Genomic DNA, 54,518 nt, shown 5'->3' with positions numbered 1-54,518 from the left:
CGTCGTACTCGGCGTCCGGCACCGTGCCCTGGCCGGTGTGCGCGAGGACGACGACCACGTCCGCCTGCTCCTGCACGATCGGGACCCACTGCTTCGCGGCGGCGACCATGTCCTGGAACTCGAGGACGCCGTCGACGTACTGCTTGTCCCAGACGCGGACGCCGGGCGTGACGAGGCCGAGGACGCCGACGGTGACCGTCTTCCCGTCGATCTCGCGCTCGATCAGCGTGTAGGGGTCGTGGTACGGCTTGCCCGTGGCGACGTCGACGACGTTCGCGCCCAGCAGCGGGGCGTTCAGATCGCCCTCGTACGCGCTGAGCATGTCGAGCCCGTAGTTGTACTCGTGGTTGCCGACGACCTGCGCGTCGTAGCCGATGGTGTTGAACGCGGTGGCCATCGGGTGCGTCGTCTCGCCGGAGAGGACGCCTGCGGCGCCGTCGCCGAGGCCGTAGTAGTAGGTGAGCGGCGTGCCCTGGATCGCGTCGCCGTTGTCCATGACGAGCACGGACTCCTCGCCCTTCTCGGCGCGGAGGCGGTCGACCTCGGTCGCGACGCGGGTGAGGCCGAGCGCACCGTCGGCCGGGTACGGCGCGTTCGCGAAGTAGTCCCAGTCGTAGACGTGCCCGTGCGTGTCGGTCGTCGACACCAGGGTGAGCTCGACGCCGTCGTCGAGAGGGGCGGCCGAGGCGATCGGAGCGGCGGTGGCGGCTCCGAGTGCAACGACGGCGAGGAGGCTTGCGGCGCGGAGTCTGCGCATCGTGGTCCTGTTCGCGTGATGAGTGGAGTGTGAACGTCCTCGAATCTATGCGCCGCGTGTGAACTGCGCATGACGGGATCGAGAGCATTGCTCGGCGATGCGTCCGCGGTGCCGGCCCGGAGCCGGGGGAGTCCGCGGGGCCGACCCCGAGCGCTGGAGCCGTCCTCCGGCCCCTCCGCTAGAATCGAGCGGCTGGTCGCGCGGAGGCGGCACGACTGCCGCGCCGCACCCGCCCACCCCCGCCCCTCCCGTCGAGAAGGACACGCCATGCCAGCAATCGTCATCACCGGCGCCCAGTGGGGCGACGAGGGCAAGGGACGCGCCACCGACCTCCTCGGCAGCCGCGTCGACTACGTCGTGAAGTTCAACGGGGGCAACAACGCCGGGCACACCGTCGTCGTGGGCGACGAGAAGTACGCCCTGCACCTGCTCCCCTCCGGCATCCTCACCCCGGGCGTCGTCCCGGTCATCGCGAACGGCGTCGTCGTCGACATCGAGGTGCTGTTCCACGAGCTCGAGGCGCTGAGCGCGCGCGGGGTCGACGTGTCGAAGCTGCTCGTCAGCGCCAACGCGCACGTCATCACCAGCTACCACCGCACCCTCGACAAGGTGACGGAGCGCTTCCTCGGCAAGCGCCAGATCGGCACCACCGGCCGCGGCATCGGCCCGGCGTACGCCGACAAGATCAACCGCGTCGGCATCCGCATCCAGGACCTCTTCGACGAGAACATCCTCCGCCAGAAGGTCGAGGGCGCCCTCGACCAGAAGAACCACCTGCTGGTGAAGGTCTACAACCGCCGCGCGATCCTGGTCGAGCAGGTGCTGGAGGATCTGCTGCAGTACACCGAGCGCCTGCGCCCGATGGTCGCCGACACGTCGCTCGTCCTCTCGCAGGCGCTCGACGCCGGCAAAACGGTGCTGTTCGAGGCCGGCCAGGCCACGATGCTCGACGTCGACCACGGCACCTACCCGTTCGTCACCTCCTCCAACGCGACCTCGGGAGGAGCGGCCACCGGCTCCGGAGTCGCGCCGAACCGCATCGACCGCGTCATCGCGGTCATCAAGGCGTACACGACCCGTGTCGGCGCCGGCCCGTTCCCGACCGAGCTCTTCGACGAGTGGGGCGAGTACCTCCGCCGGCAGGGCTTCGAGTTCGGCACCACGACCGGCCGCCCGCGCCGCTGCGGCTGGTACGACGCCCCGATCGCCCGCTACTCGGCGCGGATCAACGGGGTCACCGACTTCGTCCTCACCAAGCTCGACGTGCTCTCGGGCCTCGAGACCATCCCCGTCTGCGTCGCCTACGACGTCGACGGCGTGCGCCACGACGAGGTCCCGGTCTCGCAGAGCGACTTCCACCACGCGAAGCCGATCTACGAGGAGTTCCCCGGCTGGCAGGAGGACATCTCCGGCTGCCGCGAGTTCTCGGACCTGCCGCAGACCGCGCAGGACTACGTGCGCGCGCTCGAGGCGATGAGCGGCGCCCGGTTCTCGGCGATCGGCGTCGGCCCGGAGCGCGAGCAGGTCGTCGTGCTGCACGACCTGCTCGACTAGAAGCGGCGAGGAGCCGGGCCGGGCAGCCCTCTCGGAGGCGGCCCACGTGTTCACAACGGAGCAAGAACATCGGGGACCTCGCGGAGTGACGCGGATCCCGGGCCCTCTCGACGAATCCTTCCTCCGGTGTGGACACGACCGCCGCCGAGCGCGCCGGATAATCGGCGCATGCAGATCTACGCCGACCTCCCGGCCGTCCGCGCGCGGCAGATCCTGGCCGACGCCCTCGCTCTCGGCGTGGCCGTCGTGGCGATCGCCGCGGGGATCGCGGTCGGCTCGCTGATCGCCGGCCTGGCCGAGATCGGCCGGCGGCTCGAGAGCGCCGGCAGCGGCTTCGGCTCGACCATGAGCGACGCCGGGACCACCCTCGGCGGCATCCCCCTGCTCGGCGACGCCGTGCGCGCGCCGTTCGACGAGGCGAGCGGGGCCGGCTCCGTGCTCGCCGCCGCCGGACGCGACCATCAGCAGCTCGCGAGCGCCCTTGCCGTGGTCGCCGGGCTCGCCGTCGGGGGCCTCCCGCTCCTGCTCCTGGCCGTGCTCTGGCTCCGGCCCCGGCTCCGCTTCGCCCGCCGGACCGCCGAGCTGCGCGCCCTCGGCTCGACCGGCGGCGGAACCGAGCTGCTGGCCCTGCGCGCGCTCACCCAGGCGTCCCCCCGCGACATCCTCGCCGCGCACCCGGAGGCCGCCGCGGGCTGGAGGACCGGCGACCCCGCCGTCACCGCCGCGCTGGCGGCCCTCGCCCTCCGCCGGGCGGGACTCCGGCCCCGCTGACCCCGCAGGACCATCGCGGGTCCGCCGGAGGGATGACGCCGCGAGCCACTGCGGACGACGCCGGCGACACGGGTGCCTCCGTAGCGTCGAGGACATGCAGAACCAGACCTCCTCCGTCGTGGCGCGCGTCGAGGGCGTGCGCAAGCTCTACGGCAGCACGCCGCCCGTCGTCGCCCTCGACGACGTCACGCTCTCGATCGAGCGGGGCGAGTTCACCGCGGTGATGGGCCCCAGCGGATCCGGCAAGTCGACGCTCATGCACGTCCTCGCCGGCCTCGACACCGCCTCCTCCGGCCGCGTGTTCCTCGGGGACGCCGAGATCACCTCGATGAGCGACGCCGAGCTGACCGTGCTCCGCCGCCGCAGCGTCGGCTTCGTCTTCCAGGCCTTCAACCTCGTCCCCACGCTCGACGTGCGCGGAAACATCCGCCTCCCGTTCGAGCTCGACGGCCGCTCCGTGACCGGCGACGAGGAGCAGTGGATCGCCCGGCTGATCGAGTCCCTCGGGCTCCGCGAGCGCCTCACGCACCGGCCCCACGAGCTCTCGGGCGGGCAGCAGCAGCGCGTGGCGATCGCCCGCGCCCTCGCCACCCGGCCGCAGCTGATCTTCGCCGACGAGCCCACCGGCAACCTGGACTCGCGCACCGGCCGCGAGGTCCTCAGCCTGCTCCGGGCCTCCACCCGCGAGTACGGCCAGTCGATCGCGATGGTCACCCACGACCCGATCGCGGCGGCCTACGCCGACCGCATCGTCTTCCTCCGCGACGGAGCCGTCGTCGACGACCGCCGCGGGATGAGCGCCGAGGAGATCTCGCGCGCGATGCTCACGATGGAGGGCGCGGCGTGAGCGGCGTGCGCACGGGCTCGAGCCAGGGCGGGGGCGCCATCGTCACCGTCGCCGCGCTCGCCGCGGCGTTCGGCGCCGTGCTGGTGCAGGTCATCGCCGACATGGTCGCGGCCTTCGCGGCAGCGGGGATCGACGGCATCGGCCAGGTCGCACTCATGCTCGGGATGGTCGGCGCCGTCTTCTTCGGCATCGCGGTGTTCGTGGGCGGGATCGTCACGGCCAACGCCGTCTCGACCGTCATCGCCGGGCGCACCCGCGAGATCGCCCTGCTGCGCCTGCTCGGCGCCTCCGGCCGGTCGCTGCGCAGGGGGATCGTCCGCACGGGCCTCCTGCAGGGGCTCCTCGGAGCGGCGATCGGCCTGGTCGCCGGCGTCGCTCTCGTGGCGCTCGCCGCGGAGCTCGCCATCCGGAGCGGCACCCTGCCCCGCTTCGACTACCCGCTCGTCTCGCCCGGCCTCGTGCTGCCGCTGATCGCCGTGGTCGCCTCGACGGTCATCGCCTCGTGGTCCGGATCGCGCCGCGTGCTCGCGGTCGCGCCGTCGCAGGCCGCCGGATCCTCCGCCGAGCCCCGCTACGAGGAGCTGCGCGGCCGCACCGCCCGCAACGTCACGGCGATCGTCTTCGTCGTGATCGGCGCGCTGCTGCTCGCCGCCGGCGTGGTCCTCGGGCTCGCCAACCCCGGCGGCGTCCTGCTCGGGCTCGTCGGAGGCATGGCGTCCTTCACCGGCGTGATCCTCGGGGCGCCCGTCCTGCTCCCTCCGCTCACGGCCCTCGTGGGCCGCGCCTTCGGCCGGGGCCCCGTCGCCCGACTGGCGTCCGCCAACGCCGTCCGCAATCCGGCGCGCAGCGCCCGCGCCGTCATCGGACTGGTCATCGGAGTGTCGCTGGTCACGATGTTCGCGGTCGCCGCCGCCACCTTCGGCACGATCATGGAGCGCTCGGGCGAGACGAATCCCGAGGTGATCGCGGCGTTCGAGCAGTTCATCCAGGTGAGCACCGCGGTGATGAGCGTCCTGCTCGGCTTCTCGGTCGTCCTGGCCGCCGTCGGCATGGTCAACACGCTGTCGCTCAGCGTGCTGCAGCGCCGGCGCGAGCTGGGCCTGCTCCGCGCGCTCGGCTTCACCGGCTCGCAGGTGCGGTCGATGGTGGTGCTCGAGGCGGCGCAGATGATCATCGCTGCCGCGGTGCTCGGCATCGTGCTCGGGATCGTCTACGGCTGGTGCGGCGCGATCTCGGTGTTCGGCTCGCTGCCGGGCATCGGACTGATCCCGCCGACCGTCCCGGTGCCGATCCTGGTGGCGGTGCTCGTGGTGGGCGTCGTGATCACGGTCGTCTCGGCCGTGCTGCCCGCCCGCCGCGCCACGAAGGTGTCGCCGGTCGCCGCTCTCGCCGTGGCCTGAGGACCGGCACCACGTAGAACCCGCGGCCCGAGGATCGGCGCCCCCACCACGGAGGACCCGGTGCCCCGAAGGGCCGGCGCCGCGCAGAACTCGCAGCCGGAGGGCCGGCGCCCTCACACCACCGAGAACCCCGCGGCGAGGGGCTCCCGCCCGCTCAGCGCGAGCAGGAGCTCCTCGCCGCGTCCGGCTCGAGCGGCCAGCCCGCCGGTCAGCGCGCAGCACGCCTCGACGGCCTCGGCGGGCAGCACGTGCGGGATCCCGGTGGCCCGCGAGAGGTCGAGCGTGTGCACGACCAGCTCGAGCAGCCGGGTCCGGAGGTACTCGTCCAGCTCGATCGCGTGGCCGCCCACGGCGACGAGGCGGCCGGGACGCTGGGCGGCGACCAGCTCGACCGCGCGGCCCGCCGCCTCCGCCAGCGCCTGAGCCGGCCTGTCGCCGAGCAGCAGCCCCGCCTCGACCCCGCGCCGCGCCACCGCCGCGGGGTCGGCGACGTTCCCGGCCAGCGCGGCGTAGTAGTCGAGCGCGTCCTCGATGGTCGGCTCGGGCGGCTCCGGAGCGAGGAGGTACGCCTCGACCGTCAGCACCGCTCGCGACGCGTGGCCCGCGAGGCCGCGGACGTCCCAGACGCCGAGCCCCGGCTGCTCCCACTGGTCCTCCCGCACCTGCGCGAGCAGGCCGATGAGGGCGGCGGCGGCGGACTCGAACAGCGCGGCGGTGCTCATGGAGCCATGCTGGCACGGTGCCCCACACTGATCGCATGAGCAGTCCCCGCCGCCCCGGTCCCGTCACGCTCGTCGGCCGCTCGATCGTCCTCGAGCCGCTCGCCGCCGAGCACGTCGAGCCGCTCGGGCGGGCGATCGGGCGTCCGGAGGTGTTCGCCGGCGGCTACGGAGGAGGACCCGCCGGCCTCCCCGGCACCCCGGAGGAGTTCCGCGCCTTCGTCGACCGCTACTACCCCTGGGGCACGGGCCTGCCGTTCGCTGTGCTGCAGGAGGGGCGCGTCGTCGGCACGACCTCGCTGGCCGACTTCGACGAGACGCGCGAGGCGGCCCACCTCGGCTGGACGGCCTACGCGCCCGAGACGTGGGGCACCGTCGTGAACCCGGAGGCGAAGCGGCTGGTGCTCGGGCTCGCCTTCGACAGCGGCTACGAGCGGGTGAAGCTCCAGGCGGATGCGGTGAACGCGCGCTCGCGGGCCGCGATCCTCCGCCTCGGCGCCGTGTTCGAGGGGGTGCTCCGCCACGACCAGCGCCGGGCCGACGGCTCGTGGCGCGACACGGCCGTCCACTCGATCCTCGCGGCCGAGTGGCCGGCCGTCCGCGACGCGCTCGACCGCCGGATCGACGCGGCGCTAGCGCTCCCCGCCTCGACCGCGCAACCGCTGACCGGTCGGCCGCCCGAGGAGTAGGAATAAGGCATGGAACGCATCCACTACGCCGGCAGCTCCGTGCTGACGGGTACCGCCATCGCGCGGTCGCTGCTGGCCTACGCGGAGGCGCTGGCGCTCACCAAGGGGTCGATCACGGTCGACATCCCGATCCGCCAGGAGTCCGGCCGGCCCGGACGGGCGGCGCTGCTGATCGGACCGGCGAGCCAGCTGTTCTCGGAGTCCGAGGACGACGGAGCCGAGGAGCTGCTCGACGAGGAGCTCGTCGAGCGCTTCACCCGCGAGACGGCCCGCCTGGGCGTCTCGCACCCCGTGGCCGAGGAGGACGGCGACGCCGGGCCCCTCTCCGCCGTCGACACCGAGATCCCGCACTTCCACGGCGAGGACGACTCCTGGTGAGCATCCGGGGCGCCGGTAGGATCGACACTCACGACTCCGCCCGATCCTTCGCGGACGGGCGACTTCCCGAACGGAGAACCGCCTGATGGGGCGACTGATCTACGACTCGACCCTCGAGGCCGACTTCGACGACCGTCTGCTGGCGCACCTGCAGATCGTGATCGGCTCGAAGCTCGCGCGCAACGAGTCCTTCTACTTCTCGTGGAAGGACTCGCAGGCGGTCGGCGACGGACGCACCTCGATCTGGCTGCACCCCGCCATCCCGTTGCGCTTCAAGTACCACGGCGGCCGTGCCCCGAACATCAACCCGGACTGGATCCGACAGCTGCTCGCCGACTCGCACACGGCGCACGGGCTGCGGATCAGCGAGGAGCCCCACGGGACCGCCCGTCAGAGCGAGGAGAGCATGCTGTGAAGCGCGTCGAGATCATCTACGGCGGAGCGCCGTTCAGCCTGAGCGAGACGTCGGCCGCGGAGGTGCGCGAGAGCATCGACCGCGCCCTGGACGGCTCCGCGTCGCGCTGGATCACGGTGAACCAGGGCGAGGGCGAGCCCCGCGAGACCTCGATCCTGATCACGCCGGGAGTGGCGTTCTCGGTCGCCGACGTCGCGCACTGAGGTCGACGCCGCGGTCACGGTGATCGCCGCCGCTCACGCCGCCGGCTCGGTCCGGGGCGCTCGCACCGCCGGCCCGCCTCGGAACGACTGCCGTCCCCAGCGCACCCGCCCCGCTCAGCCCGCCAGCACGCGCGGGAACTCCCCCGGGATCTCGCTCGCGAGGTACCCGGCCGGGCCGATCCGTGCGGAGAGGCGCGTGTCCGCCTCCGTGTGCAGGAACGCGCCCCACGCGGCCGCGCCCATCGGATCGACGCCGCGCCCGCGCAGGCCCGCCGTCGCTCCGGCGAGCACGTCGCCGCTGCCCGCGGTGGCCAGCCCGGGGTGCTCGCCCTCGATCCGCACCGCGTCGCCGTCGGGCGAGGCGATCGTGTTGAACAGGCTCACCACCGCGCCGTAGCGCTCGGCGACAGCGAGGGCGGCCCGCTCGACGTCGTCGACCTCCTCGCCGAGGAGGCGGGACGCCTCCTCCGAGTTCGGGGTCAGCAGGAGCCGGCCCGCGAGCCTCCACGCGAGACGGCGCTGCCCGGGCAGGACCCCGAGCGGGAAGGCGTCGAGGTGCACGGCCGGCACGTCGTCGAGGAGCGGAGCGAGGGCACGGAGGGTCGCGGCGGTCGCGCGCGGGTCGTCCAGGCCGGGTCCGATCAGGGCGACGTCGGCGGAGGAGAGCTCGCCGGCCAGGACGTCGAGCCCGCGGCCCGAGACGGAGCCGGTGCGTGTCTCCGCGAGCGGGACCACTCCGCACTCCGGCAGCGCGACCGCGGTGGCCGACGCGACCGACTCGGCGACGCAGAGCGTGATGCGACCCGCGCCGGTCCGCAGCGCGGCGATCCCCGCGAGGATCGCGGCGCCGGGCGTCTTGCGGGCGCCGCCGACGACGACCACGTCGCCGCGGGAGTGCTTCGAGCCTCCAGGCTCCGGGAGGGGCCAGCGCTGCTCGAGCAGGGCGCGGGAGACGAGGTCACTCATGAGGGTCTCCTTCTCCGGCCGCGCGGTCGTCGTGCCGGGTGACGGGGGCGCCGGAGCGCTCGAGGTGGGACGTGCGGTTGAAGAGCTCGAGGCGCCACGCATCGCCGTCGCGGACGAGACGGGTGACGGAGCCGTTGGCGACGGGCGTCGAGGCGCCGATGTCGAGCAGCTCGTGCTCGGAGAGGCCCTCGAGGACGTAGCGGAGGACGAGGACGACCGCGTCGTGGCAGAAGAGGATCGCCGGCCCGGGAGGCGCGGCGACGGCGAGGTGGTCGACGAAGGCGCGGACGCGGAGCGCGAGGTCCGTCCAGGCCTCTCCTCCCGGCGGCCGGTAGTAGAACTTGCCGAGCCACTCGCGCCGCGCCGCCTCCTCGGGCATCCGGGCCCGCACGCCGGCGGAGGTGAGGCGGTCGGTGACGCCGAGGTCGCGGTCGCGCAGGCGCTCGTCGGGGCGCAGCCGCAGGTCGATGCCGGCCTCGCCGAGGGCGAGACGCGCGGTCGCGGAGGCGCGGCGGTAGGGCGACGTCCAGGCGGAGGCGGGCCGCGCCTCCTCGGCCAGCCAGCGGCCGAGCGCGCGGGCCTGCTCCTCGCCGGCGGGGGACAGCTCGACGTCGGGGTCGCGGCGGTCGACGGCGATCTCGTGCGCCCCCGAGGCCTCGGCGGCGCTCGCCGCGATGTTGGCGAGGCTCTCGCCGTGGCGGACGAGGAGGAGCTCGGTCGGGCCGGTGGAGGAGGCGGGCATGGCTCCACGCTCCGCCTCGCGGGCCGGAGGCGCCAGGGGGTTCCGCCGCGGCGACGCGGGTTGCTACGGAGTCGTCAGGGGTTCCGCCGTCGTCAGGGCGCCTCTCCGTCGGCGCGCTCCTCCGCCGAGACCGCCGTGAAGACCGCGGTGAGCGTCTCGGGGTCGCTCAGGATGCGGAAGTGCCCGCCGGTCTCGATCCGGACGTTGACCGCGCCCTCGAGCATGCTGCCCTCGGGGATGTGCGGATCGAAGAGGCCGAACACGGAGGTGATCCGCGCATTCGCTCCGGAGCGGCTCGACAGCAGCAGGGTCGTGGCGTCGCGCGGCGAGAAGGCGCGCAGGCTCCGGAGGACCAGGTAGGGCGCGTAGCGGGAGCCGCCGAACGGGGTCGCCACGGCGACCATCCGGTCGACCCGGCCGTCCGGGTCGAGCTCGGTCATCACGTACTTGCCGATCAGCCCGCCCTTGCTGTGGGCGACGATCACCACGTCGCGGAGCCCGTGCTCGGCGAGGTAGGCGGCCACGTCCTCCGCGGTCCGGGCGACCGGGCGGCCGTTGCGGCCGAGGCTCGTCAGCACGTGGAGAGGGTGCCCGCGCTCGTGCAGCGGATCGATGATCGGGCGGAGGAAGGACCAGGTCTCCCAGATCCCCGGGAGGACCACGACGGGACGCCGGTCGCCGTCGAGGTAGTCGTCCGGGGCGCGGCGCGAGAGGACGCCGCGTACCTGCCAGGCGACGGCGTAGGCGTAGTCGCGGATCCACCAGACGGCGTCGCGCACCAGGCGCCGGAGCCGGCTCATGCGGCGGGCTCCGACCGGAGGGGCAGCGGGGCGGCGGGCCTCTCGCCGAGCGCAGCGGCGAAGCGGAGGATCTCGCGGGCGAGCGCTCCGGGCTCGGTGCGGGGGACGACGTGGCGCGAGCCGGCGAACTCGACGAGCCGCCCCTCGCGCGCGCGGGCCGTGAGCCGCTCGCACCAGTCCCGGGTGGCGATCGGATCGTCGCGGCCGCGGGCGACGAGGACCGGCACCTCCAGCTCGGCGACGCGCACCTGGACCGGATGCCGCAGCATCTCGGGCAGCTGGCGCAGGTACCAGCGCAGGCCGCCGCGCAGGTAGTCGGCCAGCAGGATCGCGTCGACGCCCACCGGCTCGCCGAGGCAGTCCCGCAGCAGCGCGAGCCCCTGGCGGACCGCTCCGGGCCGCTGCGGATCCACCACCGGCCCGATGAGTACCGCGCCGTCGACCAGGCCGGGCGCGCGCAGCCCCAGCTCGACCGCCACCTGCGACCCCATCGAGTGCCCGACGACGACCGCGCGCGAGACGCCCAGTCCGCGGAGGACCTGCTCGACCTGCCGCGCGTGGTCCTCGAGGCCGATCCTCCGCCGCGGTCGCGCGTTCGCGCCGAAGCCGGCGAGGTCGACGCCGATCACCCGGCCGTACCGCTTCAGGCGGGCGGCGAGCGGCGAGAAGGTGTGGTGCGACATCCCGATCCCGTGGATCAGGACGAACACCGCGCCCGCTCCGGCCGGACCGGTGTCGACCGTCCGCAGCGTGACGCCCTCGACCTCGTGTCGCACGGGGAGGACGCGGCGGGGCGGTGTCGGCAGCATCGTCCCAGGCTAGGGATCGGCGGCCGGCCGCGCGGGGGGATGCGCCCGCTCCCGCCGTGGTCTAGGCCGCATCCACCCTGGGGAGGAGCATTCACCCCGCCGGCCGCCGGCGGTCCCCGCCGAGCGTCCCGTCGTGCCCGCTGTCAAGCGGCTCCTCCGCGGCGGCGCCCCTGCCTAGCCTCGGAGGAGGGGGCCGGCGTGCGCCGCTCCCGGAGGGATGACGCCATGCGGATCGCGATCGTCGGGGCGACCGGCAACCTGGGGACGGCCCTGCTGCGGCGCCTGCACGGCGAGGCCGGGGTGGAGGAGATCGTGGGCATCGCCCGCCGGGCCCCTCGGCTCCGCTCGGAGGAGTACCGCGACGTGCGCTGGGTCGAGATCGACCTCGCGTCGAGCGTCGCCCCGCGGCGGCTCCGCGAGGCCTTCGCCGGCGTCGACGCCGTCGTCCACCTCGCCTGGGCGCTGCAGCCCAGCCACGACGAGCCGTTCCAGCGGCTGGTCGACGTCGGAGGCACCGCGGCCGTGCTCGAGGCGGTCGCCGCCGCGGGAGTCGGCCAGGTCGCCGTCGCCTCGTCCGTGGGCGCCTACAGCGCGGCGCCGAAGTCGATCCGGGTCACCGAGGACTGGCCCACGGGCGGCCTGCACACCTCGACCTACAGCCGCCACAAGGCCGCGAACGAGCGGCAGCTCGACGCCTTCGAGGAGCGGCACCCCGAGATCGTCGTCACACGCCTGCGCCCGGGGCTCGTCTTCCAGCGCGGAGCGGCGACGGAGATCGCCGGGCTCTTCGCCGGTCCCCACTACCCGACGCGGTGGCTGAAGGCGGTCCGGATCCCGGTCCTGCCGCTGCCGCGGAGCATCGTCTTCCAGGGCGTGCACGCCGACGACGTGGCCGACGCCTTCTGGCGCGCGCTCGACCGGCGCGCCGGCGGGGCCTTCAACATCGCGGCCGAGCCGGTCCTCACTCCGGAGCGGCTGGCGCACGCCTTCGGCGCCCGCCTGGTCACGGTGCCGTTCGGGCTGCTCCGCTCCGTCGTCACCGCGACCTGGCACCTGCGCCTGCAGCGCACCGACGCGGGCTGGCTCGACATCGCGGGCAACGTCCCGGTGATGTCGACCGAGCGCGCCCGCGCCGAGCTCGGCTGGGCGCCGACCCGCACGGCCGAGGAGGCGCTCGCCGAGCTCGTGGCCGGCCTGGCCGACCGCTCGACCGTCCCGGGCTCGCCCCCGCTCCGGGGCTGATCCGGCCAGGAGTCGATCAGAGGCGAGCCCTCGCGGTCAGTCGGCGACGCGGATGAGCACCTTTCCCGTCGCGCCCTGCTCGACCGCGTCGTGGGCGGCCGCGGTCTCCTCGAGCGGGAACCAGGTCAGCGGGAGGCCCGCCTCCTCGCCCACCGGGAGCGCGCCGTCGGCGAGCGCCGCGGTGATGTCCTCGGCCGCGGCCTGCAGCGCCTCCTCGCCCACCGTGTAGAGCAGCAGGCCCTGCCACCGGGCGTTCTTCGCGAAGCTCGCGACGATCGGCACGGTGAACTCGTCGCCGTTGTTGTTCGCGTAGTACCCGATGCTGCCGTGGTTGGCGAGCACCTCGACGTCGAGCGCGGCGTTCTGAGCCGGTGCGACCTCGACCACGTGCTGGACGCCCTCGGGGGCGAGCTCGCGGATCCGGTCGGCGAGGGCGTCGTCCGGGTACTGCAGCACGTGCTGCGCACCGGCCGCACGGGCGAGCCGCTCCTTGGAGTCGCTGCTCACCGTCGCGATGACGGTCGCCCCGGCCCAGACCGCGAGCTGGATCGCGGCGTGCCCGACGGCTCCGGCGCCGCCCTGGACCAGGACGGTGCGGCCGGCGAGGGCGCCGGGGGCGAGGCGGGAGGGGCCGTGCTCGTGCACGGTGAGGGCGCGGTGGGCGGTCATCGCGGGGACGCCGAGGCTCGCGGCGACGTCGGTGCCGACGCCCTCGGGCAGGCGCACGACGTGCTCGGCGGCGAGCACCGCCGACTCCTGCGCGGTGCCGGTGGGGCGGCGGTGCGCGGAGAGGTACATCCAGACCCGGTCGCCGACGGCCAGGCCCTCGACGCCCTCGCCGACCGCCTCGACGACACCGGCGCCGTCCTGGTTCGGCACGACCTCGTCGAACGCGAGGTCGCCGTCGGCGCGCGCTTTCCAGTCGGTCGGATTCACGCCCGACGCCAGGACGCGGACGCGGACCTCGCCGGCGCCCGGCGCCCGCTCCTCCCGGTCGACGAGGGAGAGGACGGAGGAGTCACCGGTGCGGGAGTAGACGATCGAACGCATACGGAGGGCAAGGAGCGCGGGCGGCGGTGTATTCCCGGCGGCACGACGAAGGGCGGCGGGCCCGGAGGCCCACCGCCCTGTCAGCGCCGACGGATCAGTGCTGCACGTCCTCCTGGACGGCGTGCTTGGCCTCGCGGGCCGAGTCCTTCACGTCGTCGGTGGCGGAGGTGCCCGCCTCCTTGACGTTCTGCGCGGCGTCGGTCGCAGTCTCCTTGACGGAGGCGAAGGCCTGCTGCGCGGGCTCGCGGAGCTCGCTCGCCGCCTCCTTGGCCGCGTCGGTCACCTTGTCGACGACCGGCTGGGCCTGCTCCTTGACGCGGCTCGCCGCCTCCTTCTCCTTGCTGGAGGCGGGGATGAGCGAGGCGACGAGGAGTCCGGCGCCGAGGGCGATGAGCCCCACGGCGAACGGGTTGCCCTCGGCCTTGGCCTTCGCCGAGCCCGCACCGCTCGAGAGCGAGTCGGAGGCGTCGTGCGCCGAGCCCATCACCCGGTCGCGGACGGAGCCCACGGCCGACTTGACCTTGTCGGTCTGACGCTGCGCGATGGCGGACGGGCTGACCTTCTCGGCCAGCGCGTCGACGTCTCCGCCGAGCTCGAGGCGCGTGCGCTCGATGTCCGCCCGGATCTCCTCGGGTGTCTTGTTCTGTCCTGCGTCGTACGTCATCGTCCTGCCCCGTTCGGCTTGAGGGTGTCGGGAATCTTCTTGAGGGAGTCGACCGTCTCGGGAGCGCCGTCGACCTGCTTCAGGCTCTTGCGGCCCACCGCGTAGAGGATCGCGGCCACGATCGCCCAGATGACGGCCACGACCACTCCGGACCAGCCGTTGCCGATCAGAGTGCCCAGGCCCCACCAGAGGGCGATCGAGAGGAAGAGCACGGCCATCAGCGCGGCGTAGCCCGCCCCGCCGAGGAGGCCCGCTCCCTTGCCCGCCTTGCCGGCGGACTCCTTGAGCTCGGCCTTCGCGAGGGCCATCTCCTGGCGGATCAGCGTGGAGAGGTCGCGCGAGACCTCGCCGAGCAGATCGCCCAGCGACGTCGACCCGGCCCGCTGGTCGGGCGTCTCCGTCGAGCGGTGGACGCCCGTCGGGTCGGTCACAGCCGGCCGCCGTTCGGGAAGCCGCCGTCGAGCGGGTCGGCGACGGGCTCGGTCGGCGCGTAGTCGCGCTCGAGGGAGCTCGAGCCGACGGTGCCGTAGGCGGACGCGACGGGCGCGTCGTACGCGGAGGCGTCGGAGTGCGCGGTGGTCGAGGCGGGGGCGTCGAACTCGGGCCCGTCGGTGCGGGTGCTCGTCGCCTCCTTCTCGTCCTTCGCCTCGGCGGTCAGGGCGCGGATGAGGCGCCCGCCGACGAGTCCCGTCGCCGCGGCGATGAGGATGAAGGCACCCGGGCGGCGGCGAGCGAACGCGCGGACGTCGTCGAGGAGCTCGGACGGGTCGCGGTTCTCGAGCCACGAGGCCACACCCTGCACGCGGGTGGCCGCCTGGGAGACGAGCTTCGCCGCGGCGTTGTCACTGCCGCCCTCGCCGTTGGCCAGCGCGGTCAGGTCGTCACTGAAGGCGCGGGCGCCCTTGGCGGCGTTCTCCTTCTGGGCGTGGGCCTGCTCGGTGAGCTGGGTGCGGCTCTGGTCGTAGAGGTCCTTGACCTGGACTTTGGCCTCCTGGACCACGTTGGCGGCCTCGTCCTTGCCGGTCGAGAGCACTTCGCTCGCGGCCTGCTTGGCGTCGCCGGCGACGGCGCCGGCCTGGTCCTTGGCGGTGCCCGCGGCGGCGCTCGCCTTCTCCTTCGCGGAGTCGGCCGTGCTGCCCGAGGAGGAGCCGGAGGAGGTGTCCGTGGAGGCGACGTGCGCCCCGCTGTCGATGGGGGTCTCGGTCGCGCCGAAGTTCGCGGCGCCGTCTCCGAACGGAGGTGAAGCGGGATCGATGTTCGACATCGTCTGTCCCTTCCAGGATCGAGTGGGGAATGAATGCGTGCCGGCGTCGCCAGTCTGTTCGGGCCCTCGAGTACCGGGAAGGGCATAGCGGCTGACCCCCTGTTGGGGCTACCATCCCGCGCCCACGAGGGCGGGTCCCGAGGGCCCGTGGATCGACTGCTCCGCCACCGCGTCAAGCCCCTTCTGACCCGCGAACAGGGCTCCCTACCGTCGAGAGGACAGACATCGGACGTCCGCACCCGGATCCGCCCGGCTACCCCGGAAAGGCAACCAGTCACGTTCTTCCACCGTCAGGAACTCCAATTCACGTCCACGCCCTCGAAGCCCGACGCGGTCTTCGCCCGCCGCTTCCAGGAGGTGCTCGGCGGCCAGTACGGCGAGATCACCGTGGCGATGCAGTACGGCTTCCAGGCCTGGAACGCCCACGACCCGGGCAAGTACCGGGACCTGCTCTTCGGCATCGGCGCCGAGGAGTTCGGCCACGTCGAGATGATCGCCGTGATGATCGCCCAGCTGCTCGAGAAGGCCCCGGTCGAGCAGTCCGAGGACGCGATGAAGAAGGACCCCGTGCTCGCGGCGGTCATCGGCGGCTCCGACGTGCAGCACGCCATCGTGGCCGGCGCCGGCGCGCGCCCCGTCGACAGCATGGGCAACCCGTGGCAGGGCTCCTACATCACCGCCAGCGGCAACCTGCTGGCCGACTTCACCGCCAACGCGAACGCGGAGATGCAGGGTCGGCTCCAGGTCGCCCGGCTCTACCACATGACCGACGACCACGGCGTGCGCGACCTCCTGTCGTTCCTCCTGGCCCGCGACACCATGCACCAGAACCAGTGGATCGCGGCGGCCGCCGAGCTGCGCGCGGAGGGCCGGGAGGACCTGCCCGTGCCCTCGAACTTCCCGATCTCGAAGGAGGAGCGCTCCGTGTCGTACGAGTACATCAACTTCTCGGACGGAGCAGCGGCCTCCGAGGGCAGCTGGGCCTCGGGCCCGACCCCGGACGGCAAGGGAGAGTTCAGCTACCGCGTCGCGGAGCCCGGCGGCAACGTCCCGATGCCCCCGCCCACCCAGCCGGACGAGCGCCTCTACGGCACCGACCCGAAGCCGAACATCGTCGAGAAGGCAGTGGGGGCCGTCAAGGACGCGGTGACGGGCAAGTGAGCGCCGCACGGGTCCTCGGGGCGCTCGGCGCCTCCGCCCTGACGATCGGCCTGCTGGCCGGCTGCACCGGCGACGCCCAGACGCCGTACCAGTCGGGGAGCGCGGTGCCCACCAGCGCCGACGGCGGATCGTCGCAGACGCCCACGAACGCGCCCTCGCAGTCCGCTCCGTCCGAGTCCGCCACCCCGGCGACCTGATCCCGCGCCCTCGGCCGGCCGGCCCCGGTCGAGGGCGCGAATCATCGCAGTCCAGCGGGCGCCCGGGCAAGCCCCTTCCCGCTCCCAGGAAGCGGGCAGTTCCCGGTCCTACGGTCGTGCCAACGATCAGCGAAGGAGGCACCACCATGGGGCTCGATGACAAGATCAAGAACGCCGCTCAGGACATCGCCGGCAAGGCGAAGGAAGCCCTGGGCGACCACAAGAACGACGACAGCCTGAAGGCCGAAGGCCAGAAGGACCAGGCCGCGGCCTCGGCCAAGAAGGCCGGCGAGGACGTCAAGGACGTCTTCAAGTAGGTCTCGGCAGTACCGCGAAGGCGGCGCTCCCTCGGGGGGCGCCGCCTTCGCTGTTCCCCGGCTAGGGGTGCAGGACGACCTTGATGCAGCCGTCCTCCTTCTTCTGGAAGGTCTCGTAGAGGGCCGGAGCGTCCTCGAGCGGCGCGCGGTGGGTCACGAGGTCCATCACGCCGAGCGGATCGGAGGAGTCCTCCACAAGCGGCAGCAGGTCGTCGATCCAGCGCTTCACGTTGCACTGGCCCATCCGCACCGTCACCTGCTTGTCGAACATCGACTTCAGCGGCATCGGGTCGGCCTCTCCGCCGTAGACCCCGCTCAGCGAGACGGTGCCGCCGCGGCGGACCAGGTCGAGGGACGCGTGGACCGCGGCGAGGCGGTCGACGCCGACCGTGTCCATCGCCTTGCGGGCGATCGGGTCGGGCAGGAGCCCCGCCATCGACTGCGCGAACGAGCCGACCGGCGAGCCGTGCGCCTCCATGCCGACCGCGTCGACGACGGAGTCGGGGCCGCGCCCGTCCGTGAGGTCGCGCAGCTGCGCGGCGATGTCGTCGGACAGGTCGAACGTCTCCACGCCGTACCGCTCGGCCATCGCGCGCCGCTCGGCGACGGGCTCCACGGCGAGGACGCGGTAGCCGCGGTGGGCGCCGATCCGCGCCGCGAACTGGCCGACCGGGCCGAGTCCGAAGACGACCAGGGTCCCGCCGTCGGGCACCTGCGCGTACTCCACGCCCTGCCACGCGGTGGGCACGATGTCGCTGAGGAAGAGGTAGCGCTCGTCCGGCAGGTCCGTGCCGACGACGATCGTGTTGTAGTCGGCCAGCGGCACGCGGAGCAGCTCGGCCTGTCCTCCGGGGACCTGGCCGTACATCTTCGTGTAGCCGAAGAGCGCCGCTCCCGAGCCGTACTCGGTGACCTGCGTCGTCTCGCACTGCGACTGCAGCCCTCGGCGGCACATGAAGCACTCGCCGCAGGCGATGGTGAAGGGCACGACGACGCGGTCGCCGGGCTTCAGGGTGGTGACTCCGGAGCCCACCTCCTCGACGACGCCCATCGGCTCGTGGCCGAGCACGTCCCCGCGGTCGATGTAGGGCCCGAGGAGGCGGTAGAGGTGCAGGTCGGAGCCGCAGATCGCGGTCGAGGTGATCCGGACGATCGCGTCGGTCGGCTGCTGGATGCGGGGGTCGGGGACGGTCTCGACCGAGACCTTCTCGATGCCCTGCCAGGTGAGTGCTCGCATGCTCGTGTCCGTTCTCCGGCTCGCGCCGGTCGGGGTCGGTGTCCCTCCACCGCACACCCGGAGGGCGCCGAGGGGGAGGGGCTTGACGCTCCCCGGAGCGCTTCCGAGGGGGATTCCCGGGAGAACGCACGGACGTGCATCCCGCGTTCACCCGACTCACGGCGGCCGAGTGGTGGGATGGGGGAATGGATGCTCTCTACACCGCCATCGCCCACGCCTCCGGTGGAGGACGCGACGGCCACGTCCGCACCGAGGACGACCGTCTCGACCTCGACACCCGCGCCCCGCAGGAGCTCGGCGGCTCCGGCGAGGGGACCAACCCCGAGCAGCTGTTCGCGGCCGGCTACTCCGCCTGCTTCCTCAGCGCCCTGCACGGAGCCGGTCGCCAGCTGAAGATCGACACGACCGACGCGGCCGTCTCGGCCAGCGTCTCGATCGGGAAGAACGACTCCGACGGCTTCGGCCTCTCGGTCGAGCTCGACGTCTACGTGCCGAAGGCGAGCTCCGAGGACGCGCAGAAGGTGGCCGATGCGGCGCACCAGCTCTGCCCGTACTCCAACGCCACCCGCGGCAACATCCCCGTGCAGATCAACCTGGTCGACTGACCGGGCCCTCTCGACGGCCCCTCCCGGACTCCGGGCAGGGGCCGTCGTCGTGTCCGGGGGCGGTCCGTTAGGGTCGGGGCATGACCGAGGAGCTGTCGCACGAGGAGCCGTCGCACGAGGAGTCCCTGGCGCGGGCCGAGCTCGTGCAGATCCGTCAGAGCATCGACAACATCGACGCGGCGCTGATCCACCTGCTCGCCGAGCGCTTCAAGTTCACGCAGAAGGTCGGCCGGCTGAAGGCCGCGCACGGGCTGCCCGCCGCGGACCTCGAGCGCGAGGCCCGCCAGATCGCGCGGCTGCGGGCGCTCGCCGAGGAGTCGCACCTCGACCCGGCGTTCGCCGAGAAGTTCCTCGGGTTCATCGTCGCCGAGGTCATCCACCACCACCAGCGCATCGCCGACGGCGCCGAGGACTGAGGCTCAGCCCTCGATCCGCAGCAGCCCCGCCGTGCGCTCGCGCAGCACGCCGAGCAGCAGCGGGTAGTCGGGGAAGAGCTGGTCGCGCCGCAGCGTCGGCACCCGCAGCCCGAGGGGGACCTCCGTGATGCGGCCGTTCGTCTCGGTGAGGGTCAGGCGGAGGCTCCGGCTCCCCGTCGGGCTCGAGGCGACGACCGAGCGCAGAGCCTCGAGCGGGAAGATCAGCCCGTCGATCTGGATGGCCGACTCCGACACCACGATCGAGCCCGGCAGCCCGGGCCGCAGCGCCAGCCGCGCGGCGACCAGCCCGAGCGGGAGGGAGAGCGCCACGACGACCGCCCCCAGCGCGATCTGCGCGCGGTCGCCCGACGGGGATCCCGCGAGGGCGACGGCCAGGACGCCGGCGGCGAACGCCTCCGTGGCGACGACGACCAGGGCGACCGCCCGGCGCTGGAGCGGAGCGCGGTGCGGCCGGAAGCGGACGGCCGAGGCGGGCCCGGCCAGAGCGGGCGGCAGGGCGTCGCGGACGCGGGCGGCGGCGCCGAGGTCGGCGAGCAGGGCGGCGAGGTCCTCCGGGCGGAAGTGGCCGCAGCGGACCTCGACTCCGTCTCCGCGGCACCAGGCGACGAAGCCGTCGCCGTCGGCGGACTCGAGGAAGCGGACCGACCGGCGGGGCCACTGCTCGCGGCGGCGGCGGCCGCGCATCAGCACGACCTGCGTCTCGGTCGTCATCACGCGGGTGGGGGAGACGACGAAGAGCGAGACCGCCGAGGCCAGTCCGATGACGACGGTGAGGGCGAGGAGCCCGAGCGCGAGCACCGACTCGTCGAGGACGCCGCGGCGGTCCGCGAGGACGGCGAACGGGATGAGCACGGCCGCGAGGCCGGCGCCGAGGAGCCGCAGGAGGAGGGCGCGGAGGCGTCGCAGGACCGACGGGCCGTACACCCGTCGCGTCCGGATCGCCATCGGTTCCGACTCCATCGCGTCAGGCTAGCCCCGGCCGGGACCGGTCGCCCGGAGAGGCGCGTCGGTGGCGCGATCCTCGCGCCACCCGTCCCCGGTTCGGGGGAGGAGTGGCGCGAGGCGCGGCCTACGCCTCCGCGGTGCGGTGCAGGGCGCGGACCGAGACGACCCGGCGACGGGCGATCGCGGCGACGGTGAGCAGCAGCCCGAACAGCAGCCAGATCACCAGGCCGACGACGGCGCCGGCCGTGCCGTCGGTGCCCTCGACCACTCCGGACAGCGCGTTCTGCGCCGCCGAGAGCGGCAGGAACCCGAGCACGTCGTCGAACAGCCCGGGGACCGTCGAGATGATGCCCGCGCCGAGCGCGATCACCGCCGCGACCATCGCGAGGAAGCGGCCGATCCCTCCGAGCAGGGCGACCAGCCCCTGGTTCACCGCGGCGAACGAGGCGCCGGTGAGCATCGCCAGGAGGGCGAAGCCGACCCAGCGGCCCGGCTCCAGGCCCGCGACGCCGCTCATCACGATCGCGACCGCGAGTCCCTGCACCACGCCGATCACGAGCGCCGGCACGTAGGAGGAGAGGGCGAGCGCCGCGGAGGAGCGGGTCGAGGAGAGTGCACGGTGCGAGAACGCCGCGAGCACCAGGAACGTCGCGAGGGCGCCGAGCCAGAGGGCGATCGTCGCGAAGAACGGGACGCTGGAGGCTCCGAACAGGTCGGTCGCGCTGCTCGCGTTCTCGACCGGGTCCGAGACGACGTCGGCGAGGTTCGTCGACTCCGACTCGGTGTAGGTCGGGAGCTGCGCGACCGCGGCGTCGAGGCCGGTCGCGAGCGTGCGGGTGCCGTCGGCGAGCTGCACGGCGCCGTCCGAGACCCCGCTCGCGCCGTCGGCGAGCTGGTCGGCTCCGTCGGCGGCGGAGGAGGCTCCCGCGGCGAGGTCGGCGGCACCGCCCGCGGCGGTGGTCGCGCCGGTCGCGAGGTCGCGGGCGCCGGCCGCGGCGGTGGTGGCGCCGGTCGCGAGCTGCGCGGACCCGGCCGCCGTGGTGTCGAGGCCGTCGGCGAGCTGGGACGCTCCGTCCGCGGCGTCGTCCGCGCCGTCCGCGAGCTGCGTCAGGCCGCCGGACAGCTGTCCGATGCCCCCCGAGAGAGTGCGCGCGCCGGTGGCGGACTGCCCGACCGCGTCGATCAGCGAGGGCTGCCCGTCGCCGCCGAGGCGGATGCCCGCGTCGATCCCGGCGACGGCTCCCGCGGTCGTCGTGGCGAGGGTGGTCGCGCCGGTGGGTCCGCCCGCCGAGGCGATGACGGCGCGCGCGGCGAGGCACTGCGTCGTCTCGCAGCCCTCGAGCGCGGCGCTGAGCGCCTCGAAGGTCCCCGCAGTGGCGGCGGCGGCGCCGGCGCTGAGGGCGGCGACCTGCTGGGTCCCGTCGCCGGTCCTCACCACTCCCTCCCTCAGCTGGTCGAGCCCGTCGGCCAGGTCGGAGGCGCCGCCCTGCAGCGCGGTCGTCTTGGTCGCCGAGTCGCGGGCGCCCGTCGCGAGCTGTCCCACTCCGCCGGAGAGGCCGCGCGCACCGGTGGCCAGCTGCGCGACTCCGCCGGAGAGGTCGGAGGCTCCGGTGCCCAGCTGCCCCACGCCGTCGGCGAGGGACGAGGCTCCGGTGCCGATCTGCCCGACGCCGTCCGAGAGCGAGGAGGCGCCGGTGGCGAGCTCGTCGATCCCGTCGGCGAGGCTGCTGGTGCCGTCGGCGAGGGTGGAGGCGCCGGTGCCGAGCTGGTCGGCGCCGTCGGCGAGCGTGCCCGCGCCCTCGGCCGCCTGGCCGATCTGCTCGTTGAGGGTGTTGAAGCCGACGTAGACGTTCTCGAGGTAGGCCGTGGTCAGCTGCGTGTTGAGCAGCGACGTGGCGGTGCTGGTCACGGTGGCCGAGATGGCGTCGTCGACGAGCTTGGCCTTCTCGCTGGTGGCGATGTCGATGGTCGCCTTCGTCGCCTCCGCGGCGTCGCCGGAGTACGAGGTGGCGGCGGCGGAGAAGGACGAGGGGATCGTCACGACGGTCGCGTAGCTGCCGTCGGCGAGGCCCTTGGCGGCGTCGTCCTTGTCCGTGAGGACCCAGGTGAAGTTGCCCGTCGAGTCCGAGCCGGAGACGTTGGGCACCGGGGTCGTGCTCGCGGACGGCGTCGCGCTCGCCGAGGGGGTGGAGGAGGGGGCGTCCGAGCTCGCGGAGTCGGTGCCGCCCGTCACCAGGCCGGCCGCGAGCTGGCGCCCGAGCGGCACGGTCTGCCCGTTGATCTCGACCGGGGTGTCCTCGTTGACCACGGCGGCCGTGATCGTGTCGAGGCGCTCGGTCGGGTTCCACAGCGCCCACACCAGGAGGCCGCCGATGACGAGGGGGACCAGGACGATCCCGAGAAGGGTCAGCCAGGACACCTTCTTGACGCCGCGGGGGCGTTCGAGGGAGAGGAGAGCCATCTGTCAGAGGACCTTTGCGATCGCGCGGCGCTCGGCCGCGGGCGAGACCGCGAGCACGCCGCGGTCGGAGGGGAGGAGGTCGTCGAGCGCCTCGGCGTCGACGGAGGAGGCGACCACGGTGAACGCGTCGTCGGCGGCGCGGGCGGCGTCGAGCTCGGCCCGGATCGCGCCGCGCAGCTGCGGGTCGGTGACCGTGTCGAGGTCGTCGAGCACCAGGATCGGCGGAGCCGACTCCAGGGCCGACCGGACGTCGGCGACGGGGTCGGCGGCTCCGGCGAGGCGCACCAGCCCGACCCGGCCGCGCACGGCGGCGGAGCGGATCGGCACGACCAGGCCCGCGACCTTCAGGCGCCCGGAGTCGGGGGCGAGCCGACCGGCGATGCTCAGCAGCAGCGCGGTGCGGCCGGAGCGGTGCGGCCCGTGGACCACGAGGGAGGAGCCGGGAGCGACCCGCAGCGAGACGCCGCTGTAGACGGGACCGTCGGGTCCGTCGAGGCGGAGGTCCTCGGCCGCTATCACGTCCGTGGATCCGGGCTCCGGCCAGTCGGCCAGCGCGAGCTCCTTCGTGAGGCCCTCGCCCTCGACGTCGAAGGACGGGAGGATGCGGTCGAGCCAGCGCGGCATGTGCCAGGCGCGGTCGCCGAGCAGGTGCAGCACGGCGGGCACCAGCGTCATCCGCACGATGAACGCGTCGACGAAGACGCCCACGGCGAGCCCGAGCGCGATCGGCTTGATGTTGGTGTCCCCCTCCGGCACGAAGGCGGCGAAGACCGAGAACATGATGACCGCGGCGGCCGTGACCACCTTGGCCGAGCCGACGAAGCCCGACTCGACGGCGGCGCGCGCCGGCCTCCCGTGCACGTAGTCCTCGCGCATCCGCGAGACCAGGAACACCTCGTAGTCCATCGCGAGGCCGAAGAGCACGCCCATCAGGATGATCGGCATGAAGCTGATGATCGGGCCCGTCTTGTCGACGTGCAGAGCGTCCGAGAACCATCCCCATTCGAACACCGCCGCCACGGCGCCGAAGGACGCACCGACCGACAGCAGGTAGCCCAGCGTCGCCTTGATCGGCACCCAGAGCGAGCGGAACACCATCGTCAGCAGCACCAGCGACAGGCCCACGACGAGCAGGCCGAACGGCAGCAGGGCCTTGGCGAGAGTGTCCGAGATGTCGATCCCGACCGCGGTCTGGCCGGTCACTGCGAGGTCGACGCCGTACTCCTGCTGGAAGTAGTCGTGCTTGTCGCGGATCTCGGCGACCAGCGCCTTGGTGGCCTCGGAGTCGGGGCCGCCCTCGGGAATGACCTGGATGATGCCGGTGTCGGCGGTCTCGTTGGGCGTCGCGAGCGGCACCGAGGCGACTCCGTCGAGCTTCTCGATCTCGCCCTTGAGGTCGTCCATCAGGCCGAGCGGATCGGTCGAGCCGATGATCGTGCCGGTGACGATGAGCGGGCCGTTGTAGCCGGCGCCGAAGTTCTCGGCGAGCAGGTCGTAGGTGGTGCGCGCGGGAGTGCCCTCGGCCTGGTAGCCGGCGTCCGGCAGGGCGAGGCGGAGGCTGAGCGCCGGGATGCTCGCGACGCCGAGCACGCCGATCACCGCGATGATCGTCACGATCGGGAAGCGCGTGACGACCCGGACCCAGCCGCGGAAGAACCCGCGCGGGACCTCGGCGTGCACGTGCCCGCCGGGGGAGGCGGTCGCCGCCTCCTCGTGCGCCTCGGTGTCGACGTGGGTGCCCGCGGCGGCGGCGGCCTTCGCGGCCTTCTTCTTCGCGCGGCGCTCCTTCGGGCGCAGCCGCGCGCCGGCGAAGCCGAGGAGGGCGGGGGTCAGGGTGAGCGCGATGACCACGGCGATCGCGACTCCGCCCGCCGCTGCGACGCCCATCGTGGTGAGGAACGGGATGCCCGCGACCGAGAGGCCGACGAGCGCGATGATCACGGTCAGGCCCGCGAAGACGACGGCGGAGCCCGCGGTCGCGGTCGCCCGCGCGGTCGACTCCTCCGGGTCCATGCCCTGCTTCAGCTGGTCCTGGTGGCGGCTGATGATGAAGAGGGCGTAGTCGATGCCGACCGCCAGGCCCAGCATCAGCGCCAGGAGCGGCGTGGTCGAGGAGATCGAGGCGAAGCGGGTGGCGATGAAGATGGCCGACATCGAGAGGGCGACGCCGAGCAGTGCGGTGACCAGCGGCATGCCGGCGGCCAGGAACGAGCCGAAGGTGAGCACGAGGACGACGAGGGCGACCACGAGGCCGATCGCCTCCGTGATGGTCACGCCGGGGAGGTTCTGGGCGAAGAGGTCGCCGCCGAGCGAGACCACGGAGCCGGCGGGCAGCGCGTCCTGGAGGGTCGTCGCCTCGGCCTTCAGCGCGTCGCGGCTCTCGGGGCTCGTGGTGGTGGCGGAGCCGTCCATCTGCGCGGTGATGACGAGGGCGTTCCCGGCGTCGGAGATCGTGCCGGACACGCTGTCGGAGTAGGGGTCCGTGACGGCTGCGACCTCGTCGACGTCGCCGAGCGCGGCGACCGCGTCGCTGACGGGGCCCTTCACGTCGGCGTCCTGGACGCTGCCCCCGTCGGGCGCGACGACCACGTACCGCGCGGACGTGCCGCTGACCTGGGGGAAGGTGCGCTCGAGCTGGTCGAGGGCGGTCTGCGACTGCGTGCCCGGGATGGAGAACGTGTTGTCGGTGCCCTGGTTGAGCAGCAGCGCTCCTCCTCCGCCCGCCACCACGATCAGCAGCCACAGGACGGCGACGAGGCGGTGGGCGCGGTACACGCGACGACCGAGACGGTAGAGCAGCGACGACACGCGGTCTCCTGACGATGGGTGGGGAGGATGGCGATACGTCTCTGTACCAGGGCGGAGCCGGGCTCCGATACACGAGCGTATCCGATACAGGACCGTATTCGATACGTGAATGTATCGGATAGGGTGAACGGCGTCGAAGGTGTTGACAGGGCGGGCAGGAGGCTGGTGATGACGGCGATCGACTCCACCCCTCCCGAGACATCCCGCCGCGGCCGCACCCGCGAGCGCCTGCTCGACGCGGCCTACGACGTCTTCGCCGAGACCGGCGTGCACAGCGCGTCCGTCGAGCAGATCTGCGAGCGCGCCGGGTTCTCGCGCGGCGCCTTCTACTCCAACTTCTCCACCAAGGAGGAGCTGTTCTTCGCGCTCATGGAGCGGGAGAACGGCGCCCGGGTGACGGCCCTCGTCGAGCAGATGGACCGCACGATCCCGCGCGTCGTCTCGGCCGACGAGCCGCTGACGGCCGAGACGCTGGCCGTGGTGATCCTCGACTTCCTCCAGGGACCTGCCACCGACAACCGCCGCTGGTGCGTGGTCGAGTCGGAGTTCGAGCTGCTCGCGCTGCGCGACCCGCGGATCGCTCCGCAGTACCGCGACTTCCGCGCCGGCTTCGACGCCTCGCTCGTGCAGATCGTGCACGGGGCGCTGCGCCAGGTGCGCCGCGACTTCTCCCTCGAGCCGACGACGGCCGTGCGCCTGCTGGTGGCGGGCTACGACGACGCGGTCAAGCAGTCGATCCTCGAGGACGAGTCGGAGCCCGCGTCGCTCGAGCGCCTGCGGGCGACGCTGACGGCGATCGTCCTCGCGATCTCGTCCGCCGACGCCTGAGCCGGGCCGGCTCTCGCGACGGCCGCCGCCGTACCCGACGGCCGGCTCCGCACAGGCAGGCCGAGCGGCCGCTGGAGAGTGTCTGGTCCGGTCCCCGCTCCTCCGCCCGCGCGACGAGGATGGACCCATGGAACTGCGTCAGCTCGAACACTTCCTCGCCGTCGCGAAGGAGCAGCACTTCACCCGCGCCGCGAGCGCCCTGCAGATCTCGCAGTCGGGCCTCTCGGCGTCGATCCGTGCGCTCGAGAGCGAGCTGGGCAGCCCCCTCTTCACCCGCAGCACGCGCCGGGTCGAGCTGACGCCGGCCGGTCGGGCGATGCTCGCGGAGTCGGAGCGATCGGTCGCCAGCGCGCTCGCCGCCCGCGACGCGGTGCTCGCCGTGCAGGGGGTGCTCCGCGGGAGCCTCGCGGTCGGCACGGAGGAGTGCCTCGGCGGCGTGCACCTGCCGCGCGAGCTCGCGAACTTCCGCGAGCAGCACCCGGGAGTCGCGCTCCGGCTGATCCACGAGGGGTCCGGCACGCTGCTCGACTCCGTCGCCGCCGGCCGCCTCGACCTGGCGCTGGTCGCCGACATCGGAGCCGTGCCGGGCGGCGTGCGGACGATGCCGCTGGCGAGCGAGGGCTTCGCGGTGCTCGTGCGCCCGGGTCACCCGCTCGCGAGCCGCGTCGGCTGCCGCATCCCGGACCTGGCGGGCGAGACGATCGTGGGGCTGCAGGAGCACTGGGCGGCGAGTCACCTCGCGGCGCGGGCGTTCGCGGCGCACGGCCTCGCGTTCGAGGTCGAGCTCGAGGTGAACGACGTGCACACGCTGCTCGACCTGGTCGAGTACGGCATGGGGATCGCGGTCGTGCCGGCGCACTTCGCCGAGAAGCGCCCGGCCGGGCTGCGGGCGGTGGCCCTCGCCGATCCGCTCCTGGTGTGGCGGACGATGGTGGCGGTGCCGGAGCGGCCGAGCGCCGCGGCCCGCGCGTTCGTCTCGGCTCTCCCGCAGCCGCTGAAGGACGCCGTCTGAGCCGGATCGTGCTGGCAACGGAGGAAGGATCGTCGCCGAGATCCCGCGATCCGTGTCGGACCGGTGCCTCGACCGGATCCCTCCTCCGTCGTGAACGGGCTCAGTCGAGCGAGGCCAGCTCCTCGGGCGTGAGCTCCAGGTCGGCCGCCGTGGCGGAGTCGCGGATGCTCTCGGGGCGGGAGGCGCCCGGGATCGGCAGCACGACCGGGGCCTTCGCCAGCTCCCAGGCGAGGCAGACGACCTGCGGCGTCACGCCGCGGACCTCGGCGACCGCCGCGAACGCGGAGTAGCGCGAGCCGAGCTCGCCCGCCGAGGAGATGCCGCCGAGCGGGCTCCACGGCAGGAACGCCAGTCCGAGCTCGGCGCAGAGCTCGAGCTCCGGCTCGCTGGAGCGGAACGACGGCGAGAACTGGTTCTGCACCGAGACCAGGCGCTCGCCGAGGATGCCGTGCGCCTCGCGGATCTGGTCAGGGTCGGCGTTAGAGATGCCCGCGCGGAGGACGACGCCCTCGTCGAGCAGCTCGGCCAGCGCTCCGATCGAGTCGGCGTAGGGGACCGCCGGGTCGGGCCGGTGGTACTGGTAGAGGCCGATCGCGTCGACGCCGAGGCGCTTCGCGGACGCGCGGGCCGCCTCCTTGAGGTACTCGGGGCGGCCGTCCTGGTCCCAGGGGCCGGGCTCGCGCCGCAGGTGGCCGCCCTTGGTGGCGACGAGCACGGCGGAGGTGTCGCCGCCGTAGCTGCGCAGCGCCTCCGCGATCAGCAGCTCGTTGTGACCGAGGTCGTCCTGGGTGGCGAGGTGGTAGGCGTCGGCCGTGTCGATCAGGGTCACGCCGGCGTCGAGGGCGGCGTGGATCGTGGCGATCGAGCGCTCGCGGTCCGGGCGGCCCTCGATCGACATCGGCATGCCGCCGAGTCCGATCGCGCCGACCTGGACGTCGCCGAGAGTGCGCTGCTTCATGAATGCTCCTTCGCAGTGGGGTGGGTGGTCACCAGGCGTAGTCCTCGGGGGCGGTCCGGTGGCCGGGGAAGATCTTGTCGAGGCGCGCGAGGGCCTCCGAGTCGAGGGTGATGTCGACGGCGGCGACGGCGCTCTCGAGCTGCTCGAGCGTTCGCGGCCCGGTGATCGGACCGGTGACGGCGGGCTGGTGGAGGAGCCACGCCAGCGCCAGCTCGCCGGGCGCCTCGCCGCGCTCGCGGGCGAACGCCTCCCACTGCTCGAGCGCGGGACGGTGCTCCTCGATCGCGGCGAGGGTGCGCTCGGAGGAGCGGCGCCCGCCCTCCGCGGTCTTCTCGAGCACGCCGCCCAGCAGTCCGCCCTGCAGCGGCGACCAGGGGATGACGCCGAGCCCGTAGTGCAGCGCGGCGGGCAGGACCTCGCGCTCGACGTCGCGGACGAGCAGGTTGTAGATCGACTGCTCGGAGGCGAGGCCGGTGAAGTGGCGGGCGCGCGCCGCCTCCTGCGCCTGGGCGAGATGCCAGCCGGCGAAGTTGCTGGAGCCGACGTAGAGGACCTTGCCCTGCTGGACGGCGACCTCCATCGCCTGCCAGATCTCGTCCCAGGGAGTCGTCCGGTCGACGTGGTGGAACTGGTAGAGGTCGATGTGGTCCGTCTGCAGGCGGCGGAGGCTCTCGTCGAGCGCGCGGCGCAGGGTGAGCGCCGAGAGACGGCCGCCGTTGGGCCAGGAGTCGCGGCCGCGCTCGGCTCCGGGAGCGGCGAACTCGCCCATGTCGCCGAAGACCTTGGTCGCGAGGACGGTGCGCTCGCGGCGCTCGCCGCCCTGCGCGAACCAGCGGCCCACGATCTCCTCGGTGGCGCCGCGGCCGGCCTCGCCTCCGTACACGTTGGCCGTGTCGAAGAAGTTGACGCCGAGCTCGTGCGCGCGGTCCATGATCGCGAACGAGTCGGACTCCTCGGTCTGCATGCCGAAGTTCATGGTGCCGAGGACGGTGCGGGAGACGGACAGGCCGGTGCGGCCGAGGTGCGTGTACTGCATGGTCCCAGTCGACTCCGGTTCGGGCCGCGTGTCCAACAGGTGCTCGGCATGGGTGCGATCGACGGGGGAGGTCAATCGGGGGCGCGCCGTCCAGGGGCCGCCCGAGCCCCGCCTCGGTCGGGCCTGCGCGTCGGCCGGGTCCAGCGGCCTCGACCGGATCGCCCGCAGCCCGCTGGGCGCGGTGGCGCCCGGCCGCCCGGGTGCCGGGTTAGAGTCGCGGAATGGTCCGGACGACGCAGCGCCTCGTGATCGCCCTCTCCGCCGTGGTCCTGCTCGCCGGCTGCACGGCGGAGGCGACGAGCCCCGCCGCCGCACCCGCCGAGCCGACCGCCTCGACCGCCTCGACCGCACCGCCCGCCGCCGGAGCCGAGTCCACGCCGCGGCCGGTGCCGAGCGTCTCGACCACTCCCGCACCCGTCGAGGACGTCTCGGGCGAGTGCGTCGTCCAGGCGCTCGACGAGGGGACGCTCGACGGCGTCGACCTCGAGCGCGTGCGCGACCGCGGCACCCGCGTCGGCGCGACCGGGACGGCGAGCACCGCCTCCGACGGCGCCCCGGCCTCCTACCTGGTGGCAGCGGGCGACATCAGCGAGCGGATCGCGGACCGGTTCTGCATCAGCTCCGACTACCTCTCCGCGCTGAACTCGGTGCGCCGCGACGGCGTCGACATCGACAGCCTCTACGGCGGCGACACCCTCAACCTCCGCCCGACGACCGTCCTGAGCGTCGGCGACCAGAACGGCCGCGTCCTCGACAACGCCGAGCCCGACGACCTCCCCGCGCAGACCGGCTGACGCCGCTCCCGCCCGCGCCCGCCGCCACTCCTCCCGCCTCGCAGCAGCACGCGACCACCGCGGAAGGCGCGGATCCGACGGCACGCGCGCGGCGCTCAGCCCAGGACGCCGATCAGGACCGCCGACACGGCGACGGTCGCCGCGAGCCCGGTCGTCCGCGAGCGGCGGCGCGCCGGGTCCTCGAACCACGGCAGCCCGTCCCAGCGCAGCACGGCGCCGGCCGCCCCGGCCGCGGTGAGAGCCACCAGCACGGCCCAGGGGAGCAGCGTCAGCGCCGACCAGTCGACGAGCGCCCGCCCGAGCAGCAGCACGGCGACGGCCTCGACGCCGCGGGCGAGCGTCCGGACGCGGTCGCGGTCGAGGAACCCGGCCGCCCGGCGCCGGGGGATGCTCCCCAGGGCGAAGCGGCCGACGGTGAACGCGACGACGAGCAGGACGAGGATCGAGGCGATCATCACGACTCCTCCCCGGCGCGCTGCAGCAGGCGCAGACCGAGCTCGTCGACCGAGCTCGCCGTGTCCCCGTTGACGAACACGGCTAGGCCGCGCTCCCGGTCCATCGCGAGCATCGTCGAGTAGCCGGAGGTCCCTCCGTTGTGCCAGGTGACGGATCCGCCGTCCTCCGACTCCGAGGTGAACCAGCCGAGGCCGATCCGCGCCCCGTCGGCGTCGAACCGGGGATCCAGGACGCTCGCCGCGGGCACCCCCAGTGCGGGATTGTCGGTGAGGAGGGCCTGCGCGTAGCGGGCCATGTCAGCCGCCGTGGAGCGGACGCCGCCCGCCGGCGCGTAGCCCGCCATCGTCCACGCGTCGACGGACCGCCCGCTCGCCGAGAAGCCGGTCGGCGCGTCGGCGGGGAGGGCGTCCGCGGTCTCCGGGACGGAGGTCGCGGTCATCCCGAGCGGATCGAGGACGCGCTCGCGGAGGAGACCGGCGTAGTCGCGGCCCTCCGCGCGGGCGAGCGTCTGGCCCAGTACCGCGGCACCGAGGTTCGAGTATGCGTGCACGTGCTCGCCCTGGTCCGCCTCGGCTGCCTGCCGGAGGACGTCGTCGGCCGACCAGCCCGCGTAGGGGTCCGTGCCGCGCAGCTGGGCGACGAGCGTCGAGGCGAGGTCGCCGACACCGGTGGGGAGTCGCGGCAGGCCGGAGCGGTGGGTCGCCAGCTCCTCGAGCGTCCCGGTGAAGCCGCCGACGTCGGCGTGCTCCGCGGCGGGGTCCTCGAGCCCGACCGTCCCGTCAGCGGCGCTCCGGGCGAGGAGGAGCGCGGTCATCGTCTTCGTGACCGATCCGATCTCGACCTCGGTCCGCTCGTCGGCTCCGAGTCCGCCGTAGCGCACGCCGTCGGGCGTGATCACGGCGGCGACGAGGTGGTTCCGCGCGCCGTCTCCGACGTCGGTCCGGAGCCACCCGGCGATCTCGGCGTCGCCGGTCGCCTCGGTCGAGAGGGTGGGAGCGGAGGGGCGGAGCAGCACTCCGCCGAGCAGGACGACGGCCGCGGCGGAGGCGGCGGCGAGAGCGAGGCGGCGGCGGGTCATCGGGGTCCTCCGGAGGCGAGCAGGATCACGAGCAGGGGGACGAGGCGCTCCGGCGGGACGCCGTAGCGACCGCGGCCGCGCGCCTCCAGCCAGCCGGCGGCGACCAGCTGGTTGACGTGGTGGTAGATCTGCCCGGTGGTGCCCGCGCCCTCGCTCTCGGCGAGCTGGGCGACGGTCTCGACTCCGCCGGCCACCGCCTGCAGGAACCGCAGACGCACGGGGCTGCCCAGCGCGGCGAGCGCGGTCGGCCCGGGGCTCGCTCCCCAGTCGCGCTCGAAGAACGCGTCGGTGCTGAGGCCGTACTGCCACTCGACGGGGCCGGCCGGAGTGGCGACCGAGCCGGCGAAGACGACTCCGCCGGGAGAGGGCAGGCGCTCGCGGAGAGCGGTCAGGGCCCAGAGCGGATCGTCGGCGGCGGGCGCGGCGGGGGTGTCGGCGCGCTCGAGGCGGTCCAGCCGCGCTCGGAGCTCGTCGACCTCGCCGGCGAGGTCTCGGGAGGAGGTCATGCCTCCACTATTGCAAACATTCCGTAATCACGGAACTCCGGAGCGGAGCCGGTACCGCAGGAGTCGCGGTGGTCCAGCTCGACCACCGCGACTCCTGCGGGATTCGGATCGCCCGGAGGCTCAGCCGAAGTGGCGCGGCAGCACGGCGCCGTTCACCGAGCGCAGCTCGTCCAGCGGCAGCATGAAGAGGCCCTGCACCTCGACCGCGGGGGTCGCCGCGTCGGTCACGCCGATGCGCAGCACCGGGTAGCCCCGGCCCTCGCAGAGCCCGCGGAACTTCACGTCGTCCTCGCGCGGCACCGACACGAGCACGCGGCCGGTCGACTCCGAGAACAGCGCGGCCGTCGCGTCGACGCCGTCGCGCTCCATCAGCTCGTCGAGCCAGATGCGCGCCCCGACGCCGAAGCGCAGCGCCGACTCGGCCAGCGCCACCACGAGCCCGCCGTCGGCGAGGTCGTGGGCGGAGGCGATGAGCGACTCCTTCGCGCCCGCCGAGATCAGCTCAGCCAGCGCGCGCTCGGCGGCCAGGTCGAGCTGCGGGGGCAGCCCGCCGAGGTGGTCGTGGATGGTGCCGGCCCACGCGGAGCCGTCGAGCTCGTCGCGGGTGGTGCCGAGGAGGTAGAGGTTGTCGCCCTCGTCCTGCCAGCCGGAGGGGATGCGGCGCGCGACGTCGTCGATCACGCCGAGGACGCCGACGACCGGGGTCGGGAAGATCGGCACGTCGCCGGTCTGGTTGTAGAACGAGACGTTGCCGCCGGTGACGGGGATCTCGAGCTCGAGGCAGGCGTCGGCGAGCGCGCCCACGGCCTCGCGGAACTGCCACATCACCTCGGGGTTCTCGGGGCTGCCGAAGTTGAGGCAGTCCGAGACGGCGACCGGGGTCGCTCCGGTGACGGCGACATTGCGGAACGCCTCCGCCAGCGCCAGGCGGGCGCCCTGTGCCGGGTCGAGCTGGCACCAGCGCCCGTTCGCGTCGGTCGCGACCGCGAAGCCGAGGCCCGACTCCTCGTCGACGCGGACCATGCCGCCGTCGTCGGGGTAGCTGAGCGCGGTGTTGCCGAGCACGTAGCGGTCGTACTGCGAGGTGATCCAGCTCTTGTCGGCGAGGTTCGCCGAGCCCAGGAGCGCCAGGGTCTCGGCGCGAAGCGCGTCGCCGCCGGTCGAGCGGGGCAGGCGGGAGGAGGAGTCGGCCTGCAGCGCGTCGAGCCAGGAGGGGTACTCGATCGGGCGCTCGTAGACCGGGCCGTCGACCGCGACGGTGCGCGGGTCGACGTTGACGATCTCCTCGCCGTGCCAGTTGATGATGAGGCGGCCGGAGTCGGTGACCTCGCCGAGCACGCTGGTCTCGACGTCCCACTTGCCGACGACCTCGAGGAACGCGTCGAGCTTCTCGGGTGTGACGACGGCCATCATCCGCTCCTGCGACTCCGACATGAGGATCTCCTCCGCCGTGAGCGAGGGGTCGCGCAGCAGCACCGAGTCGAGCTCGATGAACATGCCGCCGTCGCCGTTGGAGGCCAGCTCCGAGGTGGCGCACGAGATGCCCGCGGCGCCCAGGTCCTGGATGCCCTCGACGAGGTCCTTGCGGAACAGCTCGAGGCAGCACTCGATGAGCACCTTCTCGGCGAACGGGTCGCCGACCTGCACCGCGGGGCGCTTGGTCGGTCCGCCGTCGGCGAAGGTGTCGGAGGCGAGGATCGACGCGCCGCCGATGCCGTCGCCTCCGGTGCGCGCCCCGAACAGCACGACCTTGTTGCCGACGCCGCGGGCGTTCGCGAGGTGCAGGTCCTCGTGGCGGAGGACGCCGACGGCCAGCGCGTTGACGAGCGGGTTGCCCTGGTAGACCGAGTCGAAGTAGGTCTCGCCGCCGATGTTCGGCAGGCCGAGGCAGTTGCCGTAGAAGGAGATGCCGGCCACGACGCCGTGCACCACGCGCGCGGTGTCGGGGTCGTCGATCGCCCCGAAGCGCAGCGCGTCCATGACCGCGACCGGCCGGGCGCCCATCGAGATGATGTCGCGGACGATGCCGCCGACCCCCGTCGCCGCACCCTGGAAGGGCTCGATGTAGCTCGGGTGGTTGTGGCTCTCGATCTTGAAGGTGACGGCCCAGCCCTCGCCGACGTCGACCACTCCGGCGTTCTCGCCCATGCCGACCATGAGGTTCTTCTTCATGGCGGGGGAGACCTTCTGCCCGAACTGGCGGAGGTACATCTTCGACGACTTGTAGGAGCAGTGCTCGCTCCACATCACCGAGTACATCGCGAGCTCGCCGCTCGTGGGGCGGCGGCCGAGGATCTCGCGGATGCTCGCGTACTCGTCGGGCTTGAGTCCGAGGGCCGCGTAGGGCTGCTCCCGCTCGGGCGTCGCCTCCGCGTTCGCAGTGGTGTCGGGAACGGCGGTGCGGCTGTCTGCCATGTGCTGGAGGCTCCAGGGGAGGGGGACGGGATGCGCGTCGATCCTACCCGCCGCGGTCGCCGCGGCCCGGGCCCTCCGGTGGAGCGGTGCGGGCACCGGCGCCTAGGATCGGGCGGGTGAAGCGGGCGGCTCTGATCGGGACCGTGCTGTGGGGGCTCTACCAGTGCTTCGGGAACCTCGGAGCGGCGAACATCTCGTCGGACGAGCCCGTGTACCTCGCCGCGGGCTGGGACTACCTGCACGGCGACGTGAGCGCGAACCTCGAGCATCCGCCGACGGCGAAGTACCTGATCGGGCTCGCGCAGGTGCTGCTCGGCGAGGGGCTGCTCGCGGGCAGGATCGCCGCCGGCGCGGCCGCGTTCCTCACCGGGGTGGTGCTCTGGCTCTGGTTCCGGCGCGAGCTAGGCCCGACGCTCGCGCTCGTCCCGGCCGGCCTGTTCCTCCTCCTCCCGCGCACCGCCGTGGGCGCCGGCACCCGGATCGACCGCCTCGCGCTCCTGGAGCCGTTCATGGTGCTCTTCGCCGTCGCGGCGATGGCGGCGGCGTGGACCTGGTCGCGCGCCTCCCCGGGCAGGCGGAGCGGATGGCTGATCGCGCTGGCCGGTGCGCTGCTGGCGCTGTCGGTCACCTCGAAGCTGACCACCGCGGTCCTCGCGCCCGTGCTCCTGCTGCCGCTGCTGTGGTCGGGGAGCAGGGCCCGGGCTCTGCGGGGCGGCCTCGCCCTCTCCGTCGCGTTCGTCGTCACCGGGGTGCTCGCCTACCTGCCGGTGCACCCGGTCGAGGCGGTCCGGTACCTGCTCGAGTTCCAGTCCGAGCACAACGCCGACGGCCACCTGATCGAGGTCGCCGGGACCGCGTACGTCTTCCCTCCGTGGTGGGCGAACCTCTGGTTCATGGTCGTCGGCATCGGGCCGGCGGCGCTCGCCGTGCTGCTCCTCGGGACCCTGCTGGCCCTGCTCGCTCCACGGCGCCGCGCGCTGGTGCTCTACCTGGGCGCCGCGACGCTGCTCCTCCTCGTGTTCCACCTGGCGATCAGCTCGGTCGCGCTGCCGCACTACTACGCGGCGTGGGCGTGGCTCCTCTGCGCGCTGGCGGGCGTCGGCATGGCGGAGGCGCTGCGCGGCGGGATCGTGCTGCCCGCACCCCTCGCCCGCGGCGCCGGCGCGGTGCTGCTGGCCGCCTCCCTCGTGATCGCGATCGCCACCTCGGCGGGGATCGCCCAGGAGCGGCCGACCGGAATCGCGCGGGTGGCCGACGTGCTGCGCGAGCGCGGCCTCGACGGCGGCCTGGTCCTCGCGCAGGGCATGTCCTCGGGCGTTTACGTGCCCTACATCGGCGACCGGGTGACGACCGATCCGTCGTCCGCCGGGATCGTCGCCATCGCGATCGAGCGGTCGGCGCGCTTCCCCGTCGATCCGCGCGTGTCCGCCTACCTCGAGTCAGCGCGGCCCGAGACGGTGCGGCTCGACGACCTCACCCTCGTGCTGGTCGACGGACCGCTGCCGTGACCGCTCACTTCGAGCGGCAGGCCCCCGGATCGACGGCGTCCGTCAGCGAGGCGGCCTGCTCGACCACGGGAGTGAGGACCGAGAGCGGGATGGCGTAGCCGACGTTGTCGACGGAGGCGGCCTTGCCGAAGACGACGCCCGACACGGTGCCCTCGAGAGAGAGCAGCGGGCCGCCCGAGTTGCCCTGGTTGACGACGGCGGCGAGGGTCAGCACCTCCCGTGAGGTCGGTGCTCCGTCGACCATCAGCGAGACCGTGGCGTCGGAGGAGATCTCGGCCGAGCCGAGGGTCAGCGGGCCGCCGAAGGGGTAGCCCGCGACCACGGCGTCGTCCCCGGCGGCGACGGCGTCGTCGAGCGGGAGCGGGGAGGCGTCGAGCCCGTCGACGGCGATCACGGCGAGGTCGGCGGCCGGGTCCAGGTAGACGACGCGGCCGGTGCGCGGGGCCTCGCCCGGCGCCTCGACGACCGGCTGCGAGACTCCGCCGACCACGTGCGCGTTGGTGATCACGCGGTCGTCCGAGACGACGAAGCCGCTGCCCGTCACTCCGACGTCGCAGGCCCAGGCCGTGCCGGAGACGCGCACGACCGAGCGGGTGGCGGCGGCGACCTCCGGGTCGTCGGTCGAGACGTCCGGGATCGCGGGCGCCTGGGTCGGTGCGTCGAGCGCCTCGACGACCCAGGACGTGCCCTCGTCGACCACGGTCGACTGCAGCTGGGCGAGGAAGGCGCGGACGGGGGAGGGGGTGAGGTCGTCGATCGTGCGGATGACCGTCGATCCGGCGACCGAGGTCGTGACGAGGGGGACGCCGAGGAGGGAGACGGCCGAGGTGACGGCGATCCAGACCAGGCCGGAGATCGCGACGCCGGCGACGCCGCCCGCGAGCCGGTCGAGCAGGCCGAGCTTCACCCGGTCGGCTCCGCGGCCGATGACCGCGCCGAGCGTCGCTCCGATCGCGTAGCCGACGCCCAGCAGCAGCACGGCGGTGCCGATCACGGCGAGCAGGCGCCACTCGCTGCCGGCCGTCCACGACGAGACGGCGGGCACGGCGAACGAGGCGCCGATCGCGCCCGCGACGATCCCGGCGAGACCGCCGAGGGTCCGGAGCAGGCCGCGCCGCAGACCGTCGACGAGCGCGCCGATGAGGCTCAGCACGACGATGACGTCGACGATCACGGATGCACCCACGCGGAACTCCTGCCGGTGTCGGGGACGGGTCCTCCAGCATGACCGACGCGGGATGCGCGGACGCCCGGAGGCGGCTGGCAGTCCGCGGCGGCCGCGGATGCGCGGGGGCGGCGGCGGCGGCGCGGGAGCCGGATACCGCCGGCCGCGCGCTGCCGCCGAGAGGGCGGTGCCGCCGAGAGGGCGGTGCCGCCGAGAGGGCGGTGCCTCCTAGAAGAACGAGATGCAGTACGGCGTCGCGACCGGCGCGAACAGCCGGTCCATCCGCCCCGCCTCGCCCGTGACGCGCGCCAGCCCGGCCTTCACCAGGATCGACGGCCGCACCGAGCCCAGCAGCAGCGAGCCCAGGTCGGCCACGTCCAGCGCGAGCTCGGCCTCGTCCCCGGTGCGCTCCACGGTGGCGGAGCCGCCCGAGGCGGTGAGGCGGTAGCGGCCGTCGGCGAGCCCGAGCCCGTCGGCCACCTCGACCACGACCGAGCCGTCAGCGGTCCACGGCCGAGCCGAGAACGCGGCGGCGACGTCGAGGACCCGCAGCCAGATCAGGTCGCCCACGTGGCTCACCTGCACCACGCGCGCGTCGCGGAGCGCCCAGGTCAGCGGATCGTCCACCGGCGCCATGTCCCAGGTCACCGCGGAGGCGAGGTCGACCGCGCCGAGGTAGCCCCAGAGCGCGAGGTAGGCGTCGGCGCCGGGGGCGACGAGGTCGACGATCTCGAGGGTCTTGTCGTCCTCGGGCCCGACCGCGCGGTAGGTCACGAAGCCGTCGAGCGTCCCCTCCTCGTCGAGGTGGACGGCCGAGCGGACGTCGAGGCCGGGCGTGGTCTCGCCGGACGCGGTGCCGACGGAGTTCGCCTCGTAGCGCGACTGCCGGGTGAGCGAGCCGGGGGTCGACGCCTGGAACGCGGCGAACACCGCGGGGATGCGCGGCTGCAGCCAGCTCGTCGCGACCACCTCGACGCGGCCGGCGGGCTCGGTCTGCAGGCCGAAGCGCGGCCCGGTGTCGACGCGGATGGAGCGCGTGAAGGCCGAGCGACCGAAGCCGAACCGGCGGTAGATGGAGGCCTCGCTCGCCGTGAGCGCGGCGACCGGGGTGCCGGCCTCCTTCGCCAGGCGCAGGTCCTCGGTGATCATCGCGCGCAGGATGCCGCGGCGCCGGTGCGTGGGCCGCACGGTCACCTGCGACACCAGGTGCGCCGGCAGCTCGCGTCCGCCGCCGACCTGCAGGGCCCCGGGGAACGCCGCGTAGGTGCCGACCGGCACGCCCGCGCCGTCGAGCCCCTCGGGGGCGGAGGAGTCGACGACCGCGGTGAGCACGCGCTGGTCGGCGACCATGTGCTCGGCCCAGTCGCGCAGCTTCTCCGGCGTGAACTCCTTCTCGTGGAAGCCCGCGTTGATCGCGGTGGCCCACGCGGCGGTGGCGGCGTCGGGACCGCCCTCGTCGTTCAGGGCGGCGGGGAAGCGGCGGAGGTCGAGACCGGTGAGAGGCATCCGTCCAGCCTATTCACCCGGGGTGCGCGGGGGCTGAACCGGTGCGCGAACGGTCACCGCGACGGGCGCGCCCGTAACGCGGACCGCCGTCAGAGCACGGTCCACCGCTTCTCGAGCGCCGCGTCCACCGCCTCCGCGAGCTCGTCCAGCCGCCGGGAGTCGAGGCGCCCCGGGTCCGCGGCCGCCCTGATCCGGCCGCTCATCGCTGCGATCGCCGAGCGCCGCCGCGGCAGGGTCGCGGTGAACGCGCAGTCGCGCAGCAGCACCAGCAGCTCGCCCGCCCGGCCCTGCGCCTCCGCGAGGACCTCGAGCCGCCGCTCGAACGGCGACTCCGGGACCATCACGCGCAGGAACCCGTCCGGATCCTGGAACGCCGCCGGCGGATCCGGGACCCGCGCGAGCAGCGCCAGTGCGGCGCCCAGCTCGTCCAGACCGCCCTCGTGCGCCAGCTCCCGAAGCCGCGAGTCCACGTCCTCGGCCGGCCCCGCCCCGAGCTCCACCGTCCGCAGCACGAGCGCGTCGAGCCGGCGCTCCTCCTCCTCGCCCGGGACCGACGGAGTCGCCGACCACCACGAGAGCACCGGAGTCGCGGCCACCGCGTGCTCGCCGATCCGCCGCTCCAGCGCGATCAGCAGGTCCTCCCGCGCGGCGAGCGCCACCAGCGCGTCCACGTCGACGTGGAGCAGGGTGCCCGAGGCGGGCGGCGCCACCAGCCGGCGTCCGGAGGGAGGGACGGTCTCCGCCCGCGTCCTCGCCCCGGGGCCGCGCTCGCTCGCCCGCAGGATCTCCTCCTCGAGGGTCCGCCGGGGTCGTCGTCGTCCGCTTCCGCGCGCCATGCCGTCACGCTACCGTCGGCCGCATGACCCGGTTCCTCGCCCTCCTCCGCGGAGTGAACGTCAACGGCCGCACCGTCCGCAGCGCCGAGCTCGCCGAGACGGTCGCCGGGATCGGCGTGGACCGGGTGCGGACGGTCCTCGCGAGCGGCAACGCGGCCTTCGACTCCGACCGCCCGGCCGCCGAGCTGAAGCCCGCGCTCGAGGCGGCGCTCGCCGAGCGGTTCGGCTACGACGCCTGGATCGTGCTCGTGACGCAGGAGGCGCTCGCCGCGGTGCTCACCGCCTACCCGTTCCCGCGGATCGACGAGGAGGCGCATCCGTACGTCGTCTTCGGCTCGGACGAGGAGGCGCTCGACGCCGCGCAGGCCGCGATCGGCGAGCCGGATCCGGCGGTCGAGCTCGTCGCCCGGGGTGCCGGTGTCCTCTACTGGCGCTGCCCGCGCGGCTCCTCGACGGACACGCCGGTCGCGCGGATCCTCGCCCGCTCCGCCTACCGCTCGAGCACCACGACCCGGAACCTGCGCACCGTCGAGAGGCTCGCGACGGCCTGACGTCCGCGGCCGTGGCGGGGCCGTCTCCGGGCTCCGCGAGCGGCACCTCGGGGCGCCTCCGACCTCGGGAGGCGAGGAATCGGGGCTGAGAGCACGCACATTCTTTGGTTAGGCTGTCCTTAGTGCCGGTCCACTCGGACCCTGCGCCGCCTCCCGCACAGCCTCTCGAAAGGGACCCATGCCCCGCGCCACCACGCCCCTCGCCCTGCTCGCCGCCACCGCGCTGACGATCGGCCTCGCCGGCTGCAGCGGCTCGGCCGCCGGAGACGACGCCGCCGCCGACAGCGGCTTCACGCCGATCACGATCGAGCACGCTCTCGGCACCACCACCATCGAGTCGGCGCCCGAGCGCGTGGCGACGGTCAACTGGGCCAACCACGAGGTCCCGCTCGCGCTGGGCGTGGTCCCCGTGGGCATGGCCGCCGCCAACTTCGGCGACGACGACGGCGACGGGCTCCTCCCCTGGGTGAGCGAGAAGCTCGACGAGCTCGGCGCCGAGACCCCCGTCCTCTTCGACGAGACCGACGGCATCGACTTCGAGGCCGTCTCGGACACCGACCCGGACGTCATCCTCGCCGCCTACTCCGGCCTCACGCAGGAGGACTACGACACCCTGAGCGAGATCGCCCCCGTCGTCGCCTACCCCGAGACCGCCTGGGGCACCTCCTGGCGCGACATGATCACGCTGAACAGCGAGGCGATGGGCAGGGCCGACGAGGGCGCCGCCCTGATCACCGAGCTCGAGGGCGAGATCGAGGAGAAGGTCGCCGCGCACCCGCAGCTGGCCGGCACCTCGGCGATGTTCCTCACCCACGTCGACCCGACGGACCTCAGCCAGGTCAGCTTCTACACCTCGCACGACACCCGCCCCGCGTTCTTCGAGGACCTCGGCATGGCCACCCCGGGCAGCATCGCGACCGCCTCCGCCGCGACCGACAAGTTCTCGCTCACGCAGAGCGCCGAGCAGGCCGACGCCTTCAGCGACGTCGACGTGATCGTCACCTACGGCGACGACGAGCTCGTGAGCACCCTCAAGGCCGACCCGCTGCTCTCGCAGATCCCCGCGGTCGCCGACGACGCCATCGTGCGCCTGCCCTCCACGCCGCTCGGCACCGCCGCCAACCCGACGCCGCTCTCGATCTCGTGGGTCCTCGACGACTACCTGGACCTGCTCGACGAGGCCGCCGCCAAGGCCGCGCAGAGCACTCCGGCCGCCTGAGCCGGGACCCGACCCGCGTGACCCTCGCCGCTCCTCCCGCCGCCTCGGGCGTCGCCGCCGTGCGCCGCCCGAGGCGGCTGCGCGCCCTCTGGCTGCTCGCGGCCGTGGCCGTGCTGCTCGCCGCCGCCGTGGTGTCGGTGCTGGTGGGGTCGCGGGAGGTGGCGTGGAGCGACGTGGTCGCCGCGTTCGGCGGGTCCACGGACGGGTTCGCGCAGGCCGCGGTCGCCAAGCGCATCCCGCGCACCGTGCTCGCCGCGATCGCGGGCGCGGCCCTCGGCGTCGCCGGCGTGCTGATGCAGGGGGTGACCCGCAATCCGCTGGCCGACCCCGGCATCCTCGGGGTGAACACCGGAGCCTCGCTCGCGGTCGTGACGGGCATCGTCTTCTTCGGGCTGACGAGCTCCGCCGCCTACGTCTGGGTCGCGATCGGCGGGGCCGCGGTCGCCGCGGTCTTCGTCTACACGGTCGGGTCGCTCGGGCGCGGCGGCGCGACTCCGCTCAAGCTCGCCCTGGCCGGGGCCGCCACCTCGGCCGCGCTGGTCTCGGTGATCAGCGCGATCGTCCTGCCGCGCGCCGACATCGCGGGCGGCATCCGCTCCTGGCAGATCGGCGGAGTGGGCGGCGCCACGTCCGCGAGCATCGCGCAGGTGCTCCCCTTCCTCCTGGCCGGCCTCGTCCTCTGCGTGCTCTCGGCCAAGAGCCTCAACACCCTCGCGCTCGGCGACGAGCTCGCCGCGGGCCTGGGGGAGCGGGTCGCCCTCGCGCGCGGCGGGGCCGCCCTGGGCGCGGTCGTGCTCTGCGGAGCGACGACCGCGGTCACGGGGCCCATCGGCTTCGTCGGCCTGGTCGTCCCGCACGCCTGCCGCCTCCTCGTCGGCGTCGACCACCGCTGGCTGCTGCCGTTCTCGGCGGTGACCGGCGCCGTGCTCCTGATCGCCGCCGACATCGTCGGCCGCGTCGTCGCGCGCCCGAGCGAGATCGACGTGGGCATCGTCACCGCGCTGGTCGGCGCCCCGGTGTTCATCGCGATCGTCCGCCGCCAGAAGGTGCGCGAGCTGTGACCGCGCTGCTCGAGGCGCCCTCCGCCACCGCCCGCGCCGTCGCGGCCGGCCGCCGCCGCCGCGGGGCCCGCCTCCGGATCGTCGTCGCCGTGCTCGCTGTCCTGATCGCGGCCGTCCTCGCCGTCTCCCTGCTGGTCGGCCAGACCGTCTACTCGCCCGACGAGGTGCTGCGCGTGCTCCTCGGCGAGCAGGTGCCGGGCGCGAGCTTCACCGTCGGGCGCCTCCGCCTCCCGCGCGCCGTCCTCGCCCTGCTGGTGGGCCTGTGCTTCGGGCTCGGCGGAGTGAGCTTCCAGACCATGCTCCGCAACCCGCTCGCCAGCCCCGACATCATCGGGATCAGCGCCGGGGCGAGCGCCGCCGCGGCCTTCGCGATCGTGACGCTCTCGCTCGGGGCGGCGCAGGTCTCGGCCCTCGCGATCGTCGCGGGACTCGTGGTCGCCCTGCTCGTCTACGCCCTGTCCTACCGCAGCGGAGTCGCCGGCACCCGGCTGATCCTGATCGGCATCGGGGTCGCCGCGATGCTCGACTCCCTCACCGCCTACGTGCTCTCGCAGGCCGCCGCGTGGGACCTGCAGGAGGCGTCCCGCTGGCTCACCGGGAGCCTCAACGGCGCGAGCTGGAGCGAGGTCGTGCCGGTCCTCGTCGCGGTCGTCGTCCTCACTCCCGTCCTGCTCTCGCGCTCGCGCGACCTCTCCGCCACGCAGCTCGGCGACGACACCGCCTCCGCGCTCGGCATCCGCGTGAACGCCACCCGCCTCGTCGTGATCGTCGCGGCGGTCGGGCTGATCGCCTTCGCGACCGCCGCCGCCGGCCCGATCGCGTTCGTGGCCTTCCTCTCCGGCCCGATCGCCGCCCGCCTGATCGGGCCCGGCGCGTCGCTCCTCATCCCCTCGGCCCTCGTCGGCGCGCTGCTCGTGCTCGTCGCCGACTTCGTCGGGCAGTTCGGGCTGGGCCTGCGCTACCCGGTCGGAGTGGTCACCGGCGTCCTCGGGGCGCCGTACCTCGTCTACCTCATCGTCCGCAGCAACAGAGCGGGAGGCTCACTGTGACCACCGCGCACACCCTGACGGCCGAGGGGGTCACCCTCGGCTACGGCGACCGGACGGTCGTCGACGGCCTCGACCTCGTCGTCCCGCCCGGCCGCATCACCGCGATCGTCGGAGCGAACGCCTGCGGCAAGTCGACGCTCCTGCGCTCGATGTCGCGCCTGCTCGCGCCCCGCTCCGGCGCCGTGCTGCTCGACGGCAGGGCCGTGCACCGGACGCCGGCGAAGCAGCTCGCCCGCACGCTCGGCCTCCTCCCGCAGTCGCCGATCGCCCCGGAGGGCATCACCGTCGCGGATCTCGTCGGCCGCGGCCGCCATCCGCACCAGGGGATGCTGAGCCGCTGGAGCGCCCACGACGACGAGGCCGTCGCGACCGCGCTCGACGCGACCGACACCGCCGCCCTGGCCGACCGCTCCGTCGACGAGCTCAGCGGCGGGCAGCGCCAGCGCGTCTGGATCGCGATGGCCCTCGCGCAGGAGACGGACGTGCTGCTGCTGGACGAGCCGACCACCTTCCTCGACGTCAGCCACCAGATCGAGGTGCTCGACCTGCTCGTCGACCTCAACCGCACCCGCGGGACGACGGTGGTGATGGTGCTGCACGACCTCAACATGGCCGCCCGCTACGCCGACCACCTCGTGGCCATCGCGCACGGCGCGGTGCACGCCTCCGGCACCCCGGCCGCGGTGCTCACCGAGGAGACGGTGCTCGCCGTGTTCGGCCTCGACAGCCGCATCATCACCGACCCGACCTCGGGCACTCCGCTCATGCTCCCCCTCGGGCGGCACCGCCTCGCCCCCGAGCGGATCGACGCCCCCGGCGGCGCGCAGATGACGGACGTGTAAACGGTTCCACACGGCGGCCGGGGGGCGTATACGATACCTGCAGTCCGCGGCGGACGACCGTCATCGGCGGAACCGCCGAACGCCTGCCCCCGATCAGAGGTCCTCCCCGCCGTGACTGCATCCCCGACGCGCCCCGACGCCTCCGCCCTCCGCGGCGTCCGCGCGCTCCTGTTCGACCTCGACGGCGTGCTCACGCCGACCGCCGACGTCCACATGCAGGCCTGGTCGCGGCTGTTCACGGAGTACCTCTCCTCGCGCGGGATCGCCGAGGGCTACACCGACGCCGACTACTTCCGGTACATCGACGGACGCCCGCGCTACGACGGCGTCCGGGCGCTCCTCGCCTCGCGCGGCATCACCCTCCCCGAGGGCGCGCCCGAGGACGACCCGTCGCTCGAGACCGTCTGCGGGCTCGGCAACCGCAAGAACGACGCCTTCAACCGCACCCTCGCCGAGACCGGTGTCGCTCCCTACCCGGGCTCGCTCCGCTTCGTCGACGCCGCGATCGCCGCGGGCGTGCAGGTCGCCGTCGTCACCTCCTCCCGCAACGGCGTGCCGGTGCTCGAGGCGGCCGGCCTCCGCGACCGCTTCGAGGTCGTCGTGGACGGGCTCCTCGCCGCCGAGCGCTCGATCGCCGGCAAGCCCGCGCCCGACACCTACCTCTACGCGGCCGAGCTCCTCGGCCTCCCGGCCGCCGAGTGCGCCGTCCTCGAGGACGCGCACTCCGGAGTCGCGGCAGGCCGCGCGGGCGGCTTCGGCCTCGTCGTCGGCGTCGACCGCGGAGTCGGGGCCGACACCCTGCTCGAGCACGGCGCCGACCTGGTCGTGGACGACCTGGCCGAGCTGCTCCCCTTCCTCCCCACCGCTCCCGCCCCCGAGGACGCCGCATGAACCCCATCACCTCCGACCCGCTCGACCGGAACCGCTTCCCGATCGACGAGTGGGCCCTCGTCGAGACCGAGTTCGCCTCCGAGCTGCAGGGCCGCACCGAGACGCTCTTCGCCACCGGCAACGGCTACCTCGGCCTCCGCGGCAACGTGGAGGAGGGGCGCGACGGCTACGCCTACGGCACCTTCATCAACGGGTTCCACGAGACCTGGCCCATCCGCCACGCGGAGGAGGCGTTCGGCTTCGCCCGCGTCGGCCAGACCATCGTCAACGTGCCGGACGCCAAGATCATCCGCCTCTACGTCGACGACGAGCCCTTCGTGCTGAGCGAGGCCGACGTCCTCGCCTACTCGCGCCGTCTCGACTTCGCGAACGGCGTGCTCACCCGCGAGCTGGAGTGGCGCACCCCCTCCGGCAAGCGCGTCCTGATCCGCTCGCGCCGCCTGGTCTCGTTCACCGACCGGCACCTCGCGATCCTCGACTACGAGGTCGAGATGCTCGACCACGACGCGTCCGTGCTGATCTCGAGCCAGATCCTCAACCGCCAGGACGGCGTCGACGAGTACCACGCCCCCTCCGGCAGCGAGGGGGCCGGCTTCGACCCGCGCAAGGCGGAGTCGTTCGAGGACCGCGTGCTCCAGCCGCGCCTCAAGCGCGTCAGCGGCACCCGCTACCTCCTCGGCTACCGGACCACCAACTCCCAGATGACCGTCGCCTGCGGCGCCGAGCACCAGCTCGAGACCGAGAACGAGTGGGACCAGACCTCCCAGATCGACGACGACCTCGCCAAGCACGTCTACCGCGTGAAGGCCAAGGCCGGCCGGCCGGTCCGCCTGGTCAAGACGCTGACCTACCACACCTCCCGCGGCGTGCCCGTGCGCGAGCTCGCCGACCGCTGCGACCGCACGCTCGACCGCGCCCGCGAGACGCCGGTCGAGGAGCAGTTCGTCAAGCAGCGCGAGTGGCTCGACGACTTCTGGACCCGCTCCGACGTGCAGCTGGACGGCCAGCCCGCCATCCAGCAGGCCACCCGCTGGAACCTCTTCCAGCTCGCCCAGTCCACCGCCCGCACCGACGGCGGCGGAGTCGCCGCGAAGGGCGTCTCGGGCTCCGGCTACGGCGGCCACTACTTCTGGGACACCGAGGTCTACGTCCTCCCGTTCCTCAGCTACACGGCGCCCCTCGTCGCCCGGAACGCCCTGCGCTTCCGGCAGAACATGCTCGAGGCCGCCCGCGCGCGCGCCTCCGAGCTCAACCAGCGCGGCGCGCTCTTCCCCTGGCGCACCATCAACGGTCAGGAGTCGTCGGCGTACTACGCCGCCGGCACCGCTCAGTACCACATCGACGCCGACATCTCCTACGCGCTCATGCAGTACGTGGGTGCCACGGGCGACGACGACTTCCTCGCCCGCGGAGCGATCGACATCCTCGTCGAGACTGCGCGGATGTGGGCCGATCTGGGCTTCTGGCGCAGCAACGGCGACGATCACTTCCACATCCACGGAGTGACGGGGCCGGACGAGTACACGACCGTCGTCAACGACAACCTGTACACGAACGTCATGGCCCGGGCGAACCTCCGCTCGGCCGCACGCGCGGTCGAGCTGCTGAAGGCCGTCGAGCCCGCCGCGTACGAGCGGATGGCCGACCGCCTCGCTCTCGACGAGGGCGAGGTGCTCGAGTGGGCGCGCGCCGCCGAGAAGATGCACATCCCCTTCGACGCGCGGGCGGGCATCCACCCGCAGGACGCGGCCTTCCTCGAGAAGGAGCTGTGGGACCTCGAGAACACCCCGGCGAGCAAGCGCCCGCTGCTGCTGCACTTCCACCCGCTGGTGATCTACCGCTTCCAGGTGCTCAAGCAGGCCGACGTCGTGCTCGCGCTGCTGCTGCAGGGCAACGAGTTCACCGCCGAGCAGAAGCGCGCCGACTTCGAGTACTACGACGCGCTGACCACCGGCGACTCGACCCTGTCGGCCGTCGTGCAGTCGATCATCGCCGCCGAGGTCGGCTACAGCGACCTGGCCCGCCACTACTTCCTGTCGGCGCTGTTCGTCGACCTCGCCGACCTGCACCGCAACACCGCGGACGGCATCCACGTCGCCTCGACGGGCGGCGTCTGGAGCGCCCTCGTCTACGGCTTCGGCGGAATGCGCGACCACGGCGGCCGGATCACGCTCGACCCGCGCCTGCCCGACGACTGGGACCGCCTCGCCTTCCGCATCACCCTCCACGGCACGCGCGTGCGCGTCGAGGTGACGCAGACCGAGGTCCTGCTGACGGTCGAGACCGGCGACTCCGCCGCGATCACCGTCCGCGACGAGCGCGTGCACGTCGCTGCCGGCAGCCCCGTGCGCGTCCCGCTCACGCACCAGGGCCGCCGGCTGCACGGCGCGCCGACCACGTCCGACATCGAGGGCACCCGCCGCTCCGACGGCACCGTGATCACCGCCTCGATCCCCACCATCTCGATGACCCCCGAGCCCGAGGTCCTGACCGGGCCCTGAGCGGCCCCGCGCCACCCGCGCCACCCGCGCACCGAGACACCGCCCGCCCTGCCGAGACACCGCCCGCCCCGCCGAGACACCGCCCTGCCCGCGGTGCCTCGAAGGCAGGGCGATGGCTCGCGCGCTCGGCAGTGCATCGGCACGATTCCCGGCTGTCCCGTGCCGGTGTCTCCGTTCCCAGAAGGCGCTGAGGTGGGGCATCGACGATGGAGGAGCCGCCTCCCGGCGCGCACCTCACGACGAGAGAAGGGAACTCACCATGGCATCTCCCCTCAGCGGTCTCCTCGGAGACCACGCCGACCCGACCGAGGCGCTCGTCTCCCTCTTCGGTGACGGGGCATCGACCACCCCCGCGGCGGTCGCGTCAGCGGTCGACTGGGGTCGCGGCGTGCTCGCCGAGCGCGGCATCGAGCCCCGGAAGCAGGTGGCCGCCATCCACGCCTTCCGGCAGGCGGAGCCCCGCCTGTCCCTCAAGCCGGCGACGTACCTGGCGAAGCTCGTCGCGGCCTGACCCCGCGAACATCGCCCATCACGCACGAGACCCCCGGCCGGAACCGGGGGTCTCGTGCGTCGCGGGCGGGCGGAGCCGCCCGGACCGGATACGTCAGGCGGAGGCGAGCAGCGACTTCAGCGCCGACGTGAAGAACGTCAGCCCGTCCACACCCGAGCGCATCGCGGCGGCCGTGTCGGGCCCGAAGCCCTCCTCGACGGCGTGCTCCGGGTGCGGCATGAGCCCCACCACATTGCCGCGGCGGTTGCTGATGCCGGCGATGTCGTTCATGGAGCCGTTCGGGTTGTGGCCGAGGTAGCGGACGACGACGCGTCCCTCCGCCTCGAGCTCGAGCAGCGTGTCGGCCGAGGCGATGTAGCCGCCCTCGCCGTTCTTCAGCGGGATCGTGATCTCCTGGCCGGGCTCGAAGCCGTTCGTCCAGGCGGTCTCGGTGCTCGCGACCATCAGGCGCTGGTCGCGGCAGACGAAGGATCCGATGTCGTTCGCGATCAGGCCGCCGGGCAGCAGGTGCGCCTCGGTGAGCATCTGGAAGCCGTTGCAGATGCCGAGGACCGGGGTCCCGGCGTTCGCCGCGTCGACGACCTCGCGCATGATCGGGGAGTGGGAGGCGATGGCGCCGCAGCGCAGGTAGTCGCCGTAGGAGAAGCCCCCCGGCAGGACGATCGCGTCGACGCCGTCGAGGTCGTGGTCGCCGTGCCACAGCGCGACCGGCTCCGCACCCGCGAACCGGACGGCGCGCTGGGCGTCGCGGTCGTCGAGCGAGCCGGGGAAGGTGATGACGCCGATCCTCATCGGGCGGCCTCCGCCGGGTAGTGGATCCCGACGACGTCCTCGATCACCGAGTTCGAGAGCATCTCGTCGGCGATGCGCTGCACCGAGGCGCGCACCTCGTCGGTCACCTCGTCGACGGTGATCTCGAAACGCTTGCCCACCCGCACGCCGTGGAGGGCGGAGTGGCCCAGTCGCGCGAGCGCGCCGGCGACGGCCTTCCCCTGCGGGTCGAGCAGCTCGGCCTTGGGCATGACTTCAACGACGATCGTGGGCACCGTGTTCTCCGGAGTCTCGGGGGAGTGCGGTCTTCCGCGCGACCATCGTACCCGCGGGGGTCCCCGCGATCGGCGGCGCTCAGGAGGTCGTGACGCGGATCGCGTTCGCCCAGGGGTCCTCGAAGGCGAGGGTGCGGCCGTCGTCGCGGGTGGCGACTCCGGAGCGGGCCAGCCGCTCGCCGAGCGCGCCGAGATCGTCGGCGCCGGGCACCACGATCTCCACCTGTCCGAGGCCGAGGGCCTGCTGCCGGCGTCCGGCGCCCGCCGAGTTCCAGGTGTTCATCGCCATGTGGTGGTGGTAGCCGCCCGCCGAGACGAAGAGCGCCTGCCCGCCGTACGCGATCGTCGTCTCGAAGCCGAGCCGGTCGACGTAGAACTCCTTCGCGGTGGCGACGTCGCCCACGCTCAGGTGCACGTGGCCGACGGAGGCGCCGCCGAGGCGCGGCTGCGCGATCGACTCCTCGGTGAGGTGCTCCTGCAGGAACGCGTTCGGGTCGAGGAAGAGCGTGCTCATCTCGATCCGCCCGTGCGTCCACGACCACTGCGTGCGGTCGCGGTCCCAGTAGAGCTCGACGCCGTTGTGCTCGGGGTCGTCGAAGTAGAAGGCCTTGCTGACCAGGTGGTCGGAGCTGCCGGTGAAGGAGCCGGGGTGCCGGGTCGCGACGCTGTACACGGCCGCGGCGAGCGCCGCCTCCGATTCGAAGAGGATCGCCGTGTGGAAGAGGCCGGCGCTGCGCGGCGAGGCGTGCACTAGCTCGGGCGCGTGCTGGAGGATCACGGCCGGCACTCCGCCGCGGCCGAGCACCGCGACCGGTCCGTCGTGCGAGAGCAGCTCGAGCGTCACGGCGTCGCGGTAGTAGGCGATCATCCCGTCGAGGTCGGCGACGCGGAGGGTCACCGCGCCCATCGCGGTGTCGGGAGCGAGCAGGTCGGGGGAGGAGGTGGTCACGGTGGAGACGCTACCTGCTTTTGGTTGAAGCTACAACTATTTGGGAAGTCGAGCGCTCATAGGAACCGCATAAGCATCGTCCAGGCGGCGCCGGGAGGCCGGGCGTGGAATGGGAACCGGTCGCCGTCAGGGGCGGCCCCGGCACGAGGACGACACTATGAACGAGCGACACGAATCCGACGAGCGAGAGCTCACCGACCAGCCCGCCACCACCGAGGCGACGGGCGCCGACGAGGTGCGCGCGCTGCGCGCGGACGACCGTCGTCGTCGTCGTCGGGCACTGATCGCCGGCGGCCTCGGCCTCGCCGTGCTGATCGGAGTGACAGCAGGCGGAGTCGCCACCGCCGGCCGCACCGAGGCGGCCTCCTCCGCCTCGGCCGGCGCCGCTACGATCGTCTACCCCGGCGGCTCGCGGGGATCCTTCGGCGGCGGGTACGTGATCGTCCCCTCCTGGGGCGGATCGACGCAGGGCGGATCGACGCAGGGCGGCTCCTCCCCGTACGGCTCGTCGCAGGGCGGCTCCTCCCCGTACGGCTCGTCGCAGGGCGGCTCCTCCGCCTCCGAGCCGGCCACCGGCGCGACCGACGCCGTGGCCGCGAGCACCGCGCAGACCGCCGGGGTGGTCACGATCACCTCCGAGCTCACCTACCAGGGCGCCCGCTCGGCCGGCACCGGCATGATCCTCACCTCCGACGGCATGATCCTCACCAACAACCACGTCGTCGAGGGCGCCACCGCGATCTCGGTCACGGTGGAGTCGACGGGCCGCAGCTACACCGCCCGCGTCGTCGGCACCGACGCGACGAACGACGTCGCCGTCCTGCAGATGGAGGACGCCTCCGGCCTCACCCCCGCCTCGCTCGACACGGACGGGGTCGCTGTGGGCGACACCGTGACCGCCGTCGGCAACGCGGGAGGGACGGGCGACCTGGTCGCCGCCACCGGCACGGTCACCGGTCTCGATCAGCAGATCACGACCCGCTCCGAGTCGGGGATCTCCGCCGAGACGCTGACCGGGCTGATCCAGACGGACGCAGACATCGTCTCCGGCGACTCCGGCGGCCCGCTCGTTGACTCCGCCGGCCGCGTCGTGGGGATGGACACCGCCGCCTCCAGCGGGACGGCCGACATCACCGGCTTCGCGATCCCGATCTCGAAGGCCCTGGACATCGTCGCCACCATCGAGGCGGGCGCCGACACGGCCACCGTCGAGATCGGCTATCCGGCCTTCCTCGGCGTCTCCCTCTCCTCCGGCACCGCGTCGCCGACTTCACGCGCGCTCGCGACCACCGCATCCGGCGCCGTGATCGGCGGAGTCGTCGAGGGCGGGCCGGCCGCGCAGGCGGGCCTCGAGGCGGGGGACGTCGTCACCGCGGTCGACGGGGTCGCCGTCGCCTCGGCCGACCAGCTGTCCGCCTCGCTCGCGCAGCGCGAGCCCGGGGAGTCGGTGACGATCTCGTGGACCGACTCCGCGGGCGCCGCCCGCTCCGCCCAGGTTGTGCTGGTCGAGGGTCCGGTCGCCTGATCGGAGCCTCCGCGTGGCCGCCGGAGCGTTCCCGGCCGTTCACCCGGACGAGCGCGCCACGCCGCCCGTTGTTTTGATCCGCTCAAGACAACTCGGGTAGTGTCCTCGGCATGACGACAGTGGACGAGCGGCTCCGAGCCTCCGGGCTCAAGGTCACCGCCACCCGGCGCGCGGTGCTCCTCGCTCTCGAGGAGCACCCGCACTCCGGGGTGGACGCGGTCCTGGCCCGAGTGCGCGAGGGCCTCCCCGAGGCTTCGGCCCAGGCGGTCTACGGAGTGCTCTCGGCGTTCACCGACGCCGGGATCGTCCGCCGCATCGAGCCGGAGGGCCACCCCCGCCGGTTCGAGCTGCGGGTCGGCGACAACCACCACCACGTGGTGTGCCGGCGCTGCGGGGCCGTGGCCGACGTCGACTGCGTCGTCGGGGAGGCGCCGTGCCTGCATCCGCAGACCGCGAGCGGCTTCGCCGTGGACACCGCCGACGTCACGTTCTGGGGCACCTGCCCCGACTGCCTGGCCCTGGCCCACTGACCGACATCCGCTACACCGCAGCGGCGGGCTCCGTGCCCCTCGCCGACAGGAGGAACATGACCGAGGAACGATTCACCACCACGAACTCCGGAGCACCGGTCGCGAGTGACGACCACTCGCTGAGCGTCGGAGCCGACGGACCCCTCGCGCTCCACGACCACTACCTCGTCGAGAAGCTGGCCCAGTTCAACCGTGAGCGCATTCCGGAGCGGGTCGTCCACGCCAAGGGCGGCGGAGCCTTCGGACGCTTCACCACCACCGCCGACGTCAGCGCCTACACGCGTGCCGCGCTCTTCCAGCCCGGAGTCGAGACCGAGATGCTCGCGCGGTTCTCCACTGTCGCCGGCGAGCAGGGCTCGCCCGACACCTGGCGCGACCCCCGCGGCTTCGCGCTGAAGTTCTACACGAGCGAGGGCAACTACGACCTCGTCGGCAACAACACCCCCGTCTTCTTCATCCGCGACGGCATCAAGTTCCCCGACTTCATCCGCTCGCAGAAGCGCCTGCCCGGCAGCCACCTGCGCGACCACGACATGCAGTGGGACTTCTGGACCCTCTCGCCCGAGTCGGCCCACCAGGTCACATGGCTCATGGGCGACCGCGGCCTCCCCTCCTCGTGGCGGCACATGGACGGCTTCGGCTCGCACACCTACCAGTGGATCAACGCCGCCGGCGAGCGCTTCTGGGTCAAGTACCACTTCAAGACCGATCAGGGCGTCGAGATCCTGAGCCAGGAGCAGGCCGACCAGATCGCCGGTGAGGACGCGGACTTCCACATCCGCGACCTGTCCTCCGCCATCGACCGCGGCGACTTCCCCTCGTGGACGCTGTCCGTGCAGGTCATGCCGTACGAGGACGCGAAGAGCTACCGGTTCAACCCGTTCGACCTCACCAAGGTCTGGCCCCACGCGGACTACCCGCTGATCCAGGTCGGCACCATGACGCTCGACAGGAACCCCGAGAACTACTTCGCGCAGATCGAGCAGGCGGCGTTCGCCCCCTCGAACTTCGTGCCCGGGATCGCGGCAAGCCCCGACAAGATGCTCCTCGCGCGCATCTTCAGCTACGCCGACGCGCACCGCTACCGCGTGGGGACCAACCACGCGCAGCTGCCGGTGAACGCGCCGAAGTCGCCGGTGCACTCGTACTCGAAGGACGGCCCCATGCGGTTCGACTTCCAGAAGTCCGAGGTGCCCGTCTACGCGCCGAACACGATGGGCGGCGCCCACGCCGATCCCGCCCGGGCGGCGGAGTCGGCCGGCTGGGAGACCGACGGCGAGCTGACGCGCGCCGCGGCGACCCTCCACCCGGAGGACGACGACTTCGGTCAGGCGGGGACGCTCTACCGCGAGGTCCTCGACGACGACGCGCGCGCCCGCCTGGTCGCGAACATCGCCGGCCACGTGTCGAAGGTCACCCGTCCGGAGCTGCGGCAGCGCGTGCTCCAGTACTGGGCGAACGTCGACTCGTCGCTCTCGCAGCGCGTCGCCGAGGCGCTCGAGCCCTCGGCTCCCGGTGCGGACGTCTCCCCCGAGGCGGTCGGCATCGGGGCGTAGTCCCGGCATCCCCTCGAGGAGCGCGCGGTACCGGAGCGATCCGGGCCGCGCGCTCCTCGTCGTTTCCGGGGAGGGTCCTTCCACTCGGTGGAGTCGGATCCCGCGCGCGCGGGTGCCCGCCTCGGTCCGATGCAGCCGGCTCGGACCCCGGATCCGCCCGCGGAACCGGGCGCCGACGGGGAGGACCCCTGATCCCGACACGCCCGGGATGTGCGATTTCGGCCCGTCGTTTGACAGCACCGCGATCGCTGCGTAACTTATTCCGAGTCGCCACAAAGGCCGCAGGGAAACGGAAAGAGCAGCAGCTCCTACGTCCCGGCCTCAATCGGGACCATCCACTCGGCAAGACAGCTTTTCGGAGCAGGTCTGCCGCACGGATGTAAAGCCTTCGCAGGATTCCTCGGATCCAGCAACTTCGCCGCCCGGCGCAGGACTCAGGTCCTGAACCGAGCAACGTCGGAGCGCCTATGAGCGTGACGGCATCGCGAAGAAGCCGGATTTGACACGGCCTGCGGATGTGCTAACTTATACAAGTTGCCACGGCGACAGGGAGAAAGAAACTTCTCCTAGTCTACCGAGAAGACGCGTATGACGCAAGCAACATTATCTTCGATCACTTTCGTTGTGAAGCACCGTTCTGGTGTGGAGGCGGGATGTGTCCGATTCTTGAGAACTCAACAGCGTGCACTATGTTCAATGCCAATTTTATACCCCGGCCTTGATCTTCGGATCGGGTTGGGATTCCTTTGGA

General features: G+C 73.3%; 55 protein-coding genes (1 of these 55 running past the window's edge). 29 read left to right on the top strand and 26 right to left on the bottom strand.

The annotated features are described in order from the left end of the window. On the bottom strand, positions 1-757 hold the start of the coding sequence (locus tag C5C25_RS11495; RefSeq protein ID WP_104250677.1) for a bifunctional UDP-sugar hydrolase/5'-nucleotidase. 1,268 nt of this gene lie to the left of the window's left edge; only the first 757 of its 2,025 coding nucleotides appear in the window; the start codon lies at positions 755-757; its stop codon lies beyond the left edge, outside the window. Between the two features lie 267 nt (positions 758-1,024). On the opposite strand from C5C25_RS11495, the gene C5C25_RS11490 reads away from it, so the two are divergent. The 4 genes from C5C25_RS11490 to C5C25_RS11475 all read left to right on the top strand — a co-directional run bounded on the left by C5C25_RS11490 (position 1,025) and on the right by C5C25_RS11475 (position 5,329). After that, on the top strand, positions 1,025-2,311 hold the full coding sequence (locus C5C25_RS11490; RefSeq protein ID WP_104250676.1) for an adenylosuccinate synthase: 1,287 nt from the start codon (positions 1,025-1,027) through the stop codon (positions 2,309-2,311). Positions 2,312-2,479: 168 nt separating this feature from the next. Further along, complete coding sequence (locus C5C25_RS11485; RefSeq protein ID WP_104250675.1) at positions 2,480-3,082, top strand: hypothetical protein; 603 nt, start codon at positions 2,480-2,482, stop codon at positions 3,080-3,082. Between the two features lie 94 nt (positions 3,083-3,176). Next, on the top strand, positions 3,177-3,929 hold the full coding sequence (locus C5C25_RS11480) for an ABC transporter ATP-binding protein (protein ID WP_104222781.1): 753 nt from the start codon (positions 3,177-3,179) through the stop codon (positions 3,927-3,929). After that, positions 3,926-5,329, top strand: coding sequence for an ABC transporter permease (locus C5C25_RS11475; RefSeq protein ID WP_258069400.1), 1,404 nt, complete (start codon positions 3,926-3,928; stop codon positions 5,327-5,329). The genes C5C25_RS11480 and C5C25_RS11475 overlap by 4 nt, the downstream gene beginning before the upstream one ends. 113 nt (positions 5,330-5,442) lie before the next feature. Here C5C25_RS11475 and C5C25_RS11470 read toward each other — a convergent pair whose 3' ends face one another. Next, complete coding sequence (locus C5C25_RS11470) at positions 5,443-6,051, bottom strand: maleylpyruvate isomerase N-terminal domain-containing protein (RefSeq protein WP_104250674.1); 609 nt, start codon at positions 6,049-6,051, stop codon at positions 5,443-5,445. A gap of 35 nt (positions 6,052-6,086) precedes the next feature. Between C5C25_RS11470 and C5C25_RS11465 the strand changes: the two genes are divergently transcribed. The 4 genes from C5C25_RS11465 to C5C25_RS11450 all read left to right on the top strand — a co-directional run bounded on the left by C5C25_RS11465 (position 6,087) and on the right by C5C25_RS11450 (position 7,733). Continuing rightward, complete coding sequence (locus tag C5C25_RS11465; RefSeq protein ID WP_104250673.1) at positions 6,087-6,737, top strand: GNAT family N-acetyltransferase; 651 nt, start codon at positions 6,087-6,089, stop codon at positions 6,735-6,737. A 9-nt stretch (positions 6,738-6,746) separates the two neighbouring features. Then, positions 6,747-7,115, top strand: a complete 369-nt coding sequence (locus C5C25_RS11460; protein ID WP_104250672.1) for a hypothetical protein — start codon at positions 6,747-6,749, stop codon at positions 7,113-7,115. An 85-nt stretch (positions 7,116-7,200) separates the two neighbouring features. Then, positions 7,201-7,530, top strand: a complete 330-nt coding sequence (locus tag C5C25_RS11455) for an ATP-dependent DNA ligase (RefSeq protein ID WP_104222776.1) — start codon at positions 7,201-7,203, stop codon at positions 7,528-7,530. Further along, positions 7,527-7,733, top strand: a complete 207-nt coding sequence (locus tag C5C25_RS11450; protein ID WP_104222775.1) for a hypothetical protein — start codon at positions 7,527-7,529, stop codon at positions 7,731-7,733. Before C5C25_RS11455 ends, C5C25_RS11450 begins: the two co-directional genes overlap by 4 nt. 114 nt (positions 7,734-7,847) lie before the next feature. Here C5C25_RS11450 and C5C25_RS11445 read toward each other — a convergent pair whose 3' ends face one another. From C5C25_RS11445 to C5C25_RS11430, 4 genes are all read right to left on the bottom strand, one after another. Then, positions 7,848-8,699 (bottom strand): NAD(P)H-hydrate dehydratase, encoded by an 852-nt coding sequence (locus tag C5C25_RS11445; RefSeq protein ID WP_104250671.1) that lies wholly within the window; start codon positions 8,697-8,699, stop codon positions 7,848-7,850. Further along, a complete protein-coding gene (locus tag C5C25_RS11440; protein WP_104250670.1) occupies positions 8,692-9,441 on the bottom strand; it encodes a histidine phosphatase family protein in 750 nt (249 codons plus the stop codon). The genes C5C25_RS11445 and C5C25_RS11440 overlap by 8 nt, the downstream gene beginning before the upstream one ends. A 92-nt stretch (positions 9,442-9,533) precedes the next feature. Continuing rightward, the gene (locus tag C5C25_RS11435) at positions 9,534-10,241 is read right to left on the bottom strand and encodes a triacylglycerol lipase (protein ID WP_104250669.1); all 708 of its coding nucleotides are present in this window, start codon (positions 10,239-10,241) and stop codon (positions 9,534-9,536) included. Beyond that, positions 10,238-11,050 carry an alpha/beta fold hydrolase gene (locus C5C25_RS11430; protein ID WP_104250668.1) on the bottom strand — a complete coding sequence of 271 codons (813 nt, stop codon included), beginning with the start codon at positions 11,048-11,050 and terminating at the stop codon, positions 10,238-10,240. The genes C5C25_RS11435 and C5C25_RS11430 overlap by 4 nt, the downstream gene beginning before the upstream one ends. Before the next feature lie 225 nt (positions 11,051-11,275). On the opposite strand from C5C25_RS11430, the gene C5C25_RS11425 reads away from it, so the two are divergent. Beyond that, positions 11,276-12,292: an NAD-dependent epimerase/dehydratase family protein gene (locus C5C25_RS11425; protein WP_104222770.1), complete on the top strand. Its 1,017-nt coding sequence runs from the start codon at positions 11,276-11,278 to the stop codon at positions 12,290-12,292. Between the two features lie 36 nt (positions 12,293-12,328). Here the strand turns inward: C5C25_RS11425 and C5C25_RS11420 are convergent, their stop codons facing one another. From C5C25_RS11420 to C5C25_RS11405, 4 genes are all read right to left on the bottom strand, one after another. Further along, complete coding sequence (locus C5C25_RS11420; protein WP_104250667.1) at positions 12,329-13,342, bottom strand: NADPH:quinone reductase; 1,014 nt, start codon at positions 13,340-13,342, stop codon at positions 12,329-12,331. A gap of 94 nt (positions 13,343-13,436) precedes the next feature. Next, positions 13,437-14,006 (bottom strand): DUF3618 domain-containing protein, encoded by a 570-nt coding sequence (locus C5C25_RS11415; protein ID WP_104222768.1) that lies wholly within the window; start codon positions 14,004-14,006, stop codon positions 13,437-13,439. Next, positions 14,003-14,437, bottom strand: coding sequence for a phage holin family protein (locus tag C5C25_RS11410; protein ID WP_104222767.1), 435 nt, complete (start codon positions 14,435-14,437; stop codon positions 14,003-14,005). The genes C5C25_RS11415 and C5C25_RS11410 overlap by 4 nt, the downstream gene beginning before the upstream one ends. Next, positions 14,434-15,270 (bottom strand): hypothetical protein, encoded by an 837-nt coding sequence (locus tag C5C25_RS11405; protein WP_104250666.1) that lies wholly within the window; start codon positions 15,268-15,270, stop codon positions 14,434-14,436. Before C5C25_RS11405 ends, C5C25_RS11410 begins: the two co-directional genes overlap by 4 nt. Before the next feature lie 243 nt (positions 15,271-15,513). On the opposite strand from C5C25_RS11405, the gene C5C25_RS11400 reads away from it, so the two are divergent. The 3 genes from C5C25_RS11400 (at position 15,514) to C5C25_RS11390 (ending at position 16,945) form a co-directional block, all read left to right on the top strand. Continuing rightward, positions 15,514-16,431, top strand: a complete 918-nt coding sequence (locus C5C25_RS11400) for a manganese catalase family protein (RefSeq protein ID WP_104250712.1) — start codon at positions 15,514-15,516, stop codon at positions 16,429-16,431. Further along, on the top strand, positions 16,428-16,628 hold the full coding sequence (locus tag C5C25_RS11395; RefSeq protein WP_104250665.1) for a hypothetical protein: 201 nt from the start codon (positions 16,428-16,430) through the stop codon (positions 16,626-16,628). Before C5C25_RS11400 ends, C5C25_RS11395 begins: the two co-directional genes overlap by 4 nt. A 146-nt stretch (positions 16,629-16,774) precedes the next feature. Then, a complete protein-coding gene (locus C5C25_RS11390) occupies positions 16,775-16,945 on the top strand; it encodes a CsbD family protein (protein ID WP_104222763.1) in 171 nt (56 codons plus the stop codon). A gap of 61 nt (positions 16,946-17,006) precedes the next feature. On the opposite strand, the gene C5C25_RS11385 is transcribed toward C5C25_RS11390, so the two are convergent. Continuing rightward, positions 17,007-18,182, bottom strand: a complete 1,176-nt coding sequence (locus C5C25_RS11385; RefSeq protein WP_104222762.1) for a zinc-dependent alcohol dehydrogenase — start codon at positions 18,180-18,182, stop codon at positions 17,007-17,009. Positions 18,183-18,367: 185 nt separating this feature from the next. On the opposite strand from C5C25_RS11385, the gene C5C25_RS11380 reads away from it, so the two are divergent. Continuing rightward, entirely contained in the window at positions 18,368-18,787 is a 420-nt protein-coding gene (locus C5C25_RS11380; protein ID WP_104222761.1) for an organic hydroperoxide resistance protein, read from the top strand. 80 nt (positions 18,788-18,867) lie between these two features. Then, positions 18,868-19,203, top strand: a complete 336-nt coding sequence (locus tag C5C25_RS11375; RefSeq protein WP_104222760.1) for a chorismate mutase — start codon at positions 18,868-18,870, stop codon at positions 19,201-19,203. A gap of 3 nt (positions 19,204-19,206) precedes the next feature. Here the strand turns inward: C5C25_RS11375 and C5C25_RS11370 are convergent, their stop codons facing one another. From C5C25_RS11370 to C5C25_RS11360, 3 genes are all read right to left on the bottom strand, one after another. Next, a complete protein-coding gene (locus tag C5C25_RS11370) occupies positions 19,207-20,184 on the bottom strand; it encodes a hypothetical protein (RefSeq protein ID WP_146076942.1) in 978 nt (325 codons plus the stop codon). Between the two features lie 109 nt (positions 20,185-20,293). Continuing rightward, positions 20,294-22,630, bottom strand: coding sequence for a YhgE/Pip domain-containing protein (locus tag C5C25_RS11365; protein WP_104222758.1), 2,337 nt, complete (start codon positions 22,628-22,630; stop codon positions 20,294-20,296). Positions 22,631-22,633: 3 nt separating this feature from the next. Then, a complete protein-coding gene (locus tag C5C25_RS11360) occupies positions 22,634-25,438 on the bottom strand; it encodes an MMPL family transporter (protein WP_104250664.1) in 2,805 nt (934 codons plus the stop codon). Positions 25,439-25,606: 168 nt separating this feature from the next. Between C5C25_RS11360 and C5C25_RS11355 the strand changes: the two genes are divergently transcribed. Both C5C25_RS11355 and C5C25_RS11350 read left to right on the top strand, forming a co-directional pair. Next, positions 25,607-26,266 carry a TetR/AcrR family transcriptional regulator gene (locus tag C5C25_RS11355; RefSeq protein WP_104309578.1) on the top strand — a complete coding sequence of 220 codons (660 nt, stop codon included), beginning with the start codon at positions 25,607-25,609 and terminating at the stop codon, positions 26,264-26,266. Positions 26,267-26,393: 127 nt separating this feature from the next. After that, entirely contained in the window at positions 26,394-27,278 is an 885-nt protein-coding gene (locus tag C5C25_RS11350; protein WP_104250662.1) for a LysR family transcriptional regulator, read from the top strand. A 100-nt stretch (positions 27,279-27,378) separates the two neighbouring features. Here C5C25_RS11350 and C5C25_RS11345 read toward each other — a convergent pair whose 3' ends face one another. Both C5C25_RS11345 and C5C25_RS11340 read right to left on the bottom strand, forming a co-directional pair. Continuing rightward, positions 27,379-28,236 (bottom strand): aldo/keto reductase, encoded by an 858-nt coding sequence (locus C5C25_RS11345; RefSeq protein ID WP_104250661.1) that lies wholly within the window; start codon positions 28,234-28,236, stop codon positions 27,379-27,381. A 28-nt stretch (positions 28,237-28,264) separates the two neighbouring features. Next, positions 28,265-29,272: an aldo/keto reductase gene (locus tag C5C25_RS11340; protein WP_104250660.1), complete on the bottom strand. Its 1,008-nt coding sequence runs from the start codon at positions 29,270-29,272 to the stop codon at positions 28,265-28,267. Between the two features lie 221 nt (positions 29,273-29,493). On the opposite strand from C5C25_RS11340, the gene C5C25_RS11335 reads away from it, so the two are divergent. Beyond that, complete coding sequence (locus C5C25_RS11335; protein WP_104247469.1) at positions 29,494-30,066, top strand: hypothetical protein; 573 nt, start codon at positions 29,494-29,496, stop codon at positions 30,064-30,066. A gap of 95 nt (positions 30,067-30,161) precedes the next feature. Here the strand turns inward: C5C25_RS11335 and C5C25_RS11330 are convergent, their stop codons facing one another. The 4 genes from C5C25_RS11330 to purL form a co-directional block, all read right to left on the bottom strand. Continuing rightward, positions 30,162-30,521 carry a hypothetical protein gene (locus tag C5C25_RS11330; RefSeq protein ID WP_104234265.1) on the bottom strand — a complete coding sequence of 120 codons (360 nt, stop codon included), beginning with the start codon at positions 30,519-30,521 and terminating at the stop codon, positions 30,162-30,164. Then, positions 30,521-31,600: a serine hydrolase gene (locus C5C25_RS11325; protein WP_104250659.1), complete on the bottom strand. Its 1,080-nt coding sequence runs from the start codon at positions 31,598-31,600 to the stop codon at positions 30,521-30,523. The genes C5C25_RS11330 and C5C25_RS11325 overlap by 1 nt, the downstream gene beginning before the upstream one ends. Continuing rightward, positions 31,597-32,106, bottom strand: coding sequence for a helix-turn-helix transcriptional regulator (locus C5C25_RS11320; protein WP_104222749.1), 510 nt, complete (start codon positions 32,104-32,106; stop codon positions 31,597-31,599). Before C5C25_RS11320 ends, C5C25_RS11325 begins: the two co-directional genes overlap by 4 nt. 120 nt (positions 32,107-32,226) lie before the next feature. Further along, entirely contained in the window at positions 32,227-34,521 is a 2,295-nt protein-coding gene (gene purL, locus C5C25_RS11315; protein WP_104250658.1) for a phosphoribosylformylglycinamidine synthase subunit PurL, read from the bottom strand. Between the two features lie 116 nt (positions 34,522-34,637). Here purL and C5C25_RS11310 point away from each other — a divergent pair, with 116 nt between their 5' ends. After that, the gene (locus C5C25_RS11310) at positions 34,638-36,029 is read left to right on the top strand and encodes a glycosyltransferase family 39 protein (RefSeq protein ID WP_181133690.1); all 1,392 of its coding nucleotides are present in this window, start codon (positions 34,638-34,640) and stop codon (positions 36,027-36,029) included. A gap of 4 nt (positions 36,030-36,033) precedes the next feature. On the opposite strand, the gene C5C25_RS11305 is transcribed toward C5C25_RS11310, so the two are convergent. From C5C25_RS11305 to C5C25_RS11295, 3 genes are all read right to left on the bottom strand, one after another. Then, positions 36,034-37,215, bottom strand: coding sequence for a MarP family serine protease (locus tag C5C25_RS11305; protein ID WP_244230541.1), 1,182 nt, complete (start codon positions 37,213-37,215; stop codon positions 36,034-36,036). 207 nt (positions 37,216-37,422) lie between these two features. Beyond that, entirely contained in the window at positions 37,423-38,700 is a 1,278-nt protein-coding gene (locus tag C5C25_RS11300; RefSeq protein ID WP_104250656.1) for a GNAT family N-acetyltransferase, read from the bottom strand. Positions 38,701-38,789: 89 nt separating this feature from the next. Beyond that, on the bottom strand, positions 38,790-39,536 hold the full coding sequence (locus C5C25_RS11295; RefSeq protein ID WP_104250655.1) for a DUF2254 family protein: 747 nt from the start codon (positions 39,534-39,536) through the stop codon (positions 38,790-38,792). 23 nt (positions 39,537-39,559) lie between these two features. On the opposite strand from C5C25_RS11295, the gene C5C25_RS11290 reads away from it, so the two are divergent. From C5C25_RS11290 to C5C25_RS11255, 8 genes are all read left to right on the top strand, one after another. Beyond that, positions 39,560-40,087: a DUF1697 domain-containing protein gene (locus C5C25_RS11290; RefSeq protein WP_104250654.1), complete on the top strand. Its 528-nt coding sequence runs from the start codon at positions 39,560-39,562 to the stop codon at positions 40,085-40,087. 178 nt (positions 40,088-40,265) lie between these two features. Then, the gene (locus C5C25_RS11285; RefSeq protein WP_104222743.1) at positions 40,266-41,306 is read left to right on the top strand and encodes an iron-siderophore ABC transporter substrate-binding protein; all 1,041 of its coding nucleotides are present in this window, start codon (positions 40,266-40,268) and stop codon (positions 41,304-41,306) included. Positions 41,307-41,323: 17 nt separating this feature from the next. Then, the gene (locus C5C25_RS11280; protein WP_104222742.1) at positions 41,324-42,367 is read left to right on the top strand and encodes an iron ABC transporter permease; all 1,044 of its coding nucleotides are present in this window, start codon (positions 41,324-41,326) and stop codon (positions 42,365-42,367) included. Beyond that, entirely contained in the window at positions 42,364-43,416 is a 1,053-nt protein-coding gene (locus C5C25_RS11275) for an iron ABC transporter permease (protein WP_258069398.1), read from the top strand. Before C5C25_RS11280 ends, C5C25_RS11275 begins: the two co-directional genes overlap by 4 nt. Further along, the gene (locus C5C25_RS11270) at positions 43,413-44,258 is read left to right on the top strand and encodes an ABC transporter ATP-binding protein (protein ID WP_104222740.1); all 846 of its coding nucleotides are present in this window, start codon (positions 43,413-43,415) and stop codon (positions 44,256-44,258) included. The genes C5C25_RS11275 and C5C25_RS11270 overlap by 4 nt, the downstream gene beginning before the upstream one ends. Before the next feature lie 111 nt (positions 44,259-44,369). Continuing rightward, positions 44,370-45,149, top strand: a complete 780-nt coding sequence (locus C5C25_RS11265; RefSeq protein WP_104222739.1) for an HAD family phosphatase — start codon at positions 44,370-44,372, stop codon at positions 45,147-45,149. Then, complete coding sequence (locus tag C5C25_RS11260; protein WP_104222738.1) at positions 45,146-47,650, top strand: glycoside hydrolase family 65 protein; 2,505 nt, start codon at positions 45,146-45,148, stop codon at positions 47,648-47,650. Before C5C25_RS11265 ends, C5C25_RS11260 begins: the two co-directional genes overlap by 4 nt. A 259-nt stretch (positions 47,651-47,909) precedes the next feature. Beyond that, positions 47,910-48,161 (top strand): hypothetical protein, encoded by a 252-nt coding sequence (locus C5C25_RS11255; protein WP_104250653.1) that lies wholly within the window; start codon positions 47,910-47,912, stop codon positions 48,159-48,161. A 93-nt stretch (positions 48,162-48,254) separates the two neighbouring features. Here C5C25_RS11255 and purQ read toward each other — a convergent pair whose 3' ends face one another. The 3 genes from purQ to C5C25_RS11240 all read right to left on the bottom strand — a co-directional run bounded on the left by purQ (position 48,255) and on the right by C5C25_RS11240 (position 50,114). Further along, on the bottom strand, positions 48,255-48,953 hold the full coding sequence (gene purQ, locus C5C25_RS11250) for a phosphoribosylformylglycinamidine synthase subunit PurQ (protein WP_104222737.1): 699 nt from the start codon (positions 48,951-48,953) through the stop codon (positions 48,255-48,257). Next, positions 48,950-49,207 (bottom strand): phosphoribosylformylglycinamidine synthase subunit PurS, encoded by a 258-nt coding sequence (gene purS / locus C5C25_RS11245; RefSeq protein WP_104222736.1) that lies wholly within the window; start codon positions 49,205-49,207, stop codon positions 48,950-48,952. Before purS ends, purQ begins: the two co-directional genes overlap by 4 nt. Before the next feature lie 79 nt (positions 49,208-49,286). After that, complete coding sequence (locus C5C25_RS11240) at positions 49,287-50,114, bottom strand: VOC family protein (protein WP_104239376.1); 828 nt, start codon at positions 50,112-50,114, stop codon at positions 49,287-49,289. Positions 50,115-50,313: 199 nt separating this feature from the next. Between C5C25_RS11240 and C5C25_RS11235 the strand changes: the two genes are divergently transcribed. The 3 genes from C5C25_RS11235 to C5C25_RS11225 all read left to right on the top strand — a co-directional run bounded on the left by C5C25_RS11235 (position 50,314) and on the right by C5C25_RS11225 (position 53,767). Next, the gene (locus C5C25_RS11235; protein ID WP_104250652.1) at positions 50,314-51,681 is read left to right on the top strand and encodes a S1C family serine protease; all 1,368 of its coding nucleotides are present in this window, start codon (positions 50,314-50,316) and stop codon (positions 51,679-51,681) included. Positions 51,682-51,791: 110 nt separating this feature from the next. Next, positions 51,792-52,211 (top strand): Fur family transcriptional regulator, encoded by a 420-nt coding sequence (locus tag C5C25_RS11230; RefSeq protein WP_104222735.1) that lies wholly within the window; start codon positions 51,792-51,794, stop codon positions 52,209-52,211. Positions 52,212-52,267: 56 nt separating this feature from the next. Continuing rightward, on the top strand, positions 52,268-53,767 hold the full coding sequence (locus tag C5C25_RS11225; protein ID WP_104222734.1) for a catalase: 1,500 nt from the start codon (positions 52,268-52,270) through the stop codon (positions 53,765-53,767). The last annotated feature ends 751 nt before the right edge of the window (positions 53,768-54,518 follow it).

This window comes from Rathayibacter sp. AY2B9, from assembly GCF_002931595.1.
Classification (GTDB): Bacteria; Actinomycetota; Actinomycetes; order Actinomycetales; family Microbacteriaceae; genus Rathayibacter.
The sequence above is the reverse complement of the archived record's forward strand: the minus strand, read 5'-3'. Positions and strand labels throughout refer to the sequence as shown.

What these genes read in the sequence shown, in the direction of transcription:
- C5C25_RS11335 (WP_104247469.1), top strand. Translation starts at nt 29,494, where the DNA reads ATGGTCCGGACGACGCAGCGCCTCGTGATCGCCCTCTCCGCCGTGGTC.
- C5C25_RS11385 (WP_104222762.1), bottom strand. Translation starts at nt 18,182, where the DNA reads ATGCGAGCACTCACCTGGCAGGGCATCGAGAAGGTCTCGGTCGAGACC.
- C5C25_RS11230 (WP_104222735.1), top strand. Translation starts at nt 51,792, where the DNA reads ATGACGACAGTGGACGAGCGGCTCCGAGCCTCCGGGCTCAAGGTCACC.
- C5C25_RS11445 (WP_104250671.1), bottom strand. Translation starts at nt 8,699, where the DNA reads ATGAGTGACCTCGTCTCCCGCGCCCTGCTCGAGCAGCGCTGGCCCCTC.
- C5C25_RS11390 (WP_104222763.1), top strand. Translation starts at nt 16,775, where the DNA reads ATGGGGCTCGATGACAAGATCAAGAACGCCGCTCAGGACATCGCCGGC.
- C5C25_RS11490 (WP_104250676.1), top strand. Translation starts at nt 1,025, where the DNA reads ATGCCAGCAATCGTCATCACCGGCGCCCAGTGGGGCGACGAGGGCAAG.
- C5C25_RS11345 (WP_104250661.1), bottom strand. Translation starts at nt 28,236, where the DNA reads ATGAAGCAGCGCACTCTCGGCGACGTCCAGGTCGGCGCGATCGGACTC.
- C5C25_RS11430 (WP_104250668.1), bottom strand. Translation starts at nt 11,050, where the DNA reads ATGCTGCCGACACCGCCCCGCCGCGTCCTCCCCGTGCGACACGAGGTC.
- C5C25_RS11290 (WP_104250654.1), top strand. Translation starts at nt 39,560, where the DNA reads ATGACCCGGTTCCTCGCCCTCCTCCGCGGAGTGAACGTCAACGGCCGC.
- C5C25_RS11375 (WP_104222760.1), top strand. Translation starts at nt 18,868, where the DNA reads ATGACCGAGGAGCTGTCGCACGAGGAGCCGTCGCACGAGGAGTCCCTG.
- C5C25_RS11350 (WP_104250662.1), top strand. Translation starts at nt 26,394, where the DNA reads ATGGAACTGCGTCAGCTCGAACACTTCCTCGCCGTCGCGAAGGAGCAG.
- C5C25_RS11420 (WP_104250667.1), bottom strand. Translation starts at nt 13,342, where the DNA reads ATGCGTTCGATCGTCTACTCCCGCACCGGTGACTCCTCCGTCCTCTCC.
- C5C25_RS11365 (WP_104222758.1), bottom strand. Translation starts at nt 22,630, where the DNA reads ATGGCTCTCCTCTCCCTCGAACGCCCCCGCGGCGTCAAGAAGGTGTCC.
- C5C25_RS11235 (WP_104250652.1), top strand. Translation starts at nt 50,314, where the DNA reads ATGAACGAGCGACACGAATCCGACGAGCGAGAGCTCACCGACCAGCCC.
- C5C25_RS11285 (WP_104222743.1), top strand. Translation starts at nt 40,266, where the DNA reads ATGCCCCGCGCCACCACGCCCCTCGCCCTGCTCGCCGCCACCGCGCTG.
- C5C25_RS11300 (WP_104250656.1), bottom strand. Translation starts at nt 38,700, where the DNA reads ATGCCTCTCACCGGTCTCGACCTCCGCCGCTTCCCCGCCGCCCTGAAC.
- C5C25_RS11330 (WP_104234265.1), bottom strand. Translation starts at nt 30,521, where the DNA reads ATGATCGCCTCGATCCTCGTCCTGCTCGTCGTCGCGTTCACCGTCGGC.
- C5C25_RS11465 (WP_104250673.1), top strand. Translation starts at nt 6,087, where the DNA reads ATGAGCAGTCCCCGCCGCCCCGGTCCCGTCACGCTCGTCGGCCGCTCG.
- C5C25_RS11380 (WP_104222761.1), top strand. Translation starts at nt 18,368, where the DNA reads ATGGATGCTCTCTACACCGCCATCGCCCACGCCTCCGGTGGAGGACGC.
- C5C25_RS11480 (WP_104222781.1), top strand. Translation starts at nt 3,177, where the DNA reads ATGCAGAACCAGACCTCCTCCGTCGTGGCGCGCGTCGAGGGCGTGCGC.
- C5C25_RS11320 (WP_104222749.1), bottom strand. Translation starts at nt 32,106, where the DNA reads ATGACCTCCTCCCGAGACCTCGCCGGCGAGGTCGACGAGCTCCGAGCG.
- C5C25_RS11340 (WP_104250660.1), bottom strand. Translation starts at nt 29,272, where the DNA reads ATGCAGTACACGCACCTCGGCCGCACCGGCCTGTCCGTCTCCCGCACC.
- purL (WP_104250658.1), bottom strand. Translation starts at nt 34,521, where the DNA reads ATGGCAGACAGCCGCACCGCCGTTCCCGACACCACTGCGAACGCGGAG.
- C5C25_RS11435 (WP_104250669.1), bottom strand. Translation starts at nt 10,241, where the DNA reads ATGAGCCGGCTCCGGCGCCTGGTGCGCGACGCCGTCTGGTGGATCCGC.
- C5C25_RS11405 (WP_104250666.1), bottom strand. Translation starts at nt 15,270, where the DNA reads ATGTCGAACATCGATCCCGCTTCACCTCCGTTCGGAGACGGCGCCGCG.
- C5C25_RS11370 (WP_146076942.1), bottom strand. Translation starts at nt 20,184, where the DNA reads ATGGAGTCGGAACCGATGGCGATCCGGACGCGACGGGTGTACGGCCCG.
- C5C25_RS11325 (WP_104250659.1), bottom strand. Translation starts at nt 31,600, where the DNA reads ATGACCCGCCGCCGCCTCGCTCTCGCCGCCGCCTCCGCCGCGGCCGTC.
- C5C25_RS11440 (WP_104250670.1), bottom strand. Translation starts at nt 9,441, where the DNA reads ATGCCCGCCTCCTCCACCGGCCCGACCGAGCTCCTCCTCGTCCGCCAC.
- C5C25_RS11355 (WP_104309578.1), top strand. Translation starts at nt 25,607, where the DNA reads ATGACGGCGATCGACTCCACCCCTCCCGAGACATCCCGCCGCGGCCGC.
- C5C25_RS11455 (WP_104222776.1), top strand. Translation starts at nt 7,201, where the DNA reads ATGGGGCGACTGATCTACGACTCGACCCTCGAGGCCGACTTCGACGAC.
- C5C25_RS11240 (WP_104239376.1), bottom strand. Translation starts at nt 50,114, where the DNA reads ATGGGCGCGGTGACCCTCCGCGTCGCCGACCTCGACGGGATGATCGCC.
- C5C25_RS11260 (WP_104222738.1), top strand. Translation starts at nt 45,146, where the DNA reads ATGAACCCCATCACCTCCGACCCGCTCGACCGGAACCGCTTCCCGATC.
- C5C25_RS11415 (WP_104222768.1), bottom strand. Translation starts at nt 14,006, where the DNA reads ATGACGTACGACGCAGGACAGAACAAGACACCCGAGGAGATCCGGGCG.
- C5C25_RS11460 (WP_104250672.1), top strand. Translation starts at nt 6,747, where the DNA reads ATGGAACGCATCCACTACGCCGGCAGCTCCGTGCTGACGGGTACCGCC.
- C5C25_RS11255 (WP_104250653.1), top strand. Translation starts at nt 47,910, where the DNA reads ATGGCATCTCCCCTCAGCGGTCTCCTCGGAGACCACGCCGACCCGACC.
- C5C25_RS11225 (WP_104222734.1), top strand. Translation starts at nt 52,268, where the DNA reads ATGACCGAGGAACGATTCACCACCACGAACTCCGGAGCACCGGTCGCG.
- C5C25_RS11470 (WP_104250674.1), bottom strand. Translation starts at nt 6,051, where the DNA reads ATGAGCACCGCCGCGCTGTTCGAGTCCGCCGCCGCCGCCCTCATCGGC.
- purQ (WP_104222737.1), bottom strand. Translation starts at nt 48,953, where the DNA reads ATGAGGATCGGCGTCATCACCTTCCCCGGCTCGCTCGACGACCGCGAC.
- C5C25_RS11485 (WP_104250675.1), top strand. Translation starts at nt 2,480, where the DNA reads ATGCAGATCTACGCCGACCTCCCGGCCGTCCGCGCGCGGCAGATCCTG.
- C5C25_RS11295 (WP_104250655.1), bottom strand. Translation starts at nt 39,536, where the DNA reads ATGGCGCGCGGAAGCGGACGACGACGACCCCGGCGGACCCTCGAGGAG.
- C5C25_RS11425 (WP_104222770.1), top strand. Translation starts at nt 11,276, where the DNA reads ATGCGGATCGCGATCGTCGGGGCGACCGGCAACCTGGGGACGGCCCTG.